Genomic DNA, 50,754 nt, shown 5'->3' with positions numbered 1-50,754 from the left:
GGCTACACCCACACCAGCAACGGAGTCCCGGTGCCCGCACTGGACCAGAGCTTTGGTTATGACAACCTGAACCGACTGATCAGCGCCACCTTGGGCAGCAGTGCGATCCAGTACAGCTATGACGCCACGGGCAACCGCACGGCCAAAGTCGTTGGCGGCACGAGCTACCCCAACACCATTGCCAGCACCAGCAACCGGCTGAACCAGACGCAGGACAGCACCGGCGTCGCCACCGTGGTGCATGATGCGGCCGGCAACATCACGAGTGATGGGACCAACAGCTACACCTACAGCGACCGCGGGAGGCTGGCGACGATGACGAACGCCGGTGGCACTGTGAACTACAGCTACAGCGCGCTGGAGCTGAGGATGAGCAAGACGGGGCCGACGGCCCTGGTACCTACCGGTGCGGCTTACTACGTTTATGACGAAGGAGGCAAGCTGCTAGGTGAGTACGATGCCAATGGCGTTCCTCAGTATGAAACCATCTATATGGGCAGCCCGGTCGGGGTGATCAAGCAGACGGGGACGGCAGCAGGAAGCGACATTGCCATCAGCCTGTACAACGTCTCAACCGATCAGCTGGGTGCGCCACGAATCATCACGCGGCAGAGTGACGAAGCCGTCGCTTGGCGCTGGGATACGGCAGAACCCTTTGGCGCGACGGCGCCTGATCAGAATCCGAGCAGCCTTGGGGCCTTCGCCTTCAACCAGCGACTGCCGGGGCAAACCTTTGATGGCGAGAGTGGGCTGTTCCAGAACTGGAACAGGGAGTACAACCCGAGGATCGGGCGCTATATGCAGTCCGATCCCATCGGGCTCAGAGGTGGCATTAACACATACAGTTATGTCGGAGGCAACCCAAACAGCTTTACCGACCCGAGTGGGTTAGTACCCGCGGCAGCCGGTTTGTTGTGTCTTGTTCCCGGTGTTGGATGGGTGAGTTGTGCAACCGTTGCAACCGGCGTGGTGGTAGTTGGTGGGACATATTTTTTTATTAAGAACTATGGCTCGGCGATTGCAAATGCTACTTCTCAGATGTGTGAGGCTACTTACAATGGTGTTCGCAATTGGATGGGTAATAGCACGAACTCGGAAAGCGCTAATGAAGGAAATAGATTTCCTGATCGAGATCTTCCAAGACACCCAAGACATAACACACCAGTACCAGACCCCGAAGCGGAGGGTCGCCCACATACTCAGCTTGGACAAAGAGACGGACGACGAGGAAGATATGACCAAGCAAGAGAGTTTGATGAAAAGGGAAACCCAGTGAGGGATATTGATTTCACTGATCACGGTCGAGGACATCCCAACCCGCATCAACACCAATATGAGCCTGGCGCAACGGGTGGAACACCCAGCCGTGGAAAATTTATACCGCTCGACTAAAGGAGGTTTTCATGAGTGATTCCTTAAAAGATTTCCCCATCACGGGAGAGGCTTGCTGCATGGTTCTTCGCAAGGGAGCTGAACTCACTGAGATGTGGATTCTTAAAGATATAGAAACACTGTCCGATGGCGATGCGTGGGAGCTTAGTCGGCTTTGGAAGGAAACAAGAGAAAGGTCGGTTGAAATTAGCACGAAGGATTTATGCGAGGCGCTAAAAGGAGCGTCGCAAGTTATTCACCTAGATATGGCGTCGATTAAAACTCCCGCAAAAGAATTGTTTATTGAGGATGGAGAGTTAATAGCGCGTCATCTAATTTAAAGACGTGATGCTATGCACCTTCGCCCGGGCCGACACCGCATAGCCTGGGCCGCCCCATCCAGACCCAGCAGCCCGCCAACACCGGAAGTGCGACGCCGACCACCACCGGCTTCGCCTACAACGCCAATGACAACCTGACCCAGGTCACCGACCCCCGCAACCTCGCCACCACTTACAGCCCCAACGGCCTGGGCGATGTCACAGCGCAGACCAGCCCGGATACCGGAGCAAGCCAGTACACCTACGACCTCAACGGCAACGTCCTGACCAAGACCGACGCCAGAGGCAAGCTCACCCAGTACACCTATGACAACTTGGACCGCCTCAAAACCATCAGCTATGCCACCGGCACGGCCAGCGTGCTCGAGTACGACGGCGGATCCACTCCCACCCCGGCAGCCGTAGGCGAACTCACCAAAATCACCGACGCCTCCGGCCAGACCGTCTACAGCTACGACAGCCTGGGCCGCAAGACAGGCAAGACCCAGACCATAGGCGGCAAGACCTTCACCGTCGGCTACAGCTGGGGCGATAGCGGAAGTGCGTTGGACAAACTCACGGCAATCACCTACCCCAGCGGAACAAAGGTCAACTACAGCTACGATGCCCAGGGCGTGGTCAATGCCGTCACGGTCAATCCGCCGAACGCCAACGGCGTGGGCACCAATACCGGCACCACCCTGCCGCTGATAGCAGGCATCACTACCAATGCTGAAAGCAAACTGACTGGCTGGAGCTGGGCCAGCAGCAAGACTCAGGCGATTGCCTATGATGCCAACGGCCAGATCAGCGCATACAACCTGGGCGACCCAACCAGCACTGGCATCCGTCGCACCGTTAACCGGGACAGCGCCGGGCGCATCACCGGCTACACCCACACCAGCAACGGGACTCCGGTGCCCAGCCTGGACCAGAGCTTTGGCTATGACAACCTGAACCGGCTGATCAGCGCCACTCTGGGCAGCAGTGCGGTGCAGTACAGCTACGACGCCACCGGCAACCGTACGGCCAAAGTCATTGGCGGCACCAGCTACCCCAACACGATTGCCACCACGAGCAACCGGCTGAACCAGACCCAGGACAGCACGGGAACAGCCACCGTGCAACACGATGCGGCGGGCAATATCACGAGCGATGGGACCAACAGCTATACGTACAGCGACCGCGGGAGACTGGCGACGATGACGAACGCCGGTGGCACGGTGAGCTACAGCTACAGCGCGCTGGAGCTGAGGATGAGCAAGACGGGCCCGACGGCTCTGGTGCCCACCGGTGCGGCTTACTACGTCTATGACGAAGAGGGCAAGCTGCTAGGTGAATACGACGCCAATGGCGTGCCCCAATACGAAACCGTCTACTTGGGCAGCCCGGTCGGGGTAGTCAAGCAGACGGGCACGGCTGCGGGATCAAACATCGCCATCAGCTTGTACAACGTCTCAACTGATCAGCTGGGTGCGCCGAGAGTGATCACACGTCAGAGTGATGAAGCCTTCGTTTGGCGCTGGGATACGGCGGAACCCTTTGGCGCGACGGCGCCTGATCAGAACCCCGAAAGCCTGGGGACCTTCACATATAACCAGCGACTGCCTGGGCAAACCTTTGATGCCGAGAGTGGGCTGTTCCAGAACTGGAATCGGGAATACAACCCGCGCATTGGCCGATACATTCAATCTGATCCTATTGGGCTCGCCGGAGGCATCAACACCTTTGGATATGTCGCTGGAAACCCAACGTCCTTTGTTGACCCTTATGGAAAGCAAGCATCGTTAGCGTGGTGTTTTGGAGGACCTGCTGGATGTGTGGCGGGAGTTGGAGTTGCTGGCCTGACGTGGATGGCTGTACAGGAAGCAAATAAAGACAAAGGTGCATCAAAGGTCGAGGCTTCACCCGAGAAAAAAGAATGCTGTGCGTTATACACTGACGTTTACGATGTCGGAAGAGAGAATGCACCAAAGCACGGGAAAACCCAAATTGGGAACCGCGGAGCCGAGCCTGCAAATCCGGAGTTCGCCCTGCAAAATTCGATGGGCGCAGGCGAATGGAAGCTTGGATTTGACGGTCTGACCGGAGAACTTGTCATGTTTCGGTTGCAGCGTACTGATGAGCAAAAATGTATCAAGTACTGGCACGGATATGTTGTCAATCAGCGTGAGTTAACTCACGAGCAATGGAGAGCGGGGCGTGACGCTGGCTTTCCGAACTGGACAAGAAAACCAGGGGCGAAATGATGGATGTAAACAGTGCTTCTTATTACTTTAGCTTGATAGGTTTCTCGATCGAAGTCCGTGTCAATATTCAATCATCTATAGATTTCACAAAGAGATTTCATCATCATGGCCCAGACTTTGTGTTTGCCGTTGCGGAGATATGGCTTCACCGTGAAGAGGCGAAGCATCTCATCATTCCGGCGACTCATCCGGGAAATTTTTTGGAAAGCTTGAGATCTTTGGATAAGCTCATATCAAATCCCCCGTCAGCTCTAGGTATGGAGCAGCTTGTTCCTTGTGGTGGGTGGTGTTCGTGGATGGCGGGCTATTGGGATCGAGTTGATAAAGAGTGCAATACGGCCGATGACGAAAAGCTATATGACCTTCTAATTCCCTTGTCGTTTGTCGAAAGTAGAGTCGGTCATATTGCCCTGTACATGTATGGAGGCAAGAGAATATTTGAAGTTGCCACTCGTCTAGGTGAACATGAAGGACGCCAAACGGTCGGCGCTTGGTCGGAATTCAGTTCGGATGCTCTAGGTAATGAAATTGCGCATTTGAAGAAGGTTATTGCTGCGGATATTCGTGATGCGATAAAGAGGCAATCCCTATAGGCACCAGCGCCCGGTTTCCTCTCGTTCTTCAACCAAAAAAAATTCATCCACAGCCCCAGCTGCTAAAGCTGAGTTTCCGGATGGCCGTTGAATTGCACTGAGGTCTGCCCCGAGTTTTGGAGTGACCCCTCGGGCTGGGACCAGCAGGTTACGGGAGCCAGCCAGTACACCTATGACGCGCTCGGCAACCTGCCCACCAAAACCGATGCCAGGGGAAAGCTCACCCAGTATGTGGAATTTCGTGCTTGTTTGATCCGTTTTTTTATCGAGCGCTGAGCCACCGATGACGCTCTTTTTCGCAGGACTGGCGATCCACATTTCAGGGTTTTGATATGGGTCAAGCAACTGCGAAAAAAGCGGGTCACATCGACGCGAAACTTGACAGTCGTGGGTTGCCTCTCGCCTCCTACGGCGAAGTACGCTCAGGCCAAACTCAACACCGTCTTGACCAGCGCCTGCGCACGCGGCACCAGCGTATCGAGGCAGCAGTATTCGTTATCGGTATGCGCCTTCGCGCCGACCGGGCCGACACCACACAGTGTGGGAATACCCAGCGAGGCGGTAAACCCGGCATCGGAGCAACCGCCCGTTGCTTCACCGGCCACGTCGAAACCGACCAGGGCCGCGCTGGCCTTGTAGCGCTGCATCAGGTCGCTGCTGGCTTCGGGTTCCAGGGGCAGCGACTCCGACATCTGTGTGATGCGGATGGTGGTGCCCGGCACACCGGGCGCGGCGGCCAGGGCGTGGATGCTGGCGAACACCGCCTGGCGCTCGGGCAGGGTGCGAAAGCGCACGTCCAGCTTGGCCTGCGCCGCTGGGGCCACGGTGTTGGTCGACATGCCGCCGCTGATCAAACCGACATTGGTGGTGATGCCGCAGCTGTAGTCGGTTAACGCGTGCAAGGCGGTGACCAGTTGCGCCAGGGCGCCGATGGCGCTGGCGCCGTCAGCGTGGTTCATGCCCGAGTGGGCGGCGCGGCCGGTGACTTCAATCAAAAAGGTGGCGCCACCCTTGCGCTCGGTGACCAGGTTGCCACTGACGCGGCCGGGTTCTGAGTTGAAAACTGCCCGTGCACCGCGCGCATGGGTTTCGATGGCGATGCGGCCGTTTTGCGAGCCGATTTCTTCGTCGGCCGTGAAAAGGCCCAGCACCGGGAAGGGCAGCGGCGGCAGCTTTTGCAGCGCCATCATCACAAAGCATTGCAGCACCAGGCCGGACTTCATGTCGGACACGCCGGGGCCGTAGCCGCGCTCGCCGTCCACGCGCCAGGGCCGCTGGGCCACGGTGCCGGTGGGGAACACGGTGTCGCGGTGGCCCATCAACACCACCGGCGCTGCCGCGGCTTGCGCGCCAGGCAGGCGGGCCAGCAGCACGTCGCCCTCGGCGACATCACCGCGGTGTTCGGCGCTGATGCCCGCGGTTTGCAGCCAGCCCGCCATGGCCTGGGCCACGCGGTCGGTGCCCGGCTTGTCGTGGCTGCTGGAGTCGATGTCGACCAGCGTGGCCAGGGCCGCCTGCATGGCGGGGCGCTGGCCGGCCAGCCATTCGGTGGCGGCGCAGCCTGGCACTTGTACGTCGTTCGTCACGGCATTCATCGCGGTACTCATGCGCATTCCTGCATCACGCCGGCGCCTTCTTCGGCCAGGTCCCAGAACATGCCGGCCATGATCTGCAGCGACTCGCGGGTGGTGTCCACCAGGATGTGTTCGTTCGGCGCGTGCTGGGAGCAAGCGGGGTAGGAATGCGGCACCCACAGCGTGGGCAGGCCCAGCGTTTCAGAAAACACGTCGTTCGGCAGCGAGCCGCCGAGGTTGGGCAACAGGGCCGGGCGGCGGCCGGTGCTGCGTTCGATGGACGCCATGCCCCAGCGCACCCAGGCATTGTCGGGGTCGAGGCGTGTGGCGGCCATGTTCATGTCGGTGCCGCGCACTTCCACATCGTCAAAGCCGTGGGCCAGCAGGTGCTTGCGGATGTGCGCCAGAAAATTCGCCGGGTCGCTGCCCACCACATAACGCATGTGGCAGTGCGCGCGCGCCTCGGCCGGAATGGCATGCACCGGCATGGCCGGGTTGCCGGTGGTAAAGGCCAGCACCTCCAGGCTGTTCCAGCCGATCACGCGCTCGGCCGGCGAGAGGCCCGGCTCGCCCCAGTCGGGATCGATCTCGGGATCGTTCGGGCCGCCGCCGACCTCGATGTCCTGCAGCGCGGTACGCACGCTGGCCGGAATGGCGGTGGGCAGCAGGCCGGGCACCAGGATGCGGCCGCGGGCGTCCACCAGGCTGGCAATCGCATGGGCCAGGCGGATGCCGGGGTTGCGCAAAAGGCCGCCCCAGTTGCCCGAATGGTGGCCGCCGTCGCGCAGCTTGAGGTGCAGGTCGAAGTTGAAGACGCCGCGCGAGCCGAGAAACAGCGTGGCGCGCGAAGCCGACACACGCGGGCCGTCGGAGGCGAGGAACAGGTCGGCCGCCAGCGCATCGCGGTGCAGGGCACACACTTCGTTCAGGCCGGGCGAGCCGTCTTCTTCACCCATTTCCAGGATGATTTTCACGTTGTAGCCCAGGCGCCCGCTGCGCACGGCCAGCACTTGTTCGAGCGCGGTCAGGTTGATGGTGTGCTGCCCCTTGTTGTCGGCGGTGCCGCGGCCATACCAGCGGTTGCCGTCCACCACGATCTTCCAGGGGCTCAGGCCTTCGCGCCACTGGGCGTCGTAGCCGCGCACCACGTCGCCGTGGCCGTAGGTCAGCACGGTGAAAGCGGCGCCGGGCTCGATGCGCTCGGCCAGCAGGAAAGGGCTTTTGCCCGGCACCGGGTTGTCGACGATGCGGCAGGCAAAGCCCAGCTCCGTGAGCTTGGGCGTGATTTCGTTCTGCAGGTAGGCGTGCAGGATGGGGCCGCTGGCGGCGTCCTGGCTTTCGGTTTTGTAGGCAACGCGGCGGTCCAGCGTTTGCTGGAAACGCCCGTCGTCGAAACAGGCGAGGGTCTGGGCCACGGCTTGGGTACGGCTCATGAGAGGTCCTTGAAATTGAAGGGAAATTGCGCGGTTGAAATGGAGAGGTAAAACGTCAGCCGATGGCTTCGGCGGCAATGTCCGGCACACCCAGCCCGGGCTCGGGCGTGAGGGCAGAGGCCAGCAGCATGCGGGTGTAGGGGTGCTCGGGCCGGGCAAAGACCTGCTCGCGCGTGCCCAGCTCAACGATGGCGCCGCGGTGCATCACGGCCACGCGGTCCACCAGGTGTTCGACCACGCCCAGGTCGTGGCTGATGAAGAAATAGGTCAGCCCGAACTCGGCCTTCAGGTCCATCAGCAGGTTGAGGATCTGCGCCTGCACCGACACGTCAAGCGCCGATGTCGGTTCGTCGCAGATCAGGATGTCGGGTCGCAGCACCAGCGCCCGCGCAATCGCCACGCGCTGGCGCTGCCCGCCCGAAAGCTGGTTGGGGTACTGGCTGTGCGTGCGCTCGGGCATGCCGACCAGGTCGAGCATCTCGCGCACCTTGCGCTGCTGTTCCTGCGCAGTGCCCACCTTGTGCAGGGCCAGCGGTACACGAACGATCTCTGCCACCGTGCGGCGCGGGTTCAGCGACGAATACGGGTCCTGGAAGATGGGCTGGATGTGGCGCGCCAGGGCGCGGCGCTGGCTGCTGTCGACTTCCTTGCCGTTGACCAGCACATTGCCCGAGGTGGGCGGCAGCAAGCCCAGCAGCATTTTGGCCAGGGTGCTTTTGCCGCAGCCGGACTCCCCGACCAGGCCCAGGGTTTCGCCCTTGCGAATGCGCAGCGAGACGTTATTTACCGCCCTGATTTCACCGGGCGCTGTGAACAGCCCGCGCTTGAGTTTGAAGACGCGGCTGAGCGCGCACAGCTCCAGCGCAATGTCTTCGCTGCCGCCCGGGGGCGTTGCCAAAGGGGTGGTGGGGTTCATGCGGCCTCCGCCAGCAAGGGTGAAGCCGCGACGCAGCGCACGGCATGCTCCGCGTCCAGCGCCACATAGGGCGGGGTGGCAGCGCAGCCTGCCTGTACCTGGCTGCAGCGGTTGGCAAAGGCACAGCCCTCCACCTTGCCCACGAGGCTGGGCACCACGCCCGGGATGGCCTGCAGGCGGCTGCCGGGCAGGGTTTTGCCGCGTACCGGAATGCAGTTGAGCAGCCCGCGGGTGTAGGGATGGGCGGGGTGGGCGAACAGCTCGGCCACCGGCGCGGTTTCCACCACCTCGCCCGCATACATCACGGCCACGCGGTCGGCGATGCGCGCCACCACGCCCAGGTCGTGGGTGATGAAGACCACCGCGGTGCCGAACTCCTTTTGCAGCTCACGGATCAGCCTAAGGATCTGCGCCTGGATGGTGACGTCCAGCGCGGTGGTGGGCTCGTCGGCAATGATCAGGTCCGGCTCGCACATCAGGGCCATGGCAATCACCACGCGCTGGCGCAGGCCGCCCGAGAGCTGGTGCGGGTACTGCCGCAAACGGTCGGCGGCCTGCGGAACGCCCGCGCGTTCGAGCAGGTACAGCGCACGCTCACGCGCCTGGGCCATGCTGACCTTGCGGTGCGCGCGCAGCGCCTCGCACAGCTGGTCGCCCAGCGTGTACGACGGGTTCAGCGCCGTCATCGGCTCCTGGAAAATCATCGCCATGCGCGAGCCGCGCAGCGCGGACATTTCCCGCTCGGGCAAGCCCTGCAGGTCCACGCCGTCAAAGCGAATGTGGTCGGCGCTGCGCACCGCCTTGCGCGGCAGCAGGCCCATCAGCGCAAGCGACGTCATCGACTTGCCGCAGCCGGACTCGCCGACCAGGCACAGCATTTCCCCGCGCCGCACCTGGAAGTCGATGCCACGCACGGCGTGCAGCATGCCGCCCGGTGTCGGCAGGTCGACGCGCAGGTTTTTCACGTCCAGCAAAATTTCCATGGAGGTTCCCTTTCAGTTGCGGCCGTCGGGCGCGGTCAGGTCACGCAGGCCGTCACCCACCAGGTTGATGGCCAGCACCAGCAGGGCCAGCACCACGCCGGGCACCAGGATCACCCAGGGCTGGAAGAACATGTAGGCCTTGCCTTCGGCCACCATCAGCCCCCATGAGGGCGTGGGCGGCTGCACGCCCAGGCCCAGGAAGGAGAGGGTGGACTCCAGCAGGATCGCGTGCGCCATCTCGAGCGTGGCCACCACGGTCAGCGGGCCCATCAGGTTGGGCAGCAGTTCGCGCACCAGGATGTAGGGCGTGGACGCGCCGAGCGCCTTGGCGGCGGAGATGAATTCGGCGTCGCGCAGCTGCTGCGTGGCCGAGCGCGTGACGATGGCAAAGCGGTCCCACAGCAACAGGCCCAGCAGGATGATGACCACCTGCAGTGAACCGCCGATGAGGGAAGCGGTTGCCAGTGCCACCAGCACCACCGGCATGGCCAGCCGGGTGGTGATGATGTAGCTGACCACGGCGTCGGTGCGGCCGCCGAAATAGCCCGCCAGCACGCCCATGGTGGTGCCGATCAGCCCGGACACCAGCGCCGCGACCAGCCCGATGCCCAGCGATACGCGGGCGCCGTACAAAAGGCGGCTCAGGTAATCGCGGCCGAGCTTGTCGGTGCCGAAGACGTGCTCCCAGCTGCCCTTGTCGTGCCAGAACGGCGGGATCAGGCGCTGGGTCACGTCCTGCGCATACGGGTCATGCGGGCTGAGCCAGGGCGCAAACAGGGCGGCCACCACGGCCAGGCCCAGCAGGATGCTGCCCAGCGTCATGCCGCGGTGGCCCAGCACACGCCGCAGGCTGCGGCGCCACGCGGGAATGGGCGGCAGCGGCAGCCCGGGCGCGGCGGAAACGGTCAGGGAAGGAGCGTTCATGGTGATGTCCTAGCGTGTGCGCATGCGGGGGTCGAGCGCGGCGTTGAAGACATCGGCCAGAAAGGTCAGCCCGATGTAGAACACGGCGATGATCAGCACCACGGCCTGCACCACGGGGTAGTCGTTGCGCGAAATGGAGTCCCAGGCGAGCTGGCCCAGGCCCTGCATGGAATAGACCGACTCAATGACGACCGAGCCGCCCAGCATGAAGCCCAGCTCCACGGCCGCCAGGGCCACAACCGGAATGATGGCGTTGCGCAAGGCGTGCTTGAACACCACGCGTGCCGGGCTCAGGCCCTTGGCGCGCGCAGTGCGGATGTAGTCTGCGCCCAGCACGTCGAGCATGCCCGCGCGCGTCAGGCGCATCAGCGAGGGCATGGCGTAGTAGCCCAGCGCGACGGCCGGCAACACAAAGTGCTGCCAGGTGGTGTTGCCCGCAACGGGCAGCCAGTGCAGCCCGACGGCGAAGAGCAGGATCAGCGTCAGCGCAAACCAGAAGTTGGGCATGGCCTGGCCGACCACCGCCACCATCAGGGCCAGCCGGTCTATCCAGGTGTCGCGGTAGACGGCGGCCAGCACGCCCAGCGGAATCGCCACCGACACCGCCAGCAGCAAAGACACGGCGCCCAGCTTGAGCGTGATGGGCAGGCGCTCGCCGATGAGTTCCATCACGGTGTTCTGGAAGAAGAACGAACGCCCGAAGTCCAGGTGCAGCGCGCCCCACAGCCAGTCAAAGAACTGGGTGGTGATGGGGCGGTTCAGGCCGTACTGGACGCGCACTTCCTCGACGGCTGCGGCGTTGGCCTCGGCGCCGGCGATGGAGGCCGCCAGGTCGCCGGAAAGGTGCAGCAGCATGAAACTGACGACGGCCACCGTGAGCATGACGCTCAGGGCCACCAGAAAGCGGCGGAATATGTATTGCAGCATGGGAAGGCCCCGGTTGTTGCGTTAGCGGACTGCGCGGGTCAGCCCAGCCGTGCGGCGCACGGCTGGACCATCGTGGCTACTTCCAGCTGGCCTGGCCGAAGCGCGGCAGTTCGTCCGCATGCGCCGTGAATTTGAGGTCCGGCGTGAAGGCGTAGTTGGTGGAATAGGAGAACATGGGCGCCATGTAGGCCTGCTCGCTGATGCGCTGCAGGGCCTGCGCATATTTCTTCTTGCGCTCGGTCTTGTCCACCGTGCTGTCGGCGGTTTTCAGCAGTGCAATCACCTGCGGGTCTTTGGCCGTGTCGTCCGGGCCGCCTTCAAAGTAGTTGCCGACAAACGCGGACGCGTCGTTGATGGAGAACGATCCCCAGGACTGGAAGGTCAGGGGCGCGCGGCCCGAGTAGATTTCGGTGCGCAGCACCGGGTACTGCACAAAATGCAGGCGCGCACGTATGCCCACCTTGCGCAGGTCGCCCACCATGGCTTCGGCATATTCACGCTCGCGGTAAGCCCACAGGTCGGTGTCGAAGCCGTTGGGGTAACCCGCGGCCGCCAGCAGTGCCTTGGCCTTGGCCGGGTCGTAGGTGTACTTCACCTCTTTTTCGGTTTCGCAGCCGAACTGGGTGCGAAAGCACGGCGAATACACCGGCTGGCTGCCGCCGCGCACCAGGCTGTCGGCCAGGCCCTTGCGGTTGATGGCGTGGTTGACGGCCTGGCGTACACGAATGTCCTTGAAGGGCAGGGCCTCCGGCGTGGTGCCGTTGCTGTTGATCGACATGAAACCCACGCGCATGGTTTCACCGCTCAGCACGGTGGTGTTGGGCCTGGACTTGAGCGACTCGGCCTGGTCGGACGGCACGCGCCAGATCCAGTCCACCGCGCCCGTCATCAGCTGGGCCACGCGCGCTTCCGGGTCGCGGATCACCACAAACTTCACCGTGCCGATATTCGGCTGGCCGGCCGGGCTGTCCTTGAAGTAGGCCGTGTTCTTCACCATGGTTACGCCCTGGCCTGGCACCACCGCGGTGATCTTGTAGGCGCCGGTACCAATGGGCGCCTTGCTGTAGCCCTCCAGGCCCACCTTCTTCATGTAAGCGGCGGGATAAATCGGTGTGGGCCCGGCCAGGTAGTCCATCGCGGCCGGAAACGGCGCCTTCAGATTGATGCGGACCTGGTAGTCGCCGAGCTTTTCGACGTTTTTGATCCAGCCCGTGTTCTGGCGCGTGGCGATCTTGGCCTCCGGCGCCGTGACCACATTGAAGGTGTAGGCCACATCGTCGGCGCTGAACTTGTCACCGTTGTGGAAGGTGACACCCTGGCGCAGGGTGACCAGCAACGCGGTGGCGGATTCCCATTTCCAGGCGGTGGCCAGCTGGGGTTTGAACTCACCGGTTTTGGGGTCCCGGTAGACCAGCGTGTCCCAGGCCAGGTTGGCCAGGATCACGCCTTCACGCATGTTGTTGTGGTACGGGCTGACGTTCTCAACCTCGCTGTCCGAGGCGTAAACCAGGGTGTCGTTGGCTTTGCCTGCGTGGGCTGCAGTCAGGCCGGCACCGAAGGCCGCAAGCACAAAACTTTGACGCACCATCGTGGTGAAAAATTGCTTCATAAAAGTCCTTCGTCATGGCGTGGGGAGTGGAGACGGCTCATTCTGCGCAAGAACCAGACCGAAAGACCATTCCATGCATTAGAGAATATGTATGATTGCGTTGCCAAATCGGCAATGCTCTGGCTGCCCATGCCCTGGCAGCTCCGCCATCACCCGACGCCCATGACCCTTTCTCCCCAGGTTGCCCGTCAATTGCAGGACACCGCGCTGCGCTACTTCCTGGAGGTCGTGCGCTGCGGCTCCATCAGCGAAGCCTCCCAGCGCCTGAATGTGGCGGGGTCTGCCATCAGCCGCCACATCGCGCACCTGGAAGACCTGCTGGGTGCAACCCTTTTTGACCGCCATCCCAGGGGCATGGTGCCCAGCGCCGCCGGGGAGATGCTGGCCGTGCACGCGCTTAAATCGGCGCACGACTCGGAGCGGGTGGTGCATGAGATCCAGGCGCTGCAAGGCATGCAGCGCGGGCGGGTGCGCCTGGCCTGCACCGAAGGTTTTGCGATGGAGTTCCTGCCCAAGGCCATAAGCGACTTCATGAAGACGCATCCCGGCATCCAGTTTCACCTGGGTGCGCACCCCCCGGCGGAATGCTCGCGCCGCGTCCTGCATGGCGATGCCGACATCGCCCTCACCATGAGCCGGACTCCCGAAAGCGGCATTCAGGTAGAGCACGTGCAGCCGTCACCGGTGATGGCGGCCATGCGTTACGACCATCCGCTGACCCAGTTCAAGCAGATCAGCCTGAAGCAGCTGCTGGCCTATCCGATCGTGCTGCCGGAAACAAACACCACCGTGCGGCAGCTGTTTGACATCGCCTGCAGCCTGCAGGGCCTGACCGTGTCGCCGGTGCTGACCAGCAACTACGTCAACAGCCTGAACGACTTTTTGCGCCATTACCCGGAAAGCGTCACCATTGCGGGCGAAATATCGGTCCGCTACAAGGTCCAGCGCGGCGAGTTTGCCTGCATACGCCTGCGTGACCGCGGCCTGGATTTGCGCAATGTGGAAGTGCAGACGGCCGCGGGCCGCACGCTGTCGCGGGCGGCGCAGGTCTTTCTGGCGCATTTGAAAACAGAGCTGTCGGGCTCACCGGCCTGAGCTGCCAATTGCCGGGAAGTTTGTGCCGGTTTGCTATCAATACGATAGCTGCTTGCGCCCGATGTTATTGGGCTGGAGCCAATTCTTGTGCCTGAAAACACCTCAAAAGTACCTTGAATGAGGGTGTTGTGGCGGTGTTTGGACGCTACCAAGGTGCTTGCGGCGCGACTATTGGATGAAAAAATGGCCGGTAACCCAATAGCGCTGTGCGCAAGAAGCTATCAAAACAATAGCACCGAAAAATACCAATCCCTTGAATTGTTATTCGATTATTGAGATAAATTAAGAGCGATATATTCTTTTGAGTTTTAACGCTTGCTCCCCACAATGCTTTGATCAGCAATCAAGGAGCAAAGCATGACCACTCTCAGACTCGGCGACACCGCCCCCGACTTCACCCAGGACTCCACCGCCGGCAAGATTTCCTTTCACCAGTGGGCTGGCGATTCATGGGTGGTGCTGTTTTCGCACCCCGCAGACTTCACGCCCGTCTGCACCACCGAACTGGGCAAGACCGCAGCCCTGAGCGGTGAATTTGCCAAGCGCAACGTCAAGCCCATCGCCATCAGCGTGGATGCGCTGGAGTCGCACGGCAAGTGGGTCAACGACATCAACGAGACGCAAAACACCACGGTGAATTTCCCCATCCTGGCCGATGCTGACCGCAAGGTGGCCAACCTGTACGACATGATTCACCCGAACGCCCTGAGCACCGGCCCCACGGCCACCGTGCGCAGCGTATTCATCATTGACCCGAAAAAGGCCATCCGCACCACGTTTACCTACCCCGCCAGCACGGGCCGCAACTTCGACGAGATCCTGCGCGTGATTGACTCGCTGCAGCTAACTGACGGCTACAAGGTGGCCACGCCGGTGAACTGGAAAGACGGCGACGACGTGATCATCGTGCCCAGCCTGCAGGATCCGGCCGAACTTGCCCAGCGTTTCCCCAAAGGTTTCAAGGCGATCAAGCCGTACCTGCGCGTCACACCGCAACCCAATAAGTAATCAGACGGGTTCACGCGAAGTGCGCTTCATCATCGTCCCTGGCTGGCGCGACTCGGGCCCCGGCCACTGGCAAAGCCTGTGGGCCGAACGCCTTAGCAATGCGGTGCGCGTGCGCCAGGACGACTGGATCACGCCTTCGCGCAAGGCCTGGGTGGCCTCGCTGGCCAACACCATCGTGCTGCAGGACGAGCCGGTCGTCATCGTGGCGCACAGCCTGGGCTGCATTGCCACGGCTCACTTGCCGCCTGAGGCGGCAGAGCGTATTCATGGCGCCCTGCTGGTGGCGCCGGCAGACCCGGAGCGGCGTGCCGTGCTGAGCGACTTTGCGCCCGTGCCCTACCAGAAGCTGCCTTACCGCAGCGTGCTGGTGGCCAGCAGCAACGACCCGTATTGCCCGGTGCGCCTGGCGGGTGCCTATGCCCGCGCCTGGGGCAGCGAATTTGTGCGCATGCAGGACGCCGGCCATATCAATGTGGAGTCGGGCCACGGCGAATGGCCGCTGGGCATTGCGCTGTTGCAGTCGCTGGCAGGTGATGCGTCGCTGACGGCGCCCCATCTTGATTTTTCTTCTTTGGCAAATTCTTCGTCTTCTTCTTTTGGGTCCCTGGAAACGGCATGACTTCTTCAAAAATAAAAATAGCCCTTGCAACGCTGGCACTGGCCGCGGGCGCTTCATTCTCCGGCACGGCCTCGGCACAAACGCTTCTGAATGGCTCGTATGACGTGGCGCGCGAGTTTTACAAGGAATACAACGCCGCCTTCATTGCCCACTACAAGAAGACCACGGGTAAAGACATCAAGATTGACCAGTCGCATGGCGGCTCCAGCGCCATCGCGCGTTCCGTGGCTGACGGCCTGGACGCCGACGTGGTGACCATGAACACCTCGACCGACGTGGACTTCCTGGCCGGCGCCGGCGTGGTCGCCAAAGACTGGGCGAAGAAGTTTCCCGACAACGCTTCGCCCACCACGTCGACCATGCTGTTCCTGGTGCGCAACGGCAACCCCAAGGGCATCAAGGACTGGGACGACCTCATCAAGCCCGGCATCCAGGTGATTCTGGTGAACCCCAAAACCGGCGGCAATGGCCGCTATGCCTACCTGGCCGCCTGGGGATACGCGAAGAAGAAGGGCGCCACCGATGCGCAGGCCGCCGAGTTCGTCGGCAAGCTCTACAAAAACGTCCCGGTGCTGGGCAAGGGCGGGCGCGACGCGACCACCGTGTTCCTGCAACGCAATATCGGCGACGTGCTGATCACTTTTGAATCCGAAGTGCTGTCGGTGAACAGGGAGTTTGGCGAAGGCAAGGTGGACGCGGTCTATCCGTCCATCAGCATCGTGGCGGAAAACCCGGTGGCGGTGGTGGAGCGCACCGTGGCCAAGAAGGGCACGGCCGAGCTGGCCAAGGCCTACCTGAACTACCTCTATTCAGACGAAGGCCAGGAGATTGCCGCACGTCATGCATTGCGCCCGCGCTCGCAGGCCATCCTGAAAAAATACGCCAGCACCTTCAAGCCGCTGCAGCTCCTCACGGTGCAAGACGTCTTTGGCAGCCTCGGTGAAGCACAAAAAGTGCACTTCAATGACGGCGGCCAGTTCGACAAGCTGTACACCGTCAAGTAAATAACTGGCCCCCACGTTCGCTCGCTTCGCGTAGCTCTCTGCCCCCCGAGGGGGCTAATTTTCCTAGGGGCGGCCCGTCGGAAAATTGTCCTTCTTCGTTTGACTCCCCGACAGGCCAGTGCTGTTTTTACATGTTTACTCAAACAATTCATCCCTCGTCACTAGCGCAGTCAGTGCCGGGTGTTCCTGCGGGTAGCAAACGCGCCGCAAAACGCGTGCTGCCCGGTTTCCGCCTCACGCTGGGCTACACCGTTCTCTACCTCAGCCTGATCGTGCTGATCCCGATCTCGGCGCTGTTTTTCAAAACCTTCACGCTGAGCTGGGACCAGTTCGTCACCGCGGTGACGTCCCCGCGCGTGCTGGCGTCTTACCGACTCACGTTTGGGGCATCGCTGATTGCAGCACTCGTCAACCTGGTGTTTGGCCTGCTGCTGGCCTGGGTGCTGGTGCGCTACAAATTTCCGGGCAAAAAAATCGTCGATGCGCTGGTGGACCTGCCGTTCGCCTTGCCGACCGCCGTGGCCGGCATTTCGCTCACGGCTTTGCTGGCCGGTAACGGCTGGATAGGCCAGTACCTCGAGCCCATGGGCATCAAGCTGGCGTTCACGCCGGCCGGTGTAGTGATCGCGCTGATTTTCATCGGCCTGCCGTTTGTGGTGCGCACGGTGCAGCCGGTGCTGGAAGACGCCGAGAAAGAACTCGAAGAAGCCGCCACCTCGCTGGGCGCCACGCGCCTGCAGATTTTCACAAAAGTCATCCTGCCGCACATCACACCGGCGCTGCTCACCGGCTTTGCCATGGCCTTTGCGCGGGCGATCGGCGAATACGGTTCAGTCATCTTCATCGCCGGCAACATGCCCATGATTTCTGAAATCACGCCTCTGATCATCATCGGCAAGCTGGAGCAATATGACTATGCCGGCGCAACGGCCGTGGCGGTGGTGATGCTGCTGGTGTCGTTCGTGCTGCTGCTGGTGATTAACGGCCTGCAGGCCTGGCAGCGCCGTAACACGGGAGCACCAGCATGAAACAGGCCCCCACGCTTGTCGCTTCGCGTACTGCGCTGCCCCCCGAGGGGGCTGAGCTTGCTCGGGGCGGCCCTTCGCTGCGCTCGACTGCTTCCTCCTCCATTAAACGCCGTGTCGCGTCCGGCACCACCGAAGCACGCTGGGTGCGCTACACCTTGATCACGGTGGCGTTGCTGTTTGTGTTCCTGTTTTTGATCCTGCCGCTGGCCGCCGTGTTCACCGAAGGCCTGCGCAAGGGCTTTGGCGCCTACATTGCAGCGCTGCAAGAGCCCGACGCCTGGTCGGCCATCAAGCTCACGCTGATTGCCGCCGCGATTGCCGTGCCGCTGAACCTGGTGTTTGGTGTGGCGGCGGCCTGGGCCATTGCCAAGTACGAATTCCGCGGCAAGTCGGTGCTGACGACGCTGGTGGATTTGCCGTTTTCCGTGTCGCCGGTGGTGGCCGGCCTGATTTACGTGCTGATCTTCGGCGCGCAGGGCTGGTTCGGGCCGTGGCTGCTGGCGCATGACATCAAGATCATCTTTGCCGTGCCCGGCATTGTGCTGGCCACCGTGTTTGTGACGTTTCCGTTCATTGCGCGTGAGCTGATTCCGCTGATGCAGGCGCAAGGCAACGACGAAGAGCAGGCCGCCATCGTGCTGGGCGCCACCGGCTGGCAAACCTTCTGGCATGTGACCCTGCCCAACATCAAGTGGGGCCTGGTGTATGGCGTCATCTTGTGCAACGCACGGGCCATGGGGGAGTTTGGTGCGGTGTCGGTGGTGTCGGGCCATATCCGCGGGCAGACCAACACGCTGCCGCTGCACGTGGAAATTCTGTACAACGAATACCAGTCGGTGGCCGCATTCGCCGTGGCATCGCTGCTGGCCATCCTCGCGCTGGTCACGCTGGTCATCAAGTCGGTGGCCGAATGGCGCCATGAAGCAGAAATGAAAGCTGCGGCCGATTTGCCGCCTGAGCGCCCGCAGGCGCTTGCTACTTGATTATTTCAACAAATCTTCTACCAAAATCTAGTATGCGTATTTTAGAAACAGTACTAATTTGCATCGCCGTGATGTTGGGATTAGCAAGTGCTTTTCTTTGCTTCTTATGGGCTGTTCTGATCTTCCCCAGTCTTTTCGTTAACTGGGATTTGAGTAACCCAATCGACGAAGCACTCGCTGCCTATTCAAATTCCAACTTCAAGTTGCTTTTTCATATTTTCCGCACTTACTTTGCTGCAATAGCAGGTCTGCTTGGGTGGATAGCGCTATTTGCTCTCTGCTTATATGCAAATCGAGATTGGCGCACCCTGCCAAAGTGGGTACCGGTCGGCTGCCTCTTCGGTGTTGCCGCCGTTCTAATAGGCCCCTATTTCTGGGGACTTGCTGTACCGCCTATCTCACTTGCGATTTCGCTCTTGTTACTTATGAAGGTCAAGGCTAAAGCTAAGTCCGCCGAATTGACATAGGTTCCTGAAAAACACGCTGGAAAACATCATGAGCATCGATATCCGCAACGTCAGCAAACATTTTGGCGACTTCCAGGCACTGGGCGATGTCAGCCTGGACATTCAATCGGGCGAACTGGTCGCCTTGCTCGGCCCTTCGGGCTGCGGCAAGACCACGCTGCTGCGCATCATTGCCGGGCTGGAAACCGCCGACCGCGGCAGCATCCTCTTCAGCGGCGAAGACACCACCGACGTGCATGTGCGCGAGCGCCAGGTCGGCTTCGTGTTCCAGCACTACGCGCTGTTCCGCCACATGACCGTCTTTGAGAACGTGGCCTTCGGCCTGCGCGTCAAGCCCCGCGGCCAGCGGCCCAGCGAAGCGCAGATCAAGGAAAAAGTGCATTCGCTGCTCAACCTCGTGCAGCTCGACTGGCTGGCCGAGCGCTTTCCGTCGCAGCTTTCGGGCGGGCAGCGCCAGCGCATTGCCCTGGCCCGCGCGCTGGCGGTGGAGCCCAAGGTGCTGCTGCTCGATGAACCCTTCGGCGCGCTCGACGCCAAGGTGCGCAAGGAGCTGCGCCGCTGGTTGCGCCGCCTGCACGACGACCTGCATGTCACCAGCATTTTTGTGACGCACGACCAGGAAGAAGCGCTGGAAGTCGCCGACCGTGTGGTGCTGATGAACCAGGGCAAGGTCGAGCAGATTGGCTCACCGCAAGAGGTGTGGGACCACCCGGCCAGCCCGTTTGTGTATGGCTTTCTCGGTGACGTGAACCTGTTCCACGGCCGCGCCCACGAAGGCGAAGTCCAGCTCGAAGGCCTGCGCCTCAATTCACCTGAACACGCCGGCGCCCAGGACGCCAAAGCCTTTGCCTATGTGCGCCCGCACGACCTGGACGTGCAGCGCTATGCGCCGGGCGCCGAAGGCATCGTCGCCCACCTGGAGCGCGCCATCGTGATCGGCCCCATTGCGCGGTTGGAGCTGATTCCCGCCGAAGGCTATGAACAAAAAGGCAATGTCTCGGGCGATTCGATCATTGAAGCCCAGATGACCTCGCAGCAGTTTGCCGAGATGGGTTTGCGCGAAGGCGACATGCTGGTGGTGACGCCGCGCAAGGCGAGGGTGTTTGTGGAGGGGTAAGGTGCCTAACGCCGGAGCTGGGTCGATTGCAAAGGCTTGCCGTCGCGAGTCGACTCGGACGACCGGCTAAGCCGCACTTTTTGCCGCCGTACGTCGAGCTTGAGCTTCGCTCACCAACTGTCCACGGGGCCATTGCAGATATGGACGGATGGTAATCCGGTCTTCATTGGTGAGCGGGCGTGCCAGAGCATCGAATAGGGCGCGGACCTGCGGCCAAGGGGCCTGCTTGGTTACTGCGGCATAGAACTGCATCAACTTTTCTATGTTCTCGATCGCGGGGCGGGTCTCAAGCGGGCTCAAATCGCACATAAAGTTGAACTCAAAAGTATTTCCTCGCTGGTGCCACTCATCTCGGTGCCAGGCATGCTCGGGGTTCTCGCGAAGCATGAGGTTGACGATATCAACGCCTTTGGCTTCTGGGCCGCGAAGGTGCTCACGAATTGGTTTTAGGCGGCGAGTGAACCATTCCGCAAATCCCCCATGCGATGCGGTCAACCTCAGTTCGCGCTGATGGGTCATTGGATAGAAGTAGATTCGGGTGCTTGCAATCGTCATGTGCGGGGACCCTATTTGGGGTTTGTGCCTTGTGATGTCCGAAAGGATATTGCAATGGCTTGCGTGAAGGCGACATGCTGGTGGTGACGCCGCGCAAGGCGAGGGTGTTTGTGGAGGGGTAACTGTGGACTGTTCCGAGGCGACCTCTAATCAACCACTTTTAACCGGATCTTGGCACCGTCCGGCAAATCCCGTATTTGCCTTGAAAGGTCGCCGGACCGTCTCACAATCTCGGACAGTGGGGCAGTTTTGATATTGGAAATGTCGTAAGCCCCGCCCAGGATTCCGGGCACCACCAGACAGTATTTACGCCCGACAGCGAGAGGGCCATGCTTTTCATTCGCAACCCTGACCAGCGCTGCCATCAACCAGTCCTTCTTGAACTCCGGATCATTGACGAGCGCGTCGTAAGAAGCTTCATCCCAAGCCACGATTTCGCAATAACAGTCCTCGGGGCATAGGCGCCAGTAGCGACCTGAATGATCCTTTATCAGTAGATTGCCAAAGTCATTTTCAGCGACTAGCTGTAGTGGATCGAGACCAACCCAGCACCAGGACTCCTTGATTTCTTCGAGCAGATCCATAGTCTGTCACTCGATGCCCAGGATGCTTGGAACGCTTTGCTCAAGCATCTCTATCAGTTCCTTGTCCATGAACTTGTAGTCGTCAGGGATATCAAGAACATGAACAGATTTGCCGTCAAGCAGCCGCGTGAACTCCGAGGTCAGTCTTGATTTGTGTTTTTCTTCCATGACGAGAACCACGTCGGCCCAACGGATGTCATCGACTGACACGGTATGGCGCGCATTGGGGCTGGTCCCACCCGAACGGGTTAGCAGCTGCGGGTGCTTGCGCCAAATCTGCTCTGCCGTCGGGCTTCGCCACTGATTACGGCTGCAAACGAACAGGACCTTTACGCGTTCAGTGCTGCGGGCGGTTTCTTCTTTCTGCACAAGTTGCTTTGCGGTCGTGCGAGGGTAATCGAGGCCCAGTTGCTCTGCACGCGCAACTTTCTTTGACCGGATATACAGGTCTTTCCAGCGTTTCTCCCTGGGCAAATCGTCTTTGGTCGTCATATGTACTTCATGCTTGTTTTTGTAGAGCTGATTTATCCGGCTTCAACCAATATGCTGCTGCAAACCTTCAACCAATGCGTCGAAGGTTACACGGCAGCGCGGGCTGTGGCGCAGGTCTTCGTGCATGGTCAGCCAGGTTTCGAGTTTGAAGGACAACTCGCCAGGCAGAACCCGCACCAGGGCGGGGTCACGCGTCGCGAGCGCTGACTGGCACACGCCAATGCCGGCGCCGGCACGTATCAGTGCCAGTTGCGCGAGGTCGCTGTCGGTACGCGTGGAAAACGCCGCCCGCTTCCATGCGGGCAAGGCTTTGCGCGCCGAACGCAGGAAGGGTGTCTCTTCGTCAAACCCGATCAGCGCATGCTGCGCCAGGTCCGTTGACGACTGCGGCGTGCCGCGCGCGTCCAGGTAATCGCGGCGTGCGTAGAGACCCAGTTCCACTTCGCCCACGCGGCGAGCGATCAACAGGTCCTGCTTGGGCGGTGTCATGCGCACGGCAATGTCGGCTTCGCGTTGCAGTAGGTCCTGCACGCGGTTGGTCAGCACCAGTTCGATGGTCAGACCCGGGTGCGTGCGCTGCAGTTGCGCGACGATGGGCGGCAGCACTTCGACACCGATGACCTCGCTCACCGTGATCCGCACCGTGCCGCGCACACCGTCACCCTGGCTTTCGGCGGCACGGCGTAAGGCGGCTGCGGCGCTGGCCATTTCTTCGGCGAAGGGCTGCAGTTCCAGCGCGGCTTCGGTCGGCGCAAAACCGGTTTGTGAGCGCGTGAACAGCGCCAGGCCGAGCGACTTTTCGAGCGAGGCGACATGGCGTCCGACCGTAGGCTGTGCCACCCCCAAAGACCGTGCGGCACCTGAGAGCGAACCCTCGTGCAGCACCCCTAAAAACGAACGGTAAAGCTCCCAGCCAGCATCTTCTTCCATACAAAAATGTATAGCTGATACCCTGCTTTAGTCAATTCCATTTTGATGCCCCGGGGCCCAGAATTTCCCCATGGCAACTTTTTTGGGAATGACATGAGCAGCAAACAAGGCAAATCAAGCACAGCACTGGTGCTGGGCGCAACCGGTGGCATCGGCGGGGAAGTCGCACGGCAACTGGAGGCGGCAGGCTGGCAGGTTCGCGCGCTTCGCCGTGGCGAGTCGCGGCCGGGCGAGCAACGTGGCGGCATAACCTGGCTGCGTGGCGATGCGATGAATCCCGGTGATGTCATGGCTGCAGCACAAGGCTGCGGCGTGATAGTCCACGCAGTCAATCCGCCCGGCTATCGTCGCTGGGGCGAGCTGGTGCTGCCCATGCTGGACAACACGATCGCGGCCGCCCGGGCGCAGGGCGCGACCATCGTGCTGCCCGGCACGGTCTACAACTACGGGCCAGACGCATTTCCCAGCCTCCGGGAGGATTCACCGCAACACCCGCAAACTGCCAAAGGTGCGATTCGTGTGCAGCTCGAGCAGCGGCTCAAGGATGCGACCAGAGACAGCGGCCAGGGCTGCTGCCGGGTGATCATCGTGCGCGCGGGGGATTTTTTCGGACCGGGTGCCGGTAACAGCTGGTTCTCGCAAGGCCTGATTCGGCCGGGCGCTCCGGTGCGCAGTGTGAAGCTCCCTGGCAAGCCTGGTGTCGGTCACCAATGGGCCTATTTGCCGGATGTGGCGCGTACCATGGTCGCCTTGCTGGCGCGGCGTGACGTTCTGCCTGCATTTGCAACCTTCCATATGAACGGCCAGTGGGACGCCGACGGCCGCCAGCTGGCTGAAGCGATCTGCCGTGTCGTCGCACGGCGCGGTGGCCTGCAGCCGTCAATAAAATCCTTTCCCTGGTGGGCGGTGACGCTGGCCGCGCCCTTTGTCGAGACCCTGCGCGAGCTGCGCCGGATGCGCTACCTCTGGAACACGCCGGTACGCATGGACAACGCCGCCCTGGTGGCGGCGCTCGGTGCGGAGCCGCACACGCCGCTGGACATTGCTGTGGAGGAAACGCTGCAAGGGCTGGGCTGCCTTGGTGCGCATGGCGGGGATTTCAACCATGGAAGTGTCCGCCGTGGCTGAAGCAAGTCCAGCTCAACCTTTTGATGTCGTCAGACGCTTCCAGTTGGGCGAGGTCGACTTGGGGGGAGCCGGCTACTGGCTCGTGCCAAACCTTAGCGCCGACCTGGCCCGTGCCCGTTCGGCCTCCATCTCACGGTTGCGCGGCTCGGCATTGGTTACTAGTGTGCGAATGAGAACCCGTGCAGAAGCCGCCACCTCTTCCACGGCGCGGTCAAACGCGGCTTCATTGGCCTTGGAGGGGACATTGAACCCGCTGAGCTTCCTGACAAACTGCAGCGAAGCGTCACGGATTTCCAGCTCCGTGGCTGGCGGTTCGAAGTTGAAGAGAGTCTTGATGTTGCGGCACATGGGCACTCCTTCCGGTCATTTTTTCCCGGCGTTTGTCTTGACGGTTGGCTCAAGCCCCAACGCTCGCCTGGTTTCATCCGTCAATTTATCAAACCGTCGCCGAAGTACTTCTTTGTCACCAGACAGGACCTGGCGGGTCGGGTCATAGGTAAAAGTTCCCGCATGCACCGTTTTTCCGTTTTCTGTTGCTTGGTAAGCGATGACATTGGTTTTTGGGTCATACGTAAAAACAATTCTTGACCCGATCGGAGGCGGCCCTCCTACGATTGCGCCGATGCCATCGATTCCCAGATACACGGCCCCTCCTTCGAACAGCAGTGCGCCGCGCAAAACAGCCTTGTCTGTTGCCCATACGCCAACAAGATTTTCGGGTATGACGTCCGCAGAGAATGCTGGCAAGGCGGGAAGAAAAAAAGTCAATGCGAAGACGGTTCGTCTTGTGATTGCGAATCCTGCCGATGACAAATATGCGGGGAAAGATGGTGCTTGGTTCATCGGCAACTCCGTTCTTTATATCTGGGGATTTATATCTGGGGATTTATATCACCCCTGGCTACGGAGTTAGAAGACTACGCTTCTGATCAGCTTGAGTTTGCCGGCCTGATCACCACCGACTCCGCCGAAGCAACAAATGGCCCGTGATACACCGCCTCGATGTTGTTGCCGTCCGGGTCCAGCACAAAGGCGGCGTAGTAGCCGGGGTGGTATTTGCGCTCGCCCGGCGCGCCGTTGTCGGTGCCGCCTGCGGCCAGGGCGGCTTCATAGAAGGCTTTGACCTCTGCGTGGTCTTTGGCCCGGAAAGCCAGATGGACGTGCGAGGTAGATCCGTCAGCCTGGTCCATCCACAACTCATCGGCCGAAAAATGATCGTCGGCTTCCTGGATGGCATTTTCCTTGTTCAGTGACTTGAGCACGGCGCGGTAAAAGCGCTTGCTGGCCGCGAGGTCATGGGCGCGCAGGTGGACATGGTCGATGAGTCGTCCGCGGTGTATTTCCATGGTGGGCTTCCTTGTTCGGGTGTGAAGGATCTGTTCAGCGGATCACGCCGGGCATCAGCGCTTCGGCAATGGCAATGTGGTTGCCGTCGGGGTCGGTGATCATCACCGTCCTGACTTTGTCGCTGGACGTTGTATGGCTGGTGTCTATGCCCAGCTTTTGCAGGTACTCGATTTCCGGTTCAAGGTCGTTGACGGCCAGGGTCAGCGAGCCTTCGCCGGCGCGTTCGGCCAGTTCATACACCTGCAGGCCGCCGCCGCGCTTGAATTGCCATTCGCCGACTTCAGGCATCGGCCGGTTGGCCTTGGCGTCCAGCAGTTTTTCGTACCAGGGGATGGATGTGTCCAGGTTGCGGACGGCGACACTGGCAAGGGCGTTTTGCACAATCATGACGGTCTCCAAAAAGATTCAGTCCTGAAAATCTACGCCCGCCGCGGTGTCCCACCTGTAGGACAAATGCTGGGAAATGAGGGTGAGCAAGGTGGCGATCAAGTGGTGAAAGGGAGGTGAAGAATTTTCCAAGAATGCATTGCTGGAGGGAACTTATCCCGCTCCAAACGCCCGAACCCCTGACAATTCATAATCCATCCAGAAAAAAAGAGGGCTCCCTGATGTTTTTGACGTATTTCGACGCCATGCCGCGCCGCGTGCTGGTGCTGATTGCCGCGGCCTGCGTGGCCATGCTGGCCTTTGGCCTGTACCTGCAGCATGTGGTGGGCCTGGAGCCTTGCCCGATGTGCATCGTGCAGCGGTATGCGCTGGTGCTGGTGGCGGTGGTGGCGGGCGTGACGGCCATTGCCAAAAGCCGGGGCCTGTTGATCACCGGCTCGGGCCTGATGGTGTTGCTCTCGGGTTTTGGCGCTTTTGTGGCGGCGCGCCAGAGTTTCCTGCAGTGGTACCCGCCTGAAATTGCCTCTTGCGGCCGCGACTTTTACGGAATGATCGAAACCTTTCCGCTCAAGCGCGCCATTCCGATGATCTTCAAGGGCAGCGGCGACTGCACCAAGATCGACTGGACCTTTCTGGGCGGCTCGATTGCCAACTGGTCTTTCCTGTGTTTTGTGGGGATCGCGCTTGCAGGCTTGCTGCTGGTGACCCGCCTGGCGCGCAAAGCCTAGTTTTTCTCCTTCTGAAAAAACAATACGTTACCGGGCCTGAGCGCGTCAAGGAATATTGACGCCCGCAGAGTGGTAGGCTGCGGGCACTTGCAGCCTGGGCTGCCGTATTGATTCAGGGAGAATAAAAATGGCGATCCTGCTTGGCCCCATTGCGCAGTTTTTGGGCGTGCAACAAAGCCAGTGGGGTGTAAGCGTGCTCGCCGTGACCGACACTGCGGTTGCGCCCAGCCTGCAAAGCACCGCCACGGTACAGGTTTTCACGAAACTCGGCACGCTGCAAAGCGGCGCCACGCTGTGGCGCGGTGGTTTGTCCGTCGCCTTTAAAGACTTGGCCCAACGAGCACGTTACAGCGTTGACGGGCAGGCCTTTGATTTTTACGTTCCGGCGGCGAGTGAGTCGCCGCGCATGGCGTATGTCTCGTGCAATGGGTTTTCAAGTCCGGGCCTGATGAAGCAGGTCAAGGACAAAAATGCGTTGTGGAAGCGGCTCTATGACCTGCACGCAGGGCGCGAACGTATCAACGGCCGCAGTTTTGGCCCCTACCACTTGCTGCTGTTGGGCGGCGACCAGGTGTATTCGGATGCCCTCTGGCAGGACACGCGTTGCCCCGACATCATGGCCTGGTCCGAACTGTCCCGGGACGCTCGCCGCAAAGCGCCCTGGACGGCTGCCCTGCAGACGCAGGTGACGGCTTTTTTTGAAGACCTGTACCTTACGCGCTGGGCCCAGCCCGAAGTGGCGCAGGCGCTGGCGGGCTTGCCCAGCGTCATGATGTGGGACGACCACGATATCTTCGACGGCTGGGGGTCCTACCCTGCAGAAGACCACGACTGCCCGGTGTACCAGGGGGTTTTTGCCGTCGCCAAAAAATACTTCGCGCTGTTTCAGCGGCACAGCGCCCCTGGCACGCCGCCGCCGTGCACGCTGCCCGGCCAGCCGGCGTTCAGCGCGGGTTACCGCGTGGGCAGCCTTGGCGTGCTGGCGCTGGACATGCGCAGTGAACGCACGCCGGAACGCAAGAACGGCCGCAACCTGCAAAGCGCGCAGGTCATGAGTGAAGACAGCTGGAGTGCTGCTTACAAGTGGCTTGATGCCCAAACCGGCATGAAGCACCTGGTGCTGATGAGCAGCATCCCGGTGGTGCACCCCAGCTTTGAGCTGCTGGAAAAAATGCTGGGCGTGCTGCCCGGCCAGCAGGAGCTTGAAGACGATTTGCGCGACCACTGGACCTGCGCTGCGCATCGCGCCGAGCGGCTTCGCCTGGTGCACCGGCTGTTTAAATTCAGCAAGGACGCCTCGTGCCGCGTCAGCCTTGTCAGCGGCGACGTGCATGTGGCTGCGGTGGGCGTGCTGGAGTCGACGCGTGACCCGGTGGACACCAACGCCCAGGTGATCAACCAGCTCACCAGCAGCGGCATCGTGCACCCGGCGCCGCCTGCCATGGCGCGCTATTTTCTGGAACAGGCCTGCCAGCAGGTGGAAACCGTGGACCGAGGCATCACCGCCGCCATGTACGAATTTCCCACCACTTCGCGCCGCCTGATCGGTGCGCGTAATTTCATGACGATTGAGCCTGACGATGCGGGTAATCCGGCGCAACGCCTGTGGATCAACTGGTGGGTGGAAAACGAATCCGAGCCCAGCAGCAAGGTGATTCACCCGGTGGGGTAAGCGGCCCCGCTTAACCGAGCCACTTGGCCAGCCGGAGCCTGCTGGTTGCCGGTTCGGGCGTGATGGTGCCGCTCTCGGGACATGTTATTTTTCACCTGAAAAAGGGGATGGCGCCAGCCGCGCGCCATGACTAGACTGAATATCCAGTCGCCGGTTTTTACCGGAAGGCCAGCTCATCAACATTGCCGCGCTGCGGCACAAGGATGGTCCCCATGGCAGCAGGAAGGGTGTTATCGCGCTTTGGCTTTCCGGTCCTGGCGAGTGCCGGCGCCGCTGCCAGCGCCTATTACCTGGCAAACCAGCCGGTGGTGCCGGTCAAGTTCTCGACGTGGAGAAACACGACGGATCCAAAACAGGCAGAACACATGACCGTCAAATACGGACGGGGTTCGTGGGGCCATTACGAAGATTTCCGGATGGGCAGCGGCCCACCCCGTACGGATTTGCCAAAGTTTGGCGCCGTGAACAAGCTGACGGGCATAGATGAGTCCAAGCCTTACTCGAACTTGGCCTATGGCAGCCATACACCGACGGAGCACAGGGACCGCTTCCTGGCGCGTCCGGCCCTGGCAAGCGATGTCAAGAAGGGGCGGGAATACCGCTATGACTCCAAAGAGGCGATGCGCGCAAAGGTGTCGGTGTTCGAGCTCTGGAAGCTCAAGCAGATGACAAGCGAACGCCAGCAGCACGGCGTGTTCCACCTGTACGGCGAGGCATCCGACCCGTACACGACGCGGTGCATGACGCACATTGAAACGCTGGCCAGTGTCCGTGGCCAGAAGCTGTCTCCCGACAACCCTTCCAAGGTGGCGCACGAGTTTCATGCGCTCAACCCCTCCAGTACCGAGAAACCCAAGCTGAAAACCTACTCGGTAGAGGGCGTTCAGCGCCCTGGCAATGTGCCGGTCGGCACCCCGGTCAAGAGCCACCCCGGCACGCTGGACAAGGCGTATTGGGAGGCGGCCAACACGGGCGCCCACAACGTGGGCCGGCCACCCCCGCCAAAACTCTAGACGCGCGAGAACAGCGGTACCGCCGGCAAGCGCGCTGCACCCTGATTTGCAGGGAGGTGCCGGTTTTCCCGGCGGCTCCGGGGTGAATAATTCTCGACTGGGGTACCCGGGTTTCAAGCGGGTTGGCGGGGCGTCAAATCAGCCATATACTGTACATAAATACAGTATATTCGACTTGATCCGGACCACCTTCCATGCCCACCCTCACTGCAATGCCCAGCGCTTTGCCGGACTTTGCCGACGCCCTGAATGCCCAGGTTTGGCGGGCCGGCGAACTGGGCAGCGCGAGTGTGCAGACGGTGGCCACAGGTTATGCGGCGCTCGACCTGGTCTTGCCGGGAGGCGGCTGGCCCCAGGGCGCGCTGGTTGAACTGCTGTTGCCGCAGGCGGGCCAGCAGGAATGGGGTTTGCTGGCGCCTGGCTTGGCCCGTGCCCTCAACCAGCCCGCCACTCCGGAGGAGCCTGGCGCGCAACTGACGGCGCTGGTCGGCGCGCCTTACCTGCCATTTGGCCCCGCACTGGGCGCGCGCCAGATCGACATGCGGCGGCTCATCAGCATTCACGGCAAGCCAGGTGACGCGCCTTCGCTGCTCTGGGCCACGCGAGAGGCGCTGCAGTGCGCTGACGTGACCGCCGTGCTGGCCTGGCTGCCCGATGCGCGCAGCGCCCACCTGCGCCGCCTGCAGATTGCCGCGCATGCGCACCACAAGCTGCTGTTTGTGTTCCGGCCGCTGCGGGCCCAACACGAATCGTCACCCGCGCCGCTGCGCCTGCTGCTGGAAGGCACTGTGCGGGAGGGCGGCAACCTGCTGGTCCATGTGCTCAAGCGCCGCGGCCCGCCGCTGGCCGCGCCGGTGCTGCTCGATACCCGGCCCGCCCGGCTGTCGGCCTTGCTGGCGGCCAGCCGCGACAGGGCCCGGCAAAAGCGGGAAGAGCAAAAGCGGGAAGAGCTTGCCCCCATCCTGCTGCCATCGCTGGTTTCGCTTCCTGTCACCTCACCCCGGAGTCCCATCCATGCGTTGCTGGATCGCATTGCGCATCTCGATCACCACTGACGCGGCGCAACCGGCCTCGTCTGTGCTGGACGCCGCCGCTTTGCAGCGCGCGGTGGCCAGCCTGGCGCTGGGCTTCACGCCGCGCGTGGCGCTGGTCGATGAAGCGGTGCTGATGGACGTAACGGGCAGCCTGCGCCTGTTTGGCGGGCTGGCGCGGCTGATGCAGCTGCTGGCGCAGAAAATCGAGCTATTTTTTGAATCAAACCAGGTTGCAGGCCTTATGGAACGTGCGCAAGGTGCTACATCTTTGATAGCAATCGGACGGCTTCGGCTGCAGCAGGATCAGGCTGGTGCGTTGAAAAAACGCGTGGCCGACCTGCCCATGCACACGTTGACGGCCGCGCGCCCGCACCTGGGTGTGCTGGAGCGCATTGGCTGCCGCAGCTGGGACGACCTGCTGCGCCTGCCGCGTGACGGCGTGGCGCGGCGTTTTGGCGCCGAGCTGCTGGAGGCGCTGGACCGCGCCCGCGGCACCGTAGCCGACGACTACGAGTGGCAAGTGCTGCCCGAGCACTTTGAAGAAAAACTGGAGCTCAACGCGCTTGTCACCCATGGGCCTGCGCTGATGGCGGGCGTTGAGCGCCTGCTGGTCCACCTGCATGCCTGGCTGCTGGGGCGCCAGAGCGGGCTCTGCGCCCTGAAAATCATCTGGCACCTGGACAAACGCCGCGATGTGGCGCCGACCGGCGAGCTCGAGATTCGCACGGCCCAGCCCGCCCAAGACCTGCGCCATGTGGCACGCCTCATCTCAGAGCACCTGGCGCAGCAAAAGCTGCCGGCGCCGGTGCACAGCCTGACGCTGCAGTCGCTGGCCACCGAGCTGCTGGCCGACTCGGCCGCCGCCACCGGCAGCCTGCTGATGGAAGCGCGCCGGCAGGGCGACAGCGTGGTGGAGCTGGTCGAGCGACTCAGCGCCCGCCTGGGCGATGCCAATGTGCAAGCCTGGCAACCTTGCACCGACCACCGGCCCGAGCTGATGCAGCGCTGGGTGAGTGCCCGAAGTGCTATCAAATCAATAGCTGCTTGCGCACAGCCAATGCGCGCCAGGGCCATAAAAGGCTTAAAAAAAACCACTCCACATGCTTCTTCGGAAGCCCGGGCCGAAGCCTTGTACCCGGCCTGGTTGCTGCCCGAACCGCTGAAATTGCAAGCCGTAGGCAACAGCCCGGTGTACCAGGGCAAGCTGACACGCCTGGCCGGGCCGCAGCGGCTGGAGGCTGCCGAATGGCTGCTGGCCGATCACGAGAACCGCAGCGCTGAGCCGGGCCTGTGTGAAAAGCCGTGGGCGTTTCGCGACTACTACATCTACCGCAGCCAGCAGGGCGGCCTGCTGTGGGTTTACAGCGAAAGGCTGGGCTCTGCCGCCCAGGCCGGCCGGCAGCGCACCTGGTATTTGCACGGCTTTTTTGCCTGAGGCCCGCATGCCTGCCTACGCGCTTCCCGATTACGCTGAGCTGCACGCGCTGAGCAACTTCAGCTTCCAGCGCGGCGCCTCGCACGCGCAGGAGCTGGCCGAACGCGCTTCCGAGCTGGGCTACCAGGCGCTGGCCATCACCGACGAGTGTTCGGTGGCCGGGGTGGTCAGGGCGCATGAGGTGGCAAAGAAGCTGGGCCTCAAACTGCTGCCGGGTGCGGAATTTCTGGTGCAGGCGCCTGATGCCTTCAGGCTGGTGGTGCTGCCGCACAACGCGGCAGGCTGGGGCAACCTGTGCGAGTTCATCACCGAAGCGCGCAAGGCCGGCGACGTGGTCGAAAAAGGCAGCTACCGCGTCGCGCTGGGCGAAACGGATTTCTCCCGGCTGGGGGATTGCGAAATTTTGCTGGCGCCCCTGCATGAAGCAGGCGCGGGTGCTATCAATACAGAAGCGCTTTGCGCACATTGCGCCTGGGCTACAGGGCTTTTTGGCACCAACGCCTGGCTGGCGGTGGAGCTGCTGCAGGGCCTGGACGATGCGCTGCGCCTGCAGCAGCTGCAAGAGGTGGCCCGGCGCACCGGCATACGGCTGGTGGCGGCCGGCCATGTGCTGATGCACAAGCGCTCACGCAAGCCGCTGCACGACGTGATGACCGCCATCAAGCTGGGCAAGCCGGTGCACGAATGCGGCTTCGCGCTGCAGCCCAACGCCGAGGCACATTTGCGGCCGCGCATGCGCCTGGCCGAGATTTACCCCGCCAGCCTGTTGCGTGCCACGCTGGAAGTGGCGGCGCGGTGCAATTTCAATCTCGATGAGATTCGCAACCTGTACCGCTACCCGCAGGAAGACATGGTGCCGGCGGCCGAAACGCCTTCGCGGTGGCTGCGTCGGCTGACCTGGCAGGGTGCCCATACCCGCTACCCGCATCACATACCGCACAAGATCAGGCGGCAGCTGGGTTTTGAGCTGGCGCTGATTGAAGAGCTTGAGTACGAGATGTTCTTCATCACCGTGCACGACATCGTGCGGTTTGCGCGAGAGAAGGAAATCCTTTGCCAGGGGCGCGGCTCGGCGGCCAATTCCGTGGTGTGTTTTTGCCTGGGCGTCACGGCCGTCAACCCGGCGGAAAGCAAGCTGCTGTTTGAGCGCTTTATCAGCCGCGAGCGCAGTGAACCGCCCGACATCGACGTGGACTTCGAACACGAGCGGCGTGAAGAAGTCATCCAGTACATCTACGGCAAATACGGCCACGACCGCGCCGCCATTGCCGCCACCGTCATCAGCTACCGGCCGCGCAGCGCGATCCGCGATGTGGGCAAGGCGCTGGCGATGGCGCCTGAACTGATAGACCTGTTCGCCAAAGAGCATTTCTGGTTTGACGGCAGCGAGGTGCTGCAGGAAAAACTCAAGGAAGCCGGGCTGGAGGGCAGGGAAGGGCCGGTGCTGCAATGGTTTGACCTGTCGGCGCAGCTCATCGGCTTTCCGCGCCACCTGAGCCAGCACGTCGGCGGTTTTGTACTCACCCAGGGCAAGCTCACGCGGCTGGTGCCGGTGCAGCCGGCTTCGATGGAAGACCGCCGCATCATCCAGTGGGACAAGGACGACCTGGAGGCCATGGGCCTGCTGAAAGTGGATGTGCTGGCGCTGGGCATGCTGTCGGCCATCCGGCGCTGCCTGGCGCTGGTGAATGGGGCACGAGGAAGCCAGTTGGAGATGCATCAGATCGAGCCGGACGACACACCCACCTACGACATGATTTGCGAAGCCGATACGGTGGGCGTTTTCCAGATTGAAAGCCGGGCCCAGATGTCCATGCTGCCGCGCCTGCAGCCGCGCAATTACTACGACCTGGTGGTGGAAGTCGCCATCGTGCGGCCGGGGCCCATCCAGGGCGGCATGGTGCACCCGTACCTGAAGGCGCGCGACAAAAAACGGCGGGGTGAAGATGTCGTGCCGGAATACCCGGCGCTGAACCCGGCCCTGGAGCGCACGCTGGGCATTCCGATTTTCCAGGAGCAGGTCATGCAGATCGCGATGATCGCCGCTGACTTCACGCCCGGAGAGGCCGACGATTTGCGCCGCTCCATGGCAGCCTGGAAGCGTAAGGGCGGGGTAGACCGCTTTCATGGCCGCCTGGTCAATGCGATGGTCAACAACGGCTACAGCGCTGAATTTTCAGAGCGCATCTTCAGCCAGATATTGGGCTTCGGCGACTACGGCTTTCCGGAAAGCCACGCCGCCAGTTTTGCCAAGCTGGTTTATGTGAGCTGCTGGCTCAAGCGCCACGAGCCGGCCTGCTTTCTGGCGGCCATGGTCAATTCGCAGCCCATGGGTTTTTACACGCCGTCCCAGCTGGTGCAAGACGCGGTCCGCCACCAGGTCGAGGTGCGCGCGGTGGACGTCATGCACAGTGAATGGGACTGCACGCTGGAGCCGCAGGGTGTGCTGACTGCAGGGACGCAGCCGGCAGTGCGCCTGGGCCTGCGCCTGGTGGCCAGCTTGCGCGAGGAGGCCGCCTTGCGCCTGGTGGAGGCGCGGGCGCAAGCGCCTTTCACGTCGACGGAAGACCTGGTGTCGCGCGCCCGGCTCAATACGCTCGAAATCAACGCGCTGGCCGCCGCCGATGCCCTGCTGCCGCTGGCGGGCCACCGGCGCCAGCAGGTCTGGGAGGCTTCGGCCATCAAACTGGCGCCGCGCCTGCTCAAATCGGTGCCCACACACGAAACACCGCTGGCCTTGCCCGACACACCCGAGGGCGAAAACATTTTGTTCGACTACCAGGCCACCGGCCTCACGCTGCGGCGCCACCCGGTGGCTTTGCTGCGGGAACGGCTGGCACGCAAAGGCCTGCTGAGCGCCAGCGAGCTCAATGCCTTGCCCGACGGCGAAGAGGTGGCCGGCTGCGGCATCGTCACTGTGCGCCAGCAGCCGCAAACCGCCAAGGGCACCATCTTTGTCACACTGGAAGACGAGACCGGGCCAGTCAATGTGATCATCTGGAAATCGCTGCGGGAGGCGCAACGCGGCGAGGTGCTGCACGCCCGGCTGCTGGCGGTGTATGGCACGTGGCAGCGCAGTGAAGAACGCGGCAGCGCCAAAGGTTACGGCGCGGTGCGCAACCTGGTGGCGCATCGGCTCGAAGACCTCACGCCGATGCTGGGGCGGCTGGGCACATCGAGCCGCGATTTCCATTGAGGTGACTGCACCTCAATCAGGCACCTTCAGTCAATCCATCGTCATGCGCTGTCATCAGACAAATCCTGCTTGAGGGTCAGACTGACCCGGCAATCCGTTTTAGCGCGTCGTCGGTTTGCTGCTGCAGCGCCTGCATCAGCGAGCTCGCATCCCGGTGCCTGAGCAGTGGTGCGGCCTGACCGGACCAAAGCGACATCAAGTCTGTTCTGCCCTGGCCAATGGCCGCCGGTTTCATCTGGCCTGTCAGCCAGTTCTGGACCGGGTAGGGCGCAATGTGACCTTCATGCGCCTTCAGCTCGTTCATGAAGCGGTTTTCAATGCCTCGCGCCAGGCGCCCGCTGAAGGCGCGGGTGAGGGCGGTGTACTTGGCGTCGGCGCTGAATAGCTTTTCGCGGTGGATGTCACTGGCAGATGACTCGACGCAGGCCAGGAAAGCTGTGCCGATCTGCACGCCCTGGGCACCCAGCGCCAGGGCTGCTGCAATACCGCGCCCATCCGCAATGCCGCCTGCGGCAATGACCGGGGCCTTGATCGCGTCGACCACCTGGGGGATCAGCGCCAGTGTGCCGGTGAGCGAGTTTTCGGGCGGGCGGAGAAAGGACACGCGGTGCCCGCCAGCCTCAAAGCCGGTTGCCACCACCATGTCGACGCCGGCACTGTCTAGCGCTATCGCCTCTTCAGGCGTTGTGGCGGCGCCCACGGTCACGATATCAAGCGCCTTGCATTGGCGCAGGATGTCCAGCGACGGAATGCCGAATACAAAACTGAACACGGCGGGCCGGGCCGCCAGCAGGCCCTGCACCTGGTCTTCGTAGCGCGGGCTGAAACGTTCAGGGCGGGCCGGCAAGGGTTCACCGAGTTCCTTGAAGTAGGGCGCGAGCAGCGCCAGGTGCTGCTCGAACTGCGCATCTGTGAGCGGCGGGTCCTCGCTCTTTTCATGCGGCACCCACAGGTTCAAGGCGAAAGGCCGTTTTGTTTTCAGGCGTATGGCCTGGGCCGTCTCTTCAATTTGCGCGCCTGTCAGGTGATGCACCCCAAACGAGCCCAGCCCACCGCTTTCACAGACCGCCGCGGTCAGCGCCACCGAGGAAAGGCCCCCTCCGAAGGGTCCCTGCACAATCGGCGCCGTCAAGCCCAGCCTTTGGGTCAGGGCCGTGGTTTTCCAGCGGCTCATGCCAGCAGCCCTTCGGCCTTCAGGGCCTCGCGCACGGCGGGCCGGCCGGCGACACGTGCCAGGAAGTCCTGCAGATGCTTCAGGTCCGCCAGGTCCAGCGACACGTACTTGGCCCAGCCTGTGACGGCAAACAAGTAGGCATCGGCCACAGTGAAGGACTGGCCGAGCAAATAGTCTTTGGACTGCAGCTGGGTGTTGACCCATTCGTATTTTTTGCGCAGAACGCTGGCCAGGGTTTTTTTGGCGCTGCCGTCCAGCTCCGGGTTGAACAGCGGCGTGAAGGTCTTGTGGAGCTCCGAGGTGATGTAGTTCTGCCACTCCATCACGCGGTAGCGGTCCATGCTGCCGGCGGCTGGGAGCAGGTCGGCGCGGCCTGCCTTGTCGGCAAGGTATTGGGCAATGATGGGGCCTTCTGTCAGGCGCTCGCCGCTCTCGAGCTCCAGCAGCGGCACGGCACCCTTCGGGTTGATGGCGTAGTAGTCGGCTCCGTCTGCGGTGGTGTGGGTGCCTGTGTCAACTTTTTCAAGCTTGAAGGCCTGCTGCGTTTCTTTCAGAACGATGTGGGGTGCCAGTGAGCAGGCGCCAGGAGAGAAAAACAGTTTCATGGGATTCCTTGAGCAAGTTAGTTGGGAAGGCCTCATGCTATTGATGATGTTCATGGAGATAAATGGAGGTTGATTAACTTCATAAGTTACATGGCGTAATAGATAATCCATAGAAAATCAAAACCATGAGCCGTCAATTTGATGATCTTCAGCTGGGAAGCATTGAGCTTTTTTGCCTTGCGGCAGAGCTCAGCAGCTTCACGGCGGCGGCAACCAGTGCCGGCCTCACGCCCGCTGCCGTGAGCCGCTCGGTGTCGCGTCTGGAGGAAAGGCTGGGCGTGCGGCTCTTCACGCGCACGACGCGGCAGATACGGCTGACCGAGGCCGGCCGCGCTTATTTTGAGCAGGCGCGGCAGGCCCTGGGGCAGCTGGTGGAGGCCGAGCGCGAAGCCACGGGTCAGCAATTGGTGCCTGCCGGCGTGCTGCGCATCAGCCTGCCCACGCCTTACGGGCATTACCGCGTGCTGCCTCTGCTGCCGGCTTTTCGGGCTCTCTATCCAGCGGTGCAGGTTGAGGTCAACCTGAGCAACCGCAATGTCAACTTTGCCGACGAGGGCTACGACCTGGCTATACGCGGGCGCGCACAGCCCGACTCAGGCCTGGTCGCGCGCAAGCTGGAAGATGCCGCGCTGGTGGTGGTGGCTGCGCCTTCGTACCTGCAGCAGGCGGGAACCCCAACCTCGCTAGAGGTCTTGCAGCAGCATGACTGCATCCAGTTTTTGTTGCCCAGCAGCGGGCAGAAAATTCCGTGGCTGTTCAGCGATGCAGGCAAGGCGCTGGAGGTGGCGACCAGCGGTGGATATTGCTGCTCGGAAGACCTGCTGGGTGGGGTGACGCTGGCCCGGCATGGCGCGGGCCTGCTGCAGACTTACCGTTTTATCGTCGAGGAAGACTTGCGCCAGGGCCGGCTGCAAGAGGTGTTGCAGCCTTTTGCGGGGCGGTCCCGGCCATTTTCACTGCTGTACCCGCATGGTCGGCACGTGCCCTTGCGGGTGCGCTTGTTCATCGACTTCCTGCTTGAAAAGCTCAAGCAGTAAATGCGGGCCGCAGACTAGAGGGATGGGCCTGGCCGCCTGGTCCAGCCAGACGCTATTAGCGGCTTCGCGCTTCGTCGGTTTCTGCGGTGCTCTGTTGCATGGCCAGCTCCAGCAGCTTGCTGTAGTTTTCCAGCTTTTTATACAGCAGGCGCACTTCCAGCGCATTGTGGATGCGCGTCTTGACTTCGACCAGGTCAAACGGTTTGCTGATGAAATCCTTGGCGCCGGCCTGCAAGGCGCGCAGCTTGTGGGCCGGCTCCGCGGTCAGCACGATGACAGAGAGGTATTTATCGTGCTGGTCTTCCTTGAGTGCTTCCATCACCTGGAAGCCGTCCATGCCGGGCATTTTCAGGTCGAGCAGGATCAGGTCGAAGCGGTGCTCTGCGTGCAGCGCGGCTACCTCCAGCGAATTCATGGTGGATCTGACCTGGGTATAGCCGGCGCCTGCCAGCAACTGCTCGAGTAACTGCACATTGACGGGCTGGTCGTCCACCACCAGGATGCTGCCGTTCAGGATGTCGAATTCGGTGTTCATGCGGTTTTTTCTGGCACGGGGGCCTGCATGGACTTTGTTTTGGAAAATGCCAGCGCCAAATCCAGGGTGTCCATGAACTCATTGATCCTGATGGGCTTGGTGAGGTAGCGAAAGAAGCCGGCTTCCATGCCTTTTTCAATGTCACGAGGTATGGCATTGGCGCTGAGCGCCACCACCGGAATGTGTGCAGTCAACGGATCGGCACACAGAATCTGTACCGCCTTGATGCCGCTGATGCCCGGCAGGTTGATGTCCATCAGGATGATGTCCGGCTGCGAGGCCTTGGCCATCGCGATGCCGCTGATGCCGTCACGGGCCGACAGCAGCCGGATGTCGGAGCGGCGCGCGATGAGGTCTTCCACCAGCATCAGGTTGGCGGGGTTGTCTTCTACATACAAAAGGGTGTGGGCGCGGGGATCTGTAGGCACCTGGCGTTGCAAGGCCGGGGCCAGGGTTGCCAGTTCGGGGTGGAATTCCCGCTGTTCGGTGACGTCCATTTCAATCCAGAACACACTGCCTTTTCCGACAACGCTTTCCACGCCGATGACGCCACCCATCAGCTCAACCAGCCGCTTGGTCATTACCAGGCCAATGCCCGTGCCCTGTTCGGTATTGGCCTCCTGGCCCAGGCGATTGAAAGGCTGGAAGAGCTGGTCGATCTTGGCCGGATTCAGGCCTTCGCCCGTGTCCTCAATGCAGATACGGATGCGCTTTTGCGGCAGATCCACGCAGTTGAGCACGACTGTTCCGCTGCTGGTGTTGTATTTGATGGCGTTCGACAGCAGGTTGATCAGTACCTGCTTGAGCCGGGTGCGGTCGGCATTCACGAAGCAGGGCACAGGGAATTTCGGAAACGTCACGGTAATGCCGCGTTTGCCGGCCTGTGACTCGACCATCGTTTCGCATTCAAGCATGACCTCGGCCAGCGACACAGGTTCCAGCGACAGCGACAGCTTGCCGGACTCGATCAATGCCAGATCCAGGATTTCGTTGATCAATTCCAGCAGGTACCAGCCGGCCTGGAGAATCTGGTCCACACTGCGTTTTTGCGAGGGCGTTGGCTGGGGTGTGCCGGACTCGATCAGCTGCGCAAATCCGAGAATGGCGCTGAGCGGTGTGCGCAGCTCGTGGCTCATGCTGGACAGGAAATCCGATTTGGCGAGGTTGGCCTTCTCGGCCACGGCCATCGCTTCCTTCAGGGCCACTTCGACCTGCTTGCGTACCGAGTTGTCGGTGCCGATCAGCAGGTAGCCGATGATGGTGCCGAAATCGTCGCGCAATGCAGTGATGGACACGATGGCCGGAAAGCGGCTGCCGTCTTTACAGATATAGGTGAGCTCGTAAATGTCTTCGATGCCTCGCGAGGCCTTGAATGCAAGTGCCTCGAAGCCGGGCGTGATGGTGGTGGCGAGCTCCAGGCTCAGTGCCTGTGCCCGGGCCATCACTTCCTGGGGGTCGTGGATGTCGCTGGGGTTGATCTTGTTGACGACCTCGGCCGCCATATAACCCAGCATGCGTTCGGCACCGACGTTGAAGAGCTGGATGATGCCTTTTTCGTCGGTTGCGATGATCGAGAAATTTTCGCTCGTCAGGATGGCCGTCTGCAATGCGCCTGTCTTGAGCAGTGCTTCCTGGCGCTTGACCTCTATGCCATCGGCTTTGGCAATGGCGTCAAGAACGCTCAGGCTGGTAATAGGTGACATGGGCCATGTTTCTGTAAAAGTAACGACGACCCTGCGAAGCGCCGACTATGGGCGGCGCTTCCAGAATCCTGGCCGGGGATATGTGAAGTCTTTGCAAAGACTCCGGCAGTGTACAGGTCTTGCCTGAAAAGTCCGTGCGCCAGCGCACATAGCGGGGCCGTGCAGCCCGGGCGCGCCTAGCTGTTCGCGCGCCGATAGAACGCCAGCGAGCCCGCCAGCGCCAGCAGCGCGCCGCCGCAGGCGCGGTCTATCCAGCGTGTGGCCGAGGCCTTGAGCAGGCGTATGGCGCGTGCGCCTATGAAGGCATAGCCGAACATCACGGAAAAATCGATGCCGGCGAATACCAGCGAAATGGCGAGGTATTGCGGTGCCTGGGCGGCAGCCGGGTCAATGAACTGCGGGAGCAAGGCCGAGCAAAAGAGGTAACCCTTGGGGTTGGTTACGGCCACCAGGAAGGACTTCATGAAAATCGCGCGGCCGCCGTGCTGCATGCCGGCAATGCCTTCGGCGGGAATCTCAAATCCGCCGCGTGAGCGCAGCAGGCGAATGCCCAGCCAGGCCAGGTAGACCGCGCCTGCCCACTTGAGCACCGAGAACCAGAACTCGGAGGCCGCCAGCAGTGCACCCAGACCGAGAGCTACGGCGCCTACCAGCACGAAGTCCGATACCACGGCACCCAGCATGCCGGGCACGGAGCGGCGCACGCCGTAGCGCGAACCATTGGCCAGCGCCAGCAGGACGGTGGGGCCGGGCGTGGCGATGGCTACCAGCGCCACGATGGAAAAGAGCAGCAGGGTGGTGGTGTTCATGGTGCGGCTCCGCAACCCTGAGGTTTAAAAACACGCTCTTTCGAAGGTGGGTATTTGGCCAGCATGTCGGGCGGGCGGCGCGGCCGTGCGCTAAATTCACCGCCGCAGTTGGGGCAGACGCCTTTGAGCTTGGTGGTGACGCAGTCAACACAAAACGTGCATTCAAAGGTGCAGATGCGGGCATCGGGCGACTCGGCGGGCAGGTCGCGGTTGCAGCATTCGCAGTTGGGGCGGAGCTGGAGCATGCTGGGGTTTCCTGTGTAGATGGGATGGGAGGAGTCACCGGATGCTAAAGAAAAACCGTTCAAGGGGAAAGCCCCTAGGACAACTTCTTGACCAGCACCTGGCTCTTGCGGTCCCAGTTGTATTTGCGCTTGCGGCCTTCGGGCAGCCAGTCCGGGTCTACCTGCACAAAACCGCGCTTGATGAACCAGTGCATGGTGCGGGTGGTCAGTACAAAGATGCTTTGCAGGCCGGCCGCGCGGGCGCGCTGCTCGATGCGTTTGAGGATTTTCTCGCCGTCGCCCTGGCCCTGGCTTTGCGGCGAAACGGTGAGCGCCGCCATTTCCGCCGTTTTGGCTTCGGGGTAGGGGTAGAGCGCCGCGCAGGCAAAGATCACGCCGTCGTGCTCGATGATGCTGTAGTTGGCGGCGTCGCGCTCGATTTCGGTGCGGCTGCGTTTGACGAGGGTCCCATCGTTTTCAAAAGGCTCGATCAGCTGCAGGATGCCGCCCACGTCGTCTTCCGTGGCCTCGCGAAGCTCTTCGAGCTTTTCGTCGATCACCATGGTGCCTATGCCGTCGTGCACATAGATTTCCAGGAGCAGCGCGCCGTCTACCGCGAAGGGCAGGATGTGGCTGCGTTCCACGCCGGCCTTGCAGGCCTTGACGCAGTGCTGCAGGTAAAACGCGGTGTCGGTGGGGCGTTCCCCGTTGGGCAGGGTGGCCAGCAGTTTTTCGGCAGCGGCCAGCGGCAGCTCGGTGTCGATGGGGTTGTCTTCGCTTTCGGGCTGGTCGTGGTGGATGCGTATGCCGGGAATTTCGCTCAGGAAAATCAGCTTGTCGGCCTGCATGGCGATGGCCACCGAAGTGGCGACTTCTTCCATGGTCAGGTTAAAGGCTTCGCCGGTGGGTGAGAAGCCGAAGGGCGAGAGCAGCACCATGGCGCCGAAATCCAGCACACGGCCGATGGCGGCGGTGTCCACCTTGCGCACCAGGCCCGAGTGCTTGAAGTCCACACCGTCGAGGATGCCGACCGGCCGCGCGGTGATGAAATTGCCCGAAATCACCCGTACCGTGGAGCCGGCCATGGGGGTGTTGGGCAGGCCCTGGCTGAAGGCGGCCTCAATCTCGTAGCGCAGCTGGCCGGCGGCTTCCTGGGCACAGTCGAGCGCGACTTCGTCCGTGATGCGCATGCCGTGCGAATATTTTGCGGCGTGCCCCTTGGCCTTGAGCTGCTCGTTGACCTGTGGGCGAAAGCCGTGCACCAGCACGATTTTCACGCCCATGCTCTGGATCAGTGCCAGGTCTTGGGCGATGTGCTGAAGCTTGCCGGCCGCAATCGCTTCGCCGGCAATGCCTACGACGAACGTCTTACCGCGGTGGGTGTGTATGTAGGGTGCGACCGAGCGGAACCAGGGCACAAAGGTGAAATTGAAGACGGCAGACATGGGCGCGCTTTCGGGATCGGTTGTGGCGGGTCAAGGGCAGCCGGGACGGCGCGAAAGAGGCAAGCGGTCTCCCTGGGCGCTGTTTCCCCGGTAAACGGAAAAAGTCCAGTGAGTGTAAGGGAGACACCGCTGGCCTGAGGGAGGCAAATGCCGGCTTTGGCGAGGGTGCGCTTTTTGCCGGCGTACTTCATTTGGGGGTTTGCTTAATGAGGGGCGGCGGGGTATGGTTAAGGTTCATGGACAAATACGCGATCGGGTTTTGGGGCTGCTATTTCGGGTCAGCCAGCCTGATGCTGGCCGGTTCGGTATTTGCCTATATCCGGTCCCTGCGGCGCATTGCCGTCAATGCGGCTGTCTCGGCAATCGCCTCGACCTTTTTTGTGGTGGCCTTCCTGGGCGGATTGCCCATCGAGAACGCCGATGTTCTGGACCGTTTCCTGGCCCACGTTGCCAGCGTGGTATCCGCGCTGCTGGCTTACCTGCTGTTTTCCATCCTGGGCATCCTGCGCAACCCGGACTCGGCCCGGCGTGCCTTGACCTGGCTGGCGAGCCTGGCTCTTCTGAATATCGCGGTTGGCTGGGCATTGAGCCCGCGCCACGCCCTGGCACTGAGCCTGGCAGTGGCCTGTTTTCTGGGGCTGGTGGCAATGGCGCTCAGTCTTCGCAGTGCCGTTCGGGGGGATCGCCTGGCCTGGGTGGCCGTCTCGGGCGTCTCCTTCATGCTGGTGGCCATTGCGGGGTTGAGCTGGGTGGCACTGGACCGTGCCCATGTGCCGTGGCAGGTGCACGCGGTGACCGCTGTCGCCGGCACGTGTTATCTGGCCACCATGGCGGCTGTGCTCTGGACCCGTTATTCCTACCTGATCGAGCTGAACCGGGCCATGGCGCACGGCCCCAGCTACGACCCGGTCACGCGCATGCGCTCCCACAGCGAAACCGGCAACATGCTGGAGGCGGCCTTCAGACGTTACCGCGATGAGCCCGTGCCGCTGGGCGTGATTGTGGTGTCGGTGGCCAATCTTTATGTGCTGGAAAAGCTCTATGGCCATGCGGCCGCCAACCACGCACTGTTTGTATGTGCCGGCCGGTTGCGCCGCACCGTACCCGCGCATGTGGAAATGGGGCGCCTGGAAGAGAACGGTTTTTTGCTGCTGATGCGCAATTGCCATGACAGCGGCCAGCTGATCCACCTGGCGCGCAGAGTCCAGGCCGCCCTGGCGCGGCCGGTGGTGCTTAACACCACACTGGAGGGTGATTTGGTAGGGAACCAGCAGACGCGCTGGGTTGCCGAGGTCGGCCTTGGCGTGCTGCGGGTCTCCAAATCCGATGCGCGCGCCTCTTCGGCAGTGAGCATAGGGCGAGGCATGTCGCGCACCGCGCTGAGCTACCCGAGCCGCATTGCATGGTTTGACGAGACCAGTGGGGAAGCCGTCGACCTGCCTGTGCTGGCGGCCTGATCGCGGCGCCATAACCATAGCCGGTCCGCTGCGGGCTGGAACACCCGATAATTGAGCGCTTTGGCAGCGCTGCTGCCGCTTTTATCCTGCACTGCTTGCCTTTTTCTTCGCCTCCATCCTTGTCTCCCCTCGCCATTACCTTTCCAGAGTCGCTGCCCGTTTCGGGCAAACGCGACGAAATCACCGCCGCCATGGCGGCCCACCAGGTCATCATTGTCTGTGGCGAAACTGGCTCGGGTAAAACCACCCAGTTGCCCAAGATCGCGCTGGCCATGGGGCGCGGCAAGCTCAATTACCCTGCCGGACAGGGCCGGCTGATAGGCCATACCCAGCCGCGCCGCATTGCCGCGTCCAGCGTGGCCAAGCGCATCGCGGAGGAGTTGAAGACGCCGCTGGGCGACGTGGTGGGCTACAAGGTCCGCTTCCAGGACCGGCTCTCGCGCGACGCCTCCGTCAAGCTGATGACCGACGGCATCCTGCTGGCCGAGACGCAGACCGACCCGCTGCTCAAAGCCTACGACACGATCATCATCGACGAAGCCCATGAGCGCAGCCTGAACATCGACTTTCTGCTGGGCTACCTGCGCCAGCTGCTGCCGCGCCGGCCCGACCTGAAAGTGGTCATTACCTCGGCGACGATTGATGCGCAGCGCTTTGCGGATTATTTCGCGTCCAGCAAAGGCCCTGCGCCGGTGATCATGGTGTCGGGCCGGATGTTTCCCGTCGAGCAACGCTACCGGCCGTTTGAGGAGTCGCGCGAGCACGACCTGAACGATGCAATTGCCGATGCCGTCGACGAACTCTGGCTGAGCCCGCACAGCGCTGGGGACATCCTGGTGTTTCTGCCCGGCGAGCGAGAAATTCGCGAGGCGGCCGATCATTTACGCAAGCACCTCGCGCACCAGCCGCTGACACGCAATGCCGAGGTGCTGCCGCTGTTCGCTCGCTTGAGCCAGGCCGAGCAGGACCGCATTTTTGACGGCCACAGCGGCCGTCGCATCGTGCTGGCCACCAACGTGGCCGAAACCTCGCTGACCGTGCCGGGCATCCGCTACGTGGTGGACGCGGGCACGGCGCGCGTCAAGCGCTACAGCTTTCGTAACAAGGTCGAGCAGCTCATGGTGGAGCCGGTGTCGCAGGCCGCGGCCAACCAGCGTGCCGGCCGTTGCGGCCGGGTGGCCGATGGTATCTGCATACGACTGTATGACGAGAAGGACTTCCAGGGCCGGCAGCCTTTTACCGACCCGGAAATCCTGCGCAGTTCGCTGGCTTCGGTGATTTTGCGCATGAAGGCGCTGCACCTGGGCAATGTGGAAGAGTTTGCCTTTATCGAGCCGCCGCAGCGCCGCGCCATTGCCGACGGCTACCAGCTGCTGGCCGAGCTGGGCGCGGTGGACGAGGACAACGAGCTCACCGGCGTCGGCCGCACGCTGGCCAAGCTGCCGCTGGACCCTCGCGTGGGCCGCATGATTCTGGAAGCCAAGGACCGCAACGCGCTCGACGAGGTACTGGTGATCGCCAGCGCGCTCAGTGTGCAGGACGTGCGCGACCGCCCCATGGACAAACAGGCCCAGGCCGACCAGCAGCACGCCAAGTTCGATGACGAGAAGAGCGAGTTCAGTGGTTACCTGAAGCTGTGGAAATGGCTCGGCGATGCGCGGGGCGGCCACGGCACCGACCACAAACTCTCCAATCGCCAGTACGAGAACCTGCTGCGCGAGAACTACGTCAATATCCGCCGCGTGCGCGAGTGGCGCGACATCCATTCGCAGCTGCATACCGTCGTGGGTGAACAAAAGTGGGTTCTGAATGACAAGCCCGCCAGCTATGAGCAGCTGCATTTGTCCATGCTCTGCGGCCTGCTCGGCAACATCGGCTGCAAGAGCGACGAGGAAGACTGGTACCTGGGTGCGCGCGGGATCAAGTTCTACCGCCACCCGGGCGCACGCCTGAGCAAAAAGCCGGGCCGCTGGATTGTGGTGGCCGAACTGGTGGAAACCACACGCCTTTTTGGCCGCGGCATTGCCAACATTGACCCGGCCTGGATAGAGCAGGTGGCCGGACATCTTTTAGCCAAGCAGTTGCTGGACCCGCACTGGGAGAAAAAGGCTGCGCAGGTGACGGCGCTGGAGCGTGCTACGCTCTACGGCCTGGTGGTCTACAACGGGCGGCGCGTCAATTTCGGCCGTGTAGACCCGGTGACGGCGCGCGAGATATTCATCCGCGAAGCGTTGGTCGCTGGCAACTGGGACACCAAACTGCCTTTCCTCGCGGCGAACCTGAAGCTGATCCAGCAGGTGCAGGATCTGGAACACAAAGCCAGGCGCCAGGACGTGCTGGTGGACGAGGAACTGATCTACGCTTTTTATGACCAGCAACTCCCGGCTGGCGTACACAGTGGTGCAAGTTGCGAACATTGGTACAAGGAGGAAGTCAAAAAGCAGCCGCAGCTCCTGCTCTTGACGCGCGAAGAACTGATGCGGCATGAGGCTGCAGGCATTACCACCCAGTCGTTTCCCAAGACACTGCGAATGGGCGGCGTGGATTGCCTGGTGACCTACCTGCACGAACCCGGCGACGCGCGCGATGGCGTGACGGTGGACGTGCCATTGTTCGCGCTCAACCAGGTTAATGAAGAGCGCTGCGAGTGGCTGGTGCCCGGCATGCTCAAGGACAAGGTCCAGGCGCTGATCAAGACGCTGCACCAGCGCCCGCGCTCGCGCCTGGTGCCCTTGCCCGACACTGCCGCCCGCATGACGGAGCAGTTGCTGCAGCCCGAGGTGTTCGGCAGCGGCTCGCTGACTGACGCGGTGCTCAAGCTGGTGCGCGACGCGACTTCGCTGGACGTCAAGCGCAATGACATGAAGCTGGACATGCTGCCGCCGCACCTGTTCATGAACTTCCGCATAGTCGACGAGCATGGCCGTCAGCTGGGTGCGGGCCGTAACCTGGGCGCGCTCAAGGGCGAGCTGGGCTCGCAGGCACGGGGTGCCTTCCAGGCGCTGGCGGGACTCAAAAACCTGGCAAAAGCACCCGAATCTGGGTCCGAAAAGACGTTATCCCCCGAAAATTCAGTATCAAATCGGCCTCCAGCCCAATCAGGACGCGCGCAAGCAGCTCCTGAAAAGATAGCGCCCAGAGCGCCGGAGCGCTACACCAGCTGGAGCTTTGGCGAGTTGCCGGAGCTGATGGAAATCCGCAAGGGTTCGCAGACGCTGATCGGGTTTCCGGCGCTCATTGATCTGGGCGACGCGGTGACGATCGAGGTGTTTGACGAACCCGATGTGGCGGCCGCGAAGCACCGCGCCGGCTTGCGCCGGCTGTTCTCGCTGCAGATCAAGGATGCGCTGAAGTACCTGGAAAAGAACCTGCCTGAACTGCAGAAAATGGCCACCAGCTACATGCTGGTGGGCCGCGCCGCCGACAATTCCGGCGGCGGTACGCTGGAGGAATTGCGCGAGCAGATCATCGAAGTGGCGTTGGACCGCGCCTTTTTGCTCGACCCGTTGCCGACGCACGAAGCCGAGTTCAAAAAACGCATCGACGATGGGCGAGGGCGCCTGACCTTGATTGCCAGCGAGGTGGCCCGGCTGGCTGCCGGCATCCTGACCGAGTTCGCTGTGGCCCAACGCAAGATCAAGGACACTAAAAATGCCGCCGAAGCCGCGGCAGATGCCGCCCAGCAACTGCAGCGCCTGGTACCCAAACGCTTTCTGACGGCCACACCTTATGGGCAACTGCAGCACTTCTCACGCTACCTCAAGGCCATCACGTTGCGGCTGGAAAAATGGCGCGCCGACCCGGCACGTGATGCTGCACGGATGGCCGAGTTGCGACCGCAGGAGCAGCGTTACTGGCGGCTGGTGGCTGAGCGAAAAGGCGCGGTGGATGCGCGCATGCAGGAATTCCGCTGGTTGCTGGAAGAGCTGCGTGTGAGCTTTTTTGCGCAGGAGCTGCGCACACCGCAGCCGGTCAGCATTAAGCGGTTAGAAAAGGTTTGGACTCAGCTCAATAGCTGAGTCCAGACCTTTCAGCGAAGGCTAACAACTGCCGAAGGCTTGTTATGCCGCAGCTAAAAAGCGTGGCAGCAACTGAATAGTTGAAACAGGCTTGTGAGATGGGAGCGCAAAAAAATGGCCTTGCTATGCAAGGCCATCTTCCCTGGTGAATCACCAACGGAAGGTGCGGACTAGATGCGTCCCATCAGCAGCAGGATGACCAGGATCAACACCACCAGGCCGACACCCCCGCTGGGCCCGTAACCCCAGCTCCGACTGTGGCCCCAGGTAGGCAATGCACCGACGAGGATAAGAATAAGAACGATCAGCAGAATGAGGGATAGGGACATTTGAAGCACTCCTTGTTATGTGAAGTGATTGTTTCCCGGTGCGGGGCGCAAACAAGCAGGATGAGCACCTGTCCAGCCGTCGGCAAATACTGACAGCCTTGGCTTAGAACCTGTTTGCGGTCTAAACGAGGCCGCGTTGGGGTGCAATCGGCGATGAGTGGGCCGCCCGGGCACGCCGCATGGGCTCATGCCCATGCAAGGGCCTGGGTGGCTCAATCGCGCGATTTCACCCCCAACCCGGAGGGCAAGCGCCTTCTCGGGCGGCCTGCGGCGCTAGCCCATAGCCGAGCTATGGGCATCGCACCGCGCCTTGCATCCCATCCCGAGAAGGTGCTTGCGCGGCCCCGTTTAGACCGTAAACAGGTTCTTTCACGCCGGCTTGCCGCGCTTACAGTTTGGCCAGCCGCTGCAGGGCCGTGTTCAATGTTTCGTCTTTTTTGGCAAAACAGAATCGCACCACACGCTGGTCAAAGCCGTTGCCGTAAAACGCCGACAGGGGAATCGCCGCCACGCCGATTTCGGTGGTCAGCCATTTGCAGAACCCGGCTTCGTCCAGGTCGCTCACGTCGGAGATGTCCACGCACTGGAAGTAGCTGCCTTCGCTGGGCAACAGTTTGAAGCGGGTTTTGGCAAGGCCTTCGCGAAACAGGTCGCGCTTGCGCTGGTAGAAGGCCGGCAGGTCCAGGTAAGGCTGCGCATCGGCCATGTACGCGGCAAGCCCGTATTGCACAGGGGTATTCACGGTGAACACGTTGAACTGGTGCACCTTGCGGAACTCGGTGGTCAGCGCAGCGGGTGCGGCCACGTAGCCGACCTTCCAGCCGGTGACGTGGTAAGTCTTGCCGAAGCTGCTGACAATGAACGCACGCGCGGCAAGGCCTGGAAAACGGGCGGCGCTTTGATGGATGCGTCCCTGGGCCGCATCGAACACCATGTGCTCATAGACCTCGTCGCTGATCAGCAGCACGTCGGTGGGCGCCAGGATGTCCTGCAGCGTGAGCATGTCGGCCTCGGTCCATACCGTGGCGCTCGGGTTGTGCGGCGAGTTGACGATAATCGCCCGTGTCCTGGATGTGATCGCTGCGGAAATCTTGTCGAAGTCGGGCCGGAAGGTGCCTGGCGTGAGGGGAACGCGCACTACGACGCCACCGGCCAGTTCGATGTTGGGCACGTAGCTGTCGTAGCAGGGCTCCAGCACGATGACTTCGTCGCCGGGGTGAACGACGGCCAGGATTGCCGTGATGATGGCCTGGGTGGCGCCGGCAGTGATGGTGATCTCGCTGTTGGCGTCGTAGCGGTGGCCGTAAAGTTTGGCCACCTTGGCCGAGATGGCTTCGCGCAGCGCCGGAACGCCCGTCATGGGTGGGTACTGGTTCAGGCCTTTGGTCATTGCGTCCGTGACGGCGTTGACCAGCTGCGGGTCACACTCAAAATCAGGAAAGCCCTGGCCCAGGTTGACAGCGCCTTTTTCAGCGGCCAAGGTGGACATCACCGTGAAGATGGTGGTGCCGACAGCGGGCAGCTTGGTTTTGAGCGTGGGGGTGCGTTCGAGGATCATGGTCATGATTGAGCTGGATGTGTTTCTTTTACAAGCGGCCGCCGCGGAACCGGCTTTGCCGGGCCGCTTGCGGCGCCCCCTGAGGGGGAGGCGGCCGCAGGCCGCTTCGGGGGGGAGTCAGACCTCATAGTCATTGACACGGCCGGCCATGGCCTTGGTGATCAGGGCGCGGTCCAGCTTGTCGCTGAGCAGTTCGGCGAATTTATAGACGAAATTGCGCAGGTAGGCGCTGCGCTTGAAGGCCACGCGGGCCACGTTGATGCCGAACAGTGGGCCCGCCGCGATGGCGATCAGGTCGCTGTTGGTGCCGTCTTCCTTGATAGCCATCTCGGCGACGATGCCCACGCCCAGTCCCAGGCGCACATAGGTCTTGATGACGTCGGAGTCAATCGCCTCGAGCGCAATGCGCGGCTGCAACCGCTTGGCGGCAAACGCCAGGTCGATCTTGGTACGGCCGGTGAAGGATGGGTGGTAAGTGATCAGGGGTTCTTGCGCCAGGTCTTCGAGTGTGATGTTGTCTTTTTTGGCCAGCGGATGGTCGACAGGAATGACCAGCATGTGCTGCCATTCGTAGCAGGGAAGGGTCACCAGGTCTTCGTACTGCGTCAATGATTCGGTGGCTATACCGATCTCAGCAACTTCGTCGAGCACCATGCGCGCCACCTGGTCGGGAGAGCCCTGGTGCAGGCTGACATTGACTTTGGGAAAGGCTTCACGCAGCTTGGCAACGGGCTGCGGAAGCACATAACGGGCTTGCGTATGGGTGGTGGCAATGGAGAGCGTGCCGCTGTCCTGGGCAGAAAACTGCTCGCCAATGCGGCGCAGGTTGCCGACCTCGCGCATGATGAGTTCAATGCTTTTGAGGACGTGTTCCCCGGGTTCGGTCACGCGCTTGAGGCGTTTGCCGTGCCGTGCAAAGATTTCTACGCCCAGTTCCTCCTCCAGCTCGATGATGGCCTTGGATACGCCGGGCTGCGAGGTGTGCAGGGCCTTGGCGGTCTCTGTCAGGTTCAGGTTGCGCCGGATGGCCTCCTGGACGAAGCGGAATTGGTGAAGGTTCATATCGAATTCAGGCTAATTATTGATTTTATTATGCCTGTTTTACGCTAAAGAGGAGCCCAACTGCCGTACCGATGCG

At 61.8% G+C, this 50,754-nt stretch carries 47 protein-coding genes; 22 read left to right on the top strand and 25 right to left on the bottom strand.

Annotated features, from left to right (window positions below):
- The 4 genes from AC1DWQ_RS22940 to AC1DWQ_RS22925 form a co-directional block, all read left to right on the top strand.
- Positions 1–1,392: RHS repeat-associated core domain-containing protein (locus tag AC1DWQ_RS22940; RefSeq protein ID WP_477671712.1), on the top strand; the 1,392-nt coding region annotated here is incomplete at its 5' end.
- A gap of 11 nt (positions 1,393–1,403) precedes the next feature.
- Positions 1,404–1,712 (top strand): hypothetical protein, encoded by a 309-nt coding sequence (locus tag AC1DWQ_RS22935; protein WP_477671711.1) that lies wholly within the window; start codon positions 1,404–1,406, stop codon positions 1,710–1,712.
- Between the two features lie 314 nt (positions 1,713–2,026).
- On the top strand, positions 2,027–3,940 hold the full coding sequence (locus tag AC1DWQ_RS22930) for an RHS repeat-associated core domain-containing protein (RefSeq protein WP_477671710.1): 1,914 nt from the start codon (positions 2,027–2,029) through the stop codon (positions 3,938–3,940).
- Positions 3,937–4,533: a hypothetical protein gene (locus AC1DWQ_RS22925; protein ID WP_477671709.1), complete on the top strand. Its 597-nt coding sequence runs from the start codon at positions 3,937–3,939 to the stop codon at positions 4,531–4,533. The genes AC1DWQ_RS22930 and AC1DWQ_RS22925 overlap by 4 nt, the downstream gene beginning before the upstream one ends.
- Before the next feature lie 422 nt (positions 4,534–4,955).
- On the opposite strand, the gene AC1DWQ_RS22920 is transcribed toward AC1DWQ_RS22925, so the two are convergent.
- The 7 genes from AC1DWQ_RS22920 to AC1DWQ_RS22890 all read right to left on the bottom strand — a co-directional run bounded on the left by AC1DWQ_RS22920 (position 4,956) and on the right by AC1DWQ_RS22890 (position 12,878).
- Positions 4,956–6,140, bottom strand: a complete 1,185-nt coding sequence (locus AC1DWQ_RS22920) for a M20 family metallopeptidase (RefSeq protein WP_477671708.1) — start codon at positions 6,138–6,140, stop codon at positions 4,956–4,958.
- Positions 6,137–7,540 carry a M20 family metallopeptidase gene (locus AC1DWQ_RS22915; RefSeq protein ID WP_477671707.1) on the bottom strand — a complete coding sequence of 468 codons (1,404 nt, stop codon included), beginning with the start codon at positions 7,538–7,540 and terminating at the stop codon, positions 6,137–6,139. Before AC1DWQ_RS22915 ends, AC1DWQ_RS22920 begins: the two co-directional genes overlap by 4 nt.
- A 55-nt stretch (positions 7,541–7,595) precedes the next feature.
- On the bottom strand, positions 7,596–8,456 hold the full coding sequence (locus tag AC1DWQ_RS22910) for an ATP-binding cassette domain-containing protein (protein WP_477671706.1): 861 nt from the start codon (positions 8,454–8,456) through the stop codon (positions 7,596–7,598).
- Positions 8,453–9,439 (bottom strand): ABC transporter ATP-binding protein, encoded by a 987-nt coding sequence (locus AC1DWQ_RS22905; RefSeq protein ID WP_477671705.1) that lies wholly within the window; start codon positions 9,437–9,439, stop codon positions 8,453–8,455. The genes AC1DWQ_RS22910 and AC1DWQ_RS22905 overlap by 4 nt, the downstream gene beginning before the upstream one ends.
- A 12-nt stretch (positions 9,440–9,451) precedes the next feature.
- The gene (locus tag AC1DWQ_RS22900; protein ID WP_477671704.1) at positions 9,452–10,363 is read right to left on the bottom strand and encodes an ABC transporter permease; all 912 of its coding nucleotides are present in this window, start codon (positions 10,361–10,363) and stop codon (positions 9,452–9,454) included.
- A 9-nt stretch (positions 10,364–10,372) separates the two neighbouring features.
- On the bottom strand, positions 10,373–11,290 hold the full coding sequence (locus AC1DWQ_RS22895; protein WP_477671703.1) for an ABC transporter permease: 918 nt from the start codon (positions 11,288–11,290) through the stop codon (positions 10,373–10,375).
- Positions 11,291–11,366: 76 nt separating this feature from the next.
- Positions 11,367–12,878, bottom strand: coding sequence for an ABC transporter substrate-binding protein (locus tag AC1DWQ_RS22890; RefSeq protein ID WP_477671715.1), 1,512 nt, complete (start codon positions 12,876–12,878; stop codon positions 11,367–11,369).
- A 183-nt stretch (positions 12,879–13,061) separates the two neighbouring features.
- Between AC1DWQ_RS22890 and AC1DWQ_RS22885 the strand changes: the two genes are divergently transcribed.
- The 8 genes from AC1DWQ_RS22885 to AC1DWQ_RS22850 all read left to right on the top strand — a co-directional run bounded on the left by AC1DWQ_RS22885 (position 13,062) and on the right by AC1DWQ_RS22850 (position 20,220).
- Positions 13,062–13,994, top strand: a complete 933-nt coding sequence (locus tag AC1DWQ_RS22885) for a LysR family transcriptional regulator (RefSeq protein WP_477671702.1) — start codon at positions 13,062–13,064, stop codon at positions 13,992–13,994.
- Between the two features lie 357 nt (positions 13,995–14,351).
- Positions 14,352–15,002 carry a peroxiredoxin gene (locus AC1DWQ_RS22880; RefSeq protein ID WP_477671701.1) on the top strand — a complete coding sequence of 217 codons (651 nt, stop codon included), beginning with the start codon at positions 14,352–14,354 and terminating at the stop codon, positions 15,000–15,002.
- 19 nt (positions 15,003–15,021) lie between these two features.
- Positions 15,022–15,621 carry an RBBP9/YdeN family alpha/beta hydrolase gene (locus tag AC1DWQ_RS22875; RefSeq protein ID WP_477671700.1) on the top strand — a complete coding sequence of 200 codons (600 nt, stop codon included), beginning with the start codon at positions 15,022–15,024 and terminating at the stop codon, positions 15,619–15,621.
- Positions 15,618–16,625, top strand: a complete 1,008-nt coding sequence (locus AC1DWQ_RS22870) for a sulfate ABC transporter substrate-binding protein (RefSeq protein WP_477671699.1) — start codon at positions 15,618–15,620, stop codon at positions 16,623–16,625. The genes AC1DWQ_RS22875 and AC1DWQ_RS22870 overlap by 4 nt, the downstream gene beginning before the upstream one ends.
- 131 nt (positions 16,626–16,756) lie before the next feature.
- Positions 16,757–17,653: a sulfate ABC transporter permease subunit CysT gene (cysT, locus tag AC1DWQ_RS22865; protein WP_477671698.1), complete on the top strand. Its 897-nt coding sequence runs from the start codon at positions 16,757–16,759 to the stop codon at positions 17,651–17,653.
- Positions 17,650–18,636, top strand: coding sequence for a sulfate ABC transporter permease subunit CysW (gene cysW / locus AC1DWQ_RS22860; RefSeq protein WP_477671697.1), 987 nt, complete (start codon positions 17,650–17,652; stop codon positions 18,634–18,636). The genes cysT and cysW overlap by 4 nt, the downstream gene beginning before the upstream one ends.
- Before the next feature lie 32 nt (positions 18,637–18,668).
- A complete protein-coding gene (locus AC1DWQ_RS22855; protein WP_477671696.1) occupies positions 18,669–19,103 on the top strand; it encodes a hypothetical protein in 435 nt (144 codons plus the stop codon).
- Positions 19,104–19,131: 28 nt separating this feature from the next.
- Complete coding sequence (locus tag AC1DWQ_RS22850; RefSeq protein WP_477671695.1) at positions 19,132–20,220, top strand: sulfate/molybdate ABC transporter ATP-binding protein; 1,089 nt, start codon at positions 19,132–19,134, stop codon at positions 20,218–20,220.
- A gap of 66 nt (positions 20,221–20,286) precedes the next feature.
- On the opposite strand, the gene AC1DWQ_RS22845 is transcribed toward AC1DWQ_RS22850, so the two are convergent.
- The 4 genes from AC1DWQ_RS22845 to AC1DWQ_RS22830 form a co-directional block, all read right to left on the bottom strand.
- Positions 20,287–20,775, bottom strand: a complete 489-nt coding sequence (locus AC1DWQ_RS22845; RefSeq protein ID WP_477671694.1) for a hypothetical protein — start codon at positions 20,773–20,775, stop codon at positions 20,287–20,289.
- Positions 20,776–20,921: 146 nt separating this feature from the next.
- Positions 20,922–21,359, bottom strand: a complete 438-nt coding sequence (locus AC1DWQ_RS22840; protein ID WP_477671693.1) for a T6SS immunity protein Tdi1 domain-containing protein — start codon at positions 21,357–21,359, stop codon at positions 20,922–20,924.
- Positions 21,360–21,365: 6 nt separating this feature from the next.
- A complete protein-coding gene (locus AC1DWQ_RS22835) occupies positions 21,366–21,851 on the bottom strand; it encodes a low molecular weight protein tyrosine phosphatase family protein (RefSeq protein ID WP_477671692.1) in 486 nt (161 codons plus the stop codon).
- Between the two features lie 42 nt (positions 21,852–21,893).
- Positions 21,894–22,781: a LysR family transcriptional regulator gene (locus AC1DWQ_RS22830; protein WP_477671691.1), complete on the bottom strand. Its 888-nt coding sequence runs from the start codon at positions 22,779–22,781 to the stop codon at positions 21,894–21,896.
- Between the two features lie 93 nt (positions 22,782–22,874).
- Between AC1DWQ_RS22830 and AC1DWQ_RS22825 the strand changes: the two genes are divergently transcribed.
- Entirely contained in the window at positions 22,875–23,909 is a 1,035-nt protein-coding gene (locus AC1DWQ_RS22825) for an SDR family oxidoreductase (protein WP_477671690.1), read from the top strand.
- Between the two features lie 72 nt (positions 23,910–23,981).
- Here the strand turns inward: AC1DWQ_RS22825 and AC1DWQ_RS22820 are convergent, their stop codons facing one another.
- The 4 genes from AC1DWQ_RS22820 to AC1DWQ_RS22805 all read right to left on the bottom strand — a co-directional run bounded on the left by AC1DWQ_RS22820 (position 23,982) and on the right by AC1DWQ_RS22805 (position 25,643).
- Positions 23,982–24,257 carry a DUF2277 domain-containing protein gene (locus AC1DWQ_RS22820; RefSeq protein WP_477671689.1) on the bottom strand — a complete coding sequence of 92 codons (276 nt, stop codon included), beginning with the start codon at positions 24,255–24,257 and terminating at the stop codon, positions 23,982–23,984.
- 15 nt (positions 24,258–24,272) lie between these two features.
- Entirely contained in the window at positions 24,273–24,752 is a 480-nt protein-coding gene (locus AC1DWQ_RS22815) for a hypothetical protein (protein ID WP_477671688.1), read from the bottom strand.
- Positions 24,753–24,838: 86 nt separating this feature from the next.
- Positions 24,839–25,255 (bottom strand): VOC family protein, encoded by a 417-nt coding sequence (locus AC1DWQ_RS22810; RefSeq protein WP_477671687.1) that lies wholly within the window; start codon positions 25,253–25,255, stop codon positions 24,839–24,841.
- Positions 25,256–25,289: 34 nt separating this feature from the next.
- Positions 25,290–25,643 carry a VOC family protein gene (locus tag AC1DWQ_RS22805; RefSeq protein ID WP_477671686.1) on the bottom strand — a complete coding sequence of 118 codons (354 nt, stop codon included), beginning with the start codon at positions 25,641–25,643 and terminating at the stop codon, positions 25,290–25,292.
- Between the two features lie 221 nt (positions 25,644–25,864).
- Here AC1DWQ_RS22805 and AC1DWQ_RS22800 point away from each other — a divergent pair, with 221 nt between their 5' ends.
- The 6 genes from AC1DWQ_RS22800 to AC1DWQ_RS22775 all read left to right on the top strand — a co-directional run bounded on the left by AC1DWQ_RS22800 (position 25,865) and on the right by AC1DWQ_RS22775 (position 34,721).
- Positions 25,865–26,371 carry a disulfide bond formation protein B gene (locus tag AC1DWQ_RS22800; RefSeq protein WP_477671685.1) on the top strand — a complete coding sequence of 169 codons (507 nt, stop codon included), beginning with the start codon at positions 25,865–25,867 and terminating at the stop codon, positions 26,369–26,371.
- A gap of 127 nt (positions 26,372–26,498) precedes the next feature.
- On the top strand, positions 26,499–28,043 hold the full coding sequence (locus AC1DWQ_RS22795; protein WP_477671684.1) for an alkaline phosphatase D family protein: 1,545 nt from the start codon (positions 26,499–26,501) through the stop codon (positions 28,041–28,043).
- A gap of 212 nt (positions 28,044–28,255) precedes the next feature.
- On the top strand, positions 28,256–29,056 hold the full coding sequence (locus AC1DWQ_RS22790) for a hypothetical protein (RefSeq protein ID WP_477671683.1): 801 nt from the start codon (positions 28,256–28,258) through the stop codon (positions 29,054–29,056).
- 194 nt (positions 29,057–29,250) lie between these two features.
- A complete protein-coding gene (imuA, locus tag AC1DWQ_RS22785; protein WP_477671682.1) occupies positions 29,251–30,111 on the top strand; it encodes a translesion DNA synthesis-associated protein ImuA in 861 nt (286 codons plus the stop codon).
- Complete coding sequence (locus tag AC1DWQ_RS22780) at positions 30,071–31,525, top strand: Y-family DNA polymerase (RefSeq protein ID WP_477671681.1); 1,455 nt, start codon at positions 30,071–30,073, stop codon at positions 31,523–31,525. The genes imuA and AC1DWQ_RS22780 overlap by 41 nt, the downstream gene beginning before the upstream one ends.
- 7 nt (positions 31,526–31,532) lie before the next feature.
- Positions 31,533–34,721, top strand: a complete 3,189-nt coding sequence (locus AC1DWQ_RS22775) for an error-prone DNA polymerase (protein WP_477671680.1) — start codon at positions 31,533–31,535, stop codon at positions 34,719–34,721.
- A 76-nt stretch (positions 34,722–34,797) separates the two neighbouring features.
- Here the strand turns inward: AC1DWQ_RS22775 and AC1DWQ_RS22770 are convergent, their stop codons facing one another.
- Positions 34,798–35,895 carry an NAD(P)H-dependent flavin oxidoreductase gene (locus AC1DWQ_RS22770; protein ID WP_477671679.1) on the bottom strand — a complete coding sequence of 366 codons (1,098 nt, stop codon included), beginning with the start codon at positions 35,893–35,895 and terminating at the stop codon, positions 34,798–34,800.
- Positions 35,892–36,500: a glutathione transferase GstA gene (gene gstA, locus AC1DWQ_RS22765; protein WP_477671678.1), complete on the bottom strand. Its 609-nt coding sequence runs from the start codon at positions 36,498–36,500 to the stop codon at positions 35,892–35,894. The genes AC1DWQ_RS22770 and gstA overlap by 4 nt, the downstream gene beginning before the upstream one ends.
- Positions 36,501–36,625: 125 nt before the next feature.
- On the opposite strand from gstA, the gene AC1DWQ_RS22760 reads away from it, so the two are divergent.
- A complete protein-coding gene (locus AC1DWQ_RS22760) occupies positions 36,626–37,537 on the top strand; it encodes a LysR family transcriptional regulator (protein ID WP_477671677.1) in 912 nt (303 codons plus the stop codon).
- Positions 37,538–37,592: 55 nt separating this feature from the next.
- Here the strand turns inward: AC1DWQ_RS22760 and AC1DWQ_RS22755 are convergent, their stop codons facing one another.
- The 5 genes from AC1DWQ_RS22755 to argA form a co-directional block, all read right to left on the bottom strand.
- On the bottom strand, positions 37,593–38,072 hold the full coding sequence (locus AC1DWQ_RS22755) for a response regulator (protein ID WP_477671676.1): 480 nt from the start codon (positions 38,070–38,072) through the stop codon (positions 37,593–37,595).
- Positions 38,069–39,775, bottom strand: coding sequence for a PAS domain-containing hybrid sensor histidine kinase/response regulator (locus AC1DWQ_RS22750; protein ID WP_477671675.1), 1,707 nt, complete (start codon positions 39,773–39,775; stop codon positions 38,069–38,071). The genes AC1DWQ_RS22755 and AC1DWQ_RS22750 overlap by 4 nt, the downstream gene beginning before the upstream one ends.
- Before the next feature lie 176 nt (positions 39,776–39,951).
- A complete protein-coding gene (locus tag AC1DWQ_RS22745) occupies positions 39,952–40,584 on the bottom strand; it encodes a LysE family translocator (RefSeq protein ID WP_477671674.1) in 633 nt (210 codons plus the stop codon).
- Complete coding sequence (locus AC1DWQ_RS22740; protein WP_477671673.1) at positions 40,581–40,829, bottom strand: DUF1272 domain-containing protein; 249 nt, start codon at positions 40,827–40,829, stop codon at positions 40,581–40,583. The genes AC1DWQ_RS22745 and AC1DWQ_RS22740 overlap by 4 nt, the downstream gene beginning before the upstream one ends.
- Positions 40,830–40,903: 74 nt before the next feature.
- Positions 40,904–42,253, bottom strand: coding sequence for an amino-acid N-acetyltransferase (gene argA, locus AC1DWQ_RS22735; protein ID WP_457282738.1), 1,350 nt, complete (start codon positions 42,251–42,253; stop codon positions 40,904–40,906).
- Between the two features lie 236 nt (positions 42,254–42,489).
- Here argA and AC1DWQ_RS22730 point away from each other — a divergent pair, with 236 nt between their 5' ends.
- Both AC1DWQ_RS22730 and hrpA read left to right on the top strand, forming a co-directional pair.
- On the top strand, positions 42,490–43,710 hold the full coding sequence (locus tag AC1DWQ_RS22730; protein WP_477671672.1) for a sensor domain-containing diguanylate cyclase: 1,221 nt from the start codon (positions 42,490–42,492) through the stop codon (positions 43,708–43,710).
- A 119-nt stretch (positions 43,711–43,829) separates the two neighbouring features.
- The gene (gene hrpA / locus AC1DWQ_RS22725) at positions 43,830–47,729 is read left to right on the top strand and encodes an ATP-dependent RNA helicase HrpA (RefSeq protein WP_477671671.1); all 3,900 of its coding nucleotides are present in this window, start codon (positions 43,830–43,832) and stop codon (positions 47,727–47,729) included.
- A 170-nt stretch (positions 47,730–47,899) separates the two neighbouring features.
- On the opposite strand, the gene AC1DWQ_RS22720 is transcribed toward hrpA, so the two are convergent.
- The 3 genes from AC1DWQ_RS22720 to AC1DWQ_RS22710 all read right to left on the bottom strand — a co-directional run bounded on the left by AC1DWQ_RS22720 (position 47,900) and on the right by AC1DWQ_RS22710 (position 50,678).
- Complete coding sequence (locus AC1DWQ_RS22720) at positions 47,900–48,058, bottom strand: DUF3309 family protein (RefSeq protein ID WP_457282741.1); 159 nt, start codon at positions 48,056–48,058, stop codon at positions 47,900–47,902.
- 388 nt (positions 48,059–48,446) lie between these two features.
- Positions 48,447–49,622: a pyridoxal phosphate-dependent aminotransferase gene (locus AC1DWQ_RS22715; RefSeq protein WP_477671670.1), complete on the bottom strand. Its 1,176-nt coding sequence runs from the start codon at positions 49,620–49,622 to the stop codon at positions 48,447–48,449.
- 111 nt (positions 49,623–49,733) lie between these two features.
- Complete coding sequence (locus tag AC1DWQ_RS22710; protein ID WP_457282743.1) at positions 49,734–50,678, bottom strand: CysB family HTH-type transcriptional regulator; 945 nt, start codon at positions 50,676–50,678, stop codon at positions 49,734–49,736.
- Positions 50,679–50,754 lie beyond the last annotated feature (76 nt).

Source organism: Polaromonas sp. P2_G11 (assembly GCF_056403595.1).
The sequence above is the reverse complement of the archived record's forward strand: the minus strand, read 5'-3'. Positions and strand labels throughout refer to the sequence as shown.

Bases quoted from the DNA above. Each gene is read 5' to 3' on its own strand.
- AC1DWQ_RS22780 (WP_477671681.1), top strand. From the start codon at position 30,071: ATGCGTTGCTGGATCGCATTGCGCATCTCGATCACCACTGACGCGGCG.
- AC1DWQ_RS22775 (WP_477671680.1), top strand. From the start codon at position 31,533: ATGCCTGCCTACGCGCTTCCCGATTACGCTGAGCTGCACGCGCTGAGC.
- AC1DWQ_RS22730 (WP_477671672.1), top strand. From the start codon at position 42,490: ATGGACAAATACGCGATCGGGTTTTGGGGCTGCTATTTCGGGTCAGCC.
- AC1DWQ_RS22880 (WP_477671701.1), top strand. From the start codon at position 14,352: ATGACCACTCTCAGACTCGGCGACACCGCCCCCGACTTCACCCAGGAC.
- AC1DWQ_RS22770 (WP_477671679.1), bottom strand. From the start codon at position 35,895: ATGAGCCGCTGGAAAACCACGGCCCTGACCCAAAGGCTGGGCTTGACG.
- AC1DWQ_RS22795 (WP_477671684.1), top strand. From the start codon at position 26,499: ATGGCGATCCTGCTTGGCCCCATTGCGCAGTTTTTGGGCGTGCAACAA.
- AC1DWQ_RS22720 (WP_457282741.1), bottom strand. From the start codon at position 48,058: ATGTCCCTATCCCTCATTCTGCTGATCGTTCTTATTCTTATCCTCGTC.
- AC1DWQ_RS22885 (WP_477671702.1), top strand. From the start codon at position 13,062: ATGACCCTTTCTCCCCAGGTTGCCCGTCAATTGCAGGACACCGCGCTG.
- AC1DWQ_RS22870 (WP_477671699.1), top strand. From the start codon at position 15,618: ATGACTTCTTCAAAAATAAAAATAGCCCTTGCAACGCTGGCACTGGCC.
- AC1DWQ_RS22840 (WP_477671693.1), bottom strand. From the start codon at position 21,359: ATGGATCTGCTCGAAGAAATCAAGGAGTCCTGGTGCTGGGTTGGTCTC.
- AC1DWQ_RS22745 (WP_477671674.1), bottom strand. From the start codon at position 40,584: ATGAACACCACCACCCTGCTGCTCTTTTCCATCGTGGCGCTGGTAGCC.
- AC1DWQ_RS22910 (WP_477671706.1), bottom strand. From the start codon at position 8,456: ATGAACCCCACCACCCCTTTGGCAACGCCCCCGGGCGGCAGCGAAGAC.
- AC1DWQ_RS22925 (WP_477671709.1), top strand. From the start codon at position 3,937: ATGATGGATGTAAACAGTGCTTCTTATTACTTTAGCTTGATAGGTTTC.
- AC1DWQ_RS22810 (WP_477671687.1), bottom strand. From the start codon at position 25,255: ATGGAAATACACCGCGGACGACTCATCGACCATGTCCACCTGCGCGCC.
- AC1DWQ_RS22915 (WP_477671707.1), bottom strand. From the start codon at position 7,540: ATGAGCCGTACCCAAGCCGTGGCCCAGACCCTCGCCTGTTTCGACGAC.
- AC1DWQ_RS22710 (WP_457282743.1), bottom strand. From the start codon at position 50,678: ATGAACCTTCACCAATTCCGCTTCGTCCAGGAGGCCATCCGGCGCAAC.
- AC1DWQ_RS22820 (WP_477671689.1), bottom strand. From the start codon at position 24,257: ATGTGCCGCAACATCAAGACTCTCTTCAACTTCGAACCGCCAGCCACG.
- AC1DWQ_RS22790 (WP_477671683.1), top strand. From the start codon at position 28,256: ATGGCAGCAGGAAGGGTGTTATCGCGCTTTGGCTTTCCGGTCCTGGCG.
- imuA (WP_477671682.1), top strand. From the start codon at position 29,251: ATGCCCACCCTCACTGCAATGCCCAGCGCTTTGCCGGACTTTGCCGAC.
- AC1DWQ_RS22805 (WP_477671686.1), bottom strand. From the start codon at position 25,643: ATGATTGTGCAAAACGCCCTTGCCAGTGTCGCCGTCCGCAACCTGGAC.
- AC1DWQ_RS22895 (WP_477671703.1), bottom strand. From the start codon at position 11,290: ATGCTGCAATACATATTCCGCCGCTTTCTGGTGGCCCTGAGCGTCATG.
- AC1DWQ_RS22855 (WP_477671696.1), top strand. From the start codon at position 18,669: ATGCGTATTTTAGAAACAGTACTAATTTGCATCGCCGTGATGTTGGGA.
- gstA (WP_477671678.1), bottom strand. From the start codon at position 36,500: ATGAAACTGTTTTTCTCTCCTGGCGCCTGCTCACTGGCACCCCACATC.
- AC1DWQ_RS22845 (WP_477671694.1), bottom strand. From the start codon at position 20,775: ATGACGATTGCAAGCACCCGAATCTACTTCTATCCAATGACCCATCAG.
- AC1DWQ_RS22935 (WP_477671711.1), top strand. From the start codon at position 1,404: ATGAGTGATTCCTTAAAAGATTTCCCCATCACGGGAGAGGCTTGCTGC.
- AC1DWQ_RS22815 (WP_477671688.1), bottom strand. From the start codon at position 24,752: ATGAACCAAGCACCATCTTTCCCCGCATATTTGTCATCGGCAGGATTC.
- AC1DWQ_RS22760 (WP_477671677.1), top strand. From the start codon at position 36,626: ATGAGCCGTCAATTTGATGATCTTCAGCTGGGAAGCATTGAGCTTTTT.
- AC1DWQ_RS22920 (WP_477671708.1), bottom strand. From the start codon at position 6,140: ATGAGTACCGCGATGAATGCCGTGACGAACGACGTACAAGTGCCAGGC.
- AC1DWQ_RS22740 (WP_477671673.1), bottom strand. From the start codon at position 40,829: ATGCTCCAGCTCCGCCCCAACTGCGAATGCTGCAACCGCGACCTGCCC.
- AC1DWQ_RS22800 (WP_477671685.1), top strand. From the start codon at position 25,865: ATGTTTTTGACGTATTTCGACGCCATGCCGCGCCGCGTGCTGGTGCTG.
- AC1DWQ_RS22825 (WP_477671690.1), top strand. From the start codon at position 22,875: ATGAGCAGCAAACAAGGCAAATCAAGCACAGCACTGGTGCTGGGCGCA.
- AC1DWQ_RS22715 (WP_477671670.1), bottom strand. From the start codon at position 49,622: ATGACCATGATCCTCGAACGCACCCCCACGCTCAAAACCAAGCTGCCC.
- AC1DWQ_RS22890 (WP_477671715.1), bottom strand. From the start codon at position 12,878: ATGGTGCGTCAAAGTTTTGTGCTTGCGGCCTTCGGTGCCGGCCTGACT.
- AC1DWQ_RS22905 (WP_477671705.1), bottom strand. From the start codon at position 9,439: ATGGAAATTTTGCTGGACGTGAAAAACCTGCGCGTCGACCTGCCGACA.
- AC1DWQ_RS22750 (WP_477671675.1), bottom strand. From the start codon at position 39,775: ATGTCACCTATTACCAGCCTGAGCGTTCTTGACGCCATTGCCAAAGCC.
- cysW (WP_477671697.1), top strand. From the start codon at position 17,650: ATGAAACAGGCCCCCACGCTTGTCGCTTCGCGTACTGCGCTGCCCCCC.
- AC1DWQ_RS22850 (WP_477671695.1), top strand. From the start codon at position 19,132: ATGAGCATCGATATCCGCAACGTCAGCAAACATTTTGGCGACTTCCAG.
- AC1DWQ_RS22755 (WP_477671676.1), bottom strand. From the start codon at position 38,072: ATGAACACCGAATTCGACATCCTGAACGGCAGCATCCTGGTGGTGGAC.
- AC1DWQ_RS22830 (WP_477671691.1), bottom strand. From the start codon at position 22,781: ATGGAAGAAGATGCTGGCTGGGAGCTTTACCGTTCGTTTTTAGGGGTG.
- AC1DWQ_RS22835 (WP_477671692.1), bottom strand. From the start codon at position 21,851: ATGACGACCAAAGACGATTTGCCCAGGGAGAAACGCTGGAAAGACCTG.
- argA (WP_457282738.1), bottom strand. From the start codon at position 42,253: ATGTCTGCCGTCTTCAATTTCACCTTTGTGCCCTGGTTCCGCTCGGTC.
- cysT (WP_477671698.1), top strand. From the start codon at position 16,757: ATGTTTACTCAAACAATTCATCCCTCGTCACTAGCGCAGTCAGTGCCG.
- AC1DWQ_RS22900 (WP_477671704.1), bottom strand. From the start codon at position 10,363: ATGAACGCTCCTTCCCTGACCGTTTCCGCCGCGCCCGGGCTGCCGCTG.